This is a genomic window from Nonlabens xiamenensis (genome assembly GCF_003865345.1).
In the GTDB taxonomy this organism is placed as follows: domain Bacteria; phylum Bacteroidota; class Bacteroidia; order Flavobacteriales; family Flavobacteriaceae; genus Nonlabens; species Nonlabens xiamenensis.
The window spans coordinates 110,845-168,515 of record NZ_RMVE01000006.1; the positions used below are offsets into that span (position 1 = coordinate 110,845).

Annotated in this window: 48 protein-coding genes and 1 pseudogene (2 of these 49 only partly in view); 48 read left to right on the top strand and 1 reads right to left on the bottom strand. The window is 39.9% G+C overall.

The annotated features are described in order from the left end of the window. The 38 genes from EGM47_RS15130 to EGM47_RS15315 form a co-directional block, all read left to right on the top strand. Positions 1-359, top strand: the 3' portion of a protein-coding gene (locus EGM47_RS15130) for a hypothetical protein (RefSeq protein WP_124981670.1). The gene continues 49 nt to the left of window position 1, outside the view; the window shows 359 of its 408 coding nt (coding positions 50-408); the start codon falls outside the window, past its left edge; its stop codon occupies positions 357-359. A gap of 18 nt (positions 360-377) precedes the next feature. Further along, on the top strand, positions 378-1,847 hold the full coding sequence (locus EGM47_RS15135) for a tryptophan 7-halogenase (RefSeq protein WP_124981671.1): 1,470 nt from the start codon (positions 378-380) through the stop codon (positions 1,845-1,847). Then, the gene (locus tag EGM47_RS15140; RefSeq protein ID WP_124981672.1) at positions 1,837-3,474 is read left to right on the top strand and encodes a tryptophan 7-halogenase; all 1,638 of its coding nucleotides are present in this window, start codon (positions 1,837-1,839) and stop codon (positions 3,472-3,474) included. Before EGM47_RS15135 ends, EGM47_RS15140 begins: the two co-directional genes overlap by 11 nt. After that, positions 3,446-4,312: a hypothetical protein gene (locus EGM47_RS15145; RefSeq protein WP_124981673.1), complete on the top strand. Its 867-nt coding sequence runs from the start codon at positions 3,446-3,448 to the stop codon at positions 4,310-4,312. Before EGM47_RS15140 ends, EGM47_RS15145 begins: the two co-directional genes overlap by 29 nt. Beyond that, positions 4,312-4,680 (top strand): hypothetical protein, encoded by a 369-nt coding sequence (locus EGM47_RS15150; protein WP_124981674.1) that lies wholly within the window; start codon positions 4,312-4,314, stop codon positions 4,678-4,680. The genes EGM47_RS15145 and EGM47_RS15150 overlap by 1 nt, the downstream gene beginning before the upstream one ends. Then, a complete protein-coding gene (locus tag EGM47_RS15155) occupies positions 4,680-5,360 on the top strand; it encodes a TIGR02466 family protein (protein WP_124981675.1) in 681 nt (226 codons plus the stop codon). Before EGM47_RS15150 ends, EGM47_RS15155 begins: the two co-directional genes overlap by 1 nt. Positions 5,361-5,364: 4 nt before the next feature. Next, on the top strand, positions 5,365-5,973 hold the full coding sequence (locus EGM47_RS15160) for a hypothetical protein (RefSeq protein ID WP_124981676.1): 609 nt from the start codon (positions 5,365-5,367) through the stop codon (positions 5,971-5,973). A gap of 4 nt (positions 5,974-5,977) precedes the next feature. Next, positions 5,978-6,673 carry a JmjC domain-containing protein gene (locus EGM47_RS15165; RefSeq protein WP_164510920.1) on the top strand — a complete coding sequence of 232 codons (696 nt, stop codon included), beginning with the start codon at positions 5,978-5,980 and terminating at the stop codon, positions 6,671-6,673. Then, positions 6,621-7,331: a putative 2OG-Fe(II) oxygenase gene (locus tag EGM47_RS15170; RefSeq protein WP_124981678.1), complete on the top strand. Its 711-nt coding sequence runs from the start codon at positions 6,621-6,623 to the stop codon at positions 7,329-7,331. The genes EGM47_RS15165 and EGM47_RS15170 overlap by 53 nt, the downstream gene beginning before the upstream one ends. Continuing rightward, on the top strand, positions 7,328-8,044 hold the full coding sequence (locus EGM47_RS16500; protein ID WP_206052204.1) for a 2OG-Fe(II) oxygenase: 717 nt from the start codon (positions 7,328-7,330) through the stop codon (positions 8,042-8,044). Before EGM47_RS15170 ends, EGM47_RS16500 begins: the two co-directional genes overlap by 4 nt. 32 nt (positions 8,045-8,076) lie before the next feature. After that, on the top strand, positions 8,077-8,271 hold the full coding sequence (locus EGM47_RS15180; protein WP_124981679.1) for a hypothetical protein: 195 nt from the start codon (positions 8,077-8,079) through the stop codon (positions 8,269-8,271). Between the two features lie 28 nt (positions 8,272-8,299). Beyond that, positions 8,300-8,572, top strand: coding sequence for a hypothetical protein (locus tag EGM47_RS15185; RefSeq protein ID WP_124981680.1), 273 nt, complete (start codon positions 8,300-8,302; stop codon positions 8,570-8,572). 90 nt (positions 8,573-8,662) lie between these two features. Then, the gene (locus EGM47_RS15190; protein ID WP_262707069.1) at positions 8,663-9,973 is read left to right on the top strand and encodes a DEAD/DEAH box helicase; all 1,311 of its coding nucleotides are present in this window, start codon (positions 8,663-8,665) and stop codon (positions 9,971-9,973) included. A 191-nt stretch (positions 9,974-10,164) separates the two neighbouring features. Further along, positions 10,165-10,785 (top strand): hypothetical protein, encoded by a 621-nt coding sequence (locus EGM47_RS15195; protein ID WP_124981681.1) that lies wholly within the window; start codon positions 10,165-10,167, stop codon positions 10,783-10,785. Further along, the gene (locus tag EGM47_RS15200) at positions 10,769-11,611 is read left to right on the top strand and encodes a DNA-methyltransferase (protein WP_124981682.1); all 843 of its coding nucleotides are present in this window, start codon (positions 10,769-10,771) and stop codon (positions 11,609-11,611) included. The genes EGM47_RS15195 and EGM47_RS15200 overlap by 17 nt, the downstream gene beginning before the upstream one ends. After that, positions 11,604-11,822 carry a hypothetical protein gene (locus EGM47_RS15205; protein ID WP_124981683.1) on the top strand — a complete coding sequence of 73 codons (219 nt, stop codon included), beginning with the start codon at positions 11,604-11,606 and terminating at the stop codon, positions 11,820-11,822. The genes EGM47_RS15200 and EGM47_RS15205 overlap by 8 nt, the downstream gene beginning before the upstream one ends. Further along, the gene (locus tag EGM47_RS16690) at positions 11,819-12,013 is read left to right on the top strand and encodes a DUF7441 family protein (RefSeq protein ID WP_124981684.1); all 195 of its coding nucleotides are present in this window, start codon (positions 11,819-11,821) and stop codon (positions 12,011-12,013) included. The genes EGM47_RS15205 and EGM47_RS16690 overlap by 4 nt, the downstream gene beginning before the upstream one ends. A 124-nt stretch (positions 12,014-12,137) precedes the next feature. After that, complete coding sequence (locus tag EGM47_RS15215) at positions 12,138-12,548, top strand: hypothetical protein (RefSeq protein ID WP_124981685.1); 411 nt, start codon at positions 12,138-12,140, stop codon at positions 12,546-12,548. A gap of 167 nt (positions 12,549-12,715) precedes the next feature. Continuing rightward, entirely contained in the window at positions 12,716-12,931 is a 216-nt protein-coding gene (locus EGM47_RS16410; protein ID WP_164510921.1) for a hypothetical protein, read from the top strand. Between the two features lie 147 nt (positions 12,932-13,078). Then, positions 13,079-13,315 (top strand): hypothetical protein, encoded by a 237-nt coding sequence (locus tag EGM47_RS15225; protein WP_124981687.1) that lies wholly within the window; start codon positions 13,079-13,081, stop codon positions 13,313-13,315. A gap of 69 nt (positions 13,316-13,384) precedes the next feature. After that, entirely contained in the window at positions 13,385-13,705 is a 321-nt protein-coding gene (locus EGM47_RS15230; RefSeq protein ID WP_124981688.1) for a hypothetical protein, read from the top strand. A 276-nt stretch (positions 13,706-13,981) separates the two neighbouring features. Then, positions 13,982-14,242, top strand: coding sequence for a hypothetical protein (locus tag EGM47_RS15235; RefSeq protein ID WP_124981689.1), 261 nt, complete (start codon positions 13,982-13,984; stop codon positions 14,240-14,242). A 162-nt stretch (positions 14,243-14,404) separates the two neighbouring features. After that, entirely contained in the window at positions 14,405-14,677 is a 273-nt protein-coding gene (locus EGM47_RS15240) for a hypothetical protein (RefSeq protein ID WP_124981690.1), read from the top strand. A gap of 279 nt (positions 14,678-14,956) precedes the next feature. Then, positions 14,957-15,169, top strand: a complete 213-nt coding sequence (locus tag EGM47_RS15250; RefSeq protein ID WP_124981692.1) for a hypothetical protein — start codon at positions 14,957-14,959, stop codon at positions 15,167-15,169. After that, entirely contained in the window at positions 15,166-16,077 is a 912-nt protein-coding gene (locus EGM47_RS15255; RefSeq protein ID WP_124981693.1) for a DNA-methyltransferase, read from the top strand. The genes EGM47_RS15250 and EGM47_RS15255 overlap by 4 nt, the downstream gene beginning before the upstream one ends. Positions 16,078-16,212: 135 nt before the next feature. After that, a complete protein-coding gene (locus tag EGM47_RS15260; protein ID WP_124981694.1) occupies positions 16,213-16,620 on the top strand; it encodes a hypothetical protein in 408 nt (135 codons plus the stop codon). After that, positions 16,620-16,898: a hypothetical protein gene (locus tag EGM47_RS15265; protein WP_124981695.1), complete on the top strand. Its 279-nt coding sequence runs from the start codon at positions 16,620-16,622 to the stop codon at positions 16,896-16,898. The genes EGM47_RS15260 and EGM47_RS15265 overlap by 1 nt, the downstream gene beginning before the upstream one ends. 79 nt (positions 16,899-16,977) lie before the next feature. Continuing rightward, on the top strand, positions 16,978-17,151 hold the full coding sequence (locus tag EGM47_RS16415; protein WP_164510922.1) for a hypothetical protein: 174 nt from the start codon (positions 16,978-16,980) through the stop codon (positions 17,149-17,151). 20 nt (positions 17,152-17,171) lie between these two features. Continuing rightward, on the top strand, positions 17,172-17,372 hold the full coding sequence (locus EGM47_RS15270; RefSeq protein WP_124981696.1) for a hypothetical protein: 201 nt from the start codon (positions 17,172-17,174) through the stop codon (positions 17,370-17,372). Positions 17,373-17,449: 77 nt separating this feature from the next. Continuing rightward, positions 17,450-17,923, top strand: a complete 474-nt coding sequence (locus tag EGM47_RS15275; RefSeq protein WP_124981697.1) for a DUF7717 family protein — start codon at positions 17,450-17,452, stop codon at positions 17,921-17,923. Positions 17,924-18,015: 92 nt separating this feature from the next. Then, positions 18,016-18,213, top strand: coding sequence for a hypothetical protein (locus EGM47_RS15280; protein ID WP_206052206.1), 198 nt, complete (start codon positions 18,016-18,018; stop codon positions 18,211-18,213). A gap of 164 nt (positions 18,214-18,377) precedes the next feature. Then, positions 18,378-18,515 carry a hypothetical protein gene (locus tag EGM47_RS16420; RefSeq protein WP_164510923.1) on the top strand — a complete coding sequence of 46 codons (138 nt, stop codon included), beginning with the start codon at positions 18,378-18,380 and terminating at the stop codon, positions 18,513-18,515. Positions 18,516-18,519: 4 nt separating this feature from the next. After that, positions 18,520-18,678: a hypothetical protein gene (locus EGM47_RS16425; RefSeq protein ID WP_164510924.1), complete on the top strand. Its 159-nt coding sequence runs from the start codon at positions 18,520-18,522 to the stop codon at positions 18,676-18,678. A 38-nt stretch (positions 18,679-18,716) separates the two neighbouring features. Then, the gene (locus EGM47_RS15285) at positions 18,717-19,037 is read left to right on the top strand and encodes a hypothetical protein (protein ID WP_124981698.1); all 321 of its coding nucleotides are present in this window, start codon (positions 18,717-18,719) and stop codon (positions 19,035-19,037) included. 61 nt (positions 19,038-19,098) lie between these two features. Next, the gene (locus EGM47_RS15290) at positions 19,099-19,731 is read left to right on the top strand and encodes a putative 2OG-Fe(II) oxygenase (RefSeq protein ID WP_124981699.1); all 633 of its coding nucleotides are present in this window, start codon (positions 19,099-19,101) and stop codon (positions 19,729-19,731) included. Between the two features lie 1,414 nt (positions 19,732-21,145). Further along, complete coding sequence (locus tag EGM47_RS15305) at positions 21,146-21,310, top strand: AbrB/MazE/SpoVT family DNA-binding domain-containing protein (RefSeq protein WP_124981702.1); 165 nt, start codon at positions 21,146-21,148, stop codon at positions 21,308-21,310. Between the two features lie 20 nt (positions 21,311-21,330). After that, positions 21,331-21,633, top strand: coding sequence for a hypothetical protein (locus EGM47_RS15310; protein ID WP_124981703.1), 303 nt, complete (start codon positions 21,331-21,333; stop codon positions 21,631-21,633). 1 nt (position 21,634) lies between these two features. Next, positions 21,635-25,330: a hypothetical protein gene (locus EGM47_RS15315; RefSeq protein WP_124981704.1), complete on the top strand. Its 3,696-nt coding sequence runs from the start codon at positions 21,635-21,637 to the stop codon at positions 25,328-25,330. On the opposite strand, the gene EGM47_RS16435 is transcribed toward EGM47_RS15315, so the two are convergent. Further along, positions 25,314-25,562: a hypothetical protein gene (locus EGM47_RS16435; protein WP_164510926.1), complete on the bottom strand. Its 249-nt coding sequence runs from the start codon at positions 25,560-25,562 to the stop codon at positions 25,314-25,316. The genes EGM47_RS15315 and EGM47_RS16435 overlap by 17 nt on opposite strands. A gap of 473 nt (positions 25,563-26,035) precedes the next feature. Here EGM47_RS16435 and EGM47_RS16440 point away from each other — a divergent pair, with 473 nt between their 5' ends. The 10 genes and pseudogenes from EGM47_RS16440 to EGM47_RS15360 all read left to right on the top strand — a co-directional run. Then, positions 26,036-26,173, top strand: coding sequence for a hypothetical protein (locus EGM47_RS16440; protein ID WP_164510907.1), 138 nt, complete (start codon positions 26,036-26,038; stop codon positions 26,171-26,173). Between the two features lie 56 nt (positions 26,174-26,229). Beyond that, positions 26,230-26,583, top strand: coding sequence for a GPW/gp25 family protein (locus EGM47_RS15325; protein ID WP_124981705.1), 354 nt, complete (start codon positions 26,230-26,232; stop codon positions 26,581-26,583). Continuing rightward, positions 26,583-26,825, top strand: a pseudogene (locus EGM47_RS16665) (hypothetical protein); the annotation flags it as partial. The gene EGM47_RS15325 and the pseudogene EGM47_RS16665, both read left to right, overlap by 1 nt. 327 nt (positions 26,826-27,152) lie before the next feature. Further along, complete coding sequence (locus EGM47_RS15330; protein ID WP_206052207.1) at positions 27,153-28,685, top strand: baseplate J/gp47 family protein; 1,533 nt, start codon at positions 27,153-27,155, stop codon at positions 28,683-28,685. A 3-nt stretch (positions 28,686-28,688) separates the two neighbouring features. Continuing rightward, positions 28,689-50,744: a YHYH protein gene (locus EGM47_RS15335; protein WP_124981707.1), complete on the top strand. Its 22,056-nt coding sequence runs from the start codon at positions 28,689-28,691 to the stop codon at positions 50,742-50,744. After that, on the top strand, positions 50,741-52,321 hold the full coding sequence (locus EGM47_RS15340; protein ID WP_124981708.1) for a YHYH protein: 1,581 nt from the start codon (positions 50,741-50,743) through the stop codon (positions 52,319-52,321). The genes EGM47_RS15335 and EGM47_RS15340 overlap by 4 nt, the downstream gene beginning before the upstream one ends. Positions 52,322-52,346: 25 nt before the next feature. Further along, entirely contained in the window at positions 52,347-53,822 is a 1,476-nt protein-coding gene (locus EGM47_RS15345; RefSeq protein ID WP_124981709.1) for a hypothetical protein, read from the top strand. Further along, on the top strand, positions 53,822-55,666 hold the full coding sequence (locus EGM47_RS15350) for a hypothetical protein (RefSeq protein ID WP_124981710.1): 1,845 nt from the start codon (positions 53,822-53,824) through the stop codon (positions 55,664-55,666). The genes EGM47_RS15345 and EGM47_RS15350 overlap by 1 nt, the downstream gene beginning before the upstream one ends. 37 nt (positions 55,667-55,703) lie before the next feature. Further along, positions 55,704-57,239, top strand: a complete 1,536-nt coding sequence (locus EGM47_RS15355) for a baseplate wedge protein (protein ID WP_124981711.1) — start codon at positions 55,704-55,706, stop codon at positions 57,237-57,239. A gap of 1 nt (position 57,240) precedes the next feature. Beyond that, positions 57,241-57,671, top strand: the 5' portion of a protein-coding gene (locus tag EGM47_RS15360) for a DUF4815 domain-containing protein (RefSeq protein ID WP_124981712.1). It continues 7,009 nt past the right edge of the window; only the first 431 of its 7,440 coding nucleotides appear in the window; its start codon is at positions 57,241-57,243; its stop codon lies off the right edge, out of view.

The window sequence follows — 57,671 nt, forward strand, 5'->3', positions numbered from 1 at the left end:
GTGAAATAGGAGACGAATTTCAGATCTACGATGGTGCTGATGCTACTATGAAGTGGATGGAAGTCCCTGATGACACAACTAATGAGCACCGTATGGTCAATGGTGTCATCTACGAAAGATCAGAGCTAGAGAATCAACAAGAAGCATATCTTGTTGCACGCACGATTGCCTATGGTTCTGTGGGAGAGCAATTAGATATGATCTATAAAGATCAGATTAATGGCACAACAACATTTAAAGACCACGTTGCAGCAGTAAAAGCAAACGTGCCTAGTCCAAGTAGTGCACCTGCATTCACAGAGGATGTTAAAAAAGTACAAGTGCAAGGACGCATGGCATGGGAGCCATATCCTAATTAATGTGCTATAATTTATAGTATGAAAATTTATATTATTGGTGGTGGGTCATCTGGTTGGATGACGGCAACCACAATGTTGACAAAATTTCCAGACGCAGACATCACAGTCGTAGAGTCACCTAGTAAACCCCCTGTGGGTGTAGGAGAGTCTACGACTCAGTATTTTAGGATCTGGGCAGATTATGTAGGACTCAAAGATGAGGACTGGATGGTGGCATGTGATGCCACATATAAAATTAGTGTAAGGTTTAGTAATTTTCATGATGTGGACGACACACCATGGCAATATCCATTTGGGTCACCAAATTATAATTTGGCACACCCTGATGTCTGGTTTTGGAATCAATATAAGAGAGGATGGAGTAATGATAAATTTGCCAGAGATTATTGGATAGCAGCAGAATGTGCAGAGCATAACCTGTTACCTATCAAGGATCCTAATTTTAAAATCAAAAAGAATACTGGATTTCACTTTGATGCTGTAAAATTCGCTGAGTGGTTACGAGACAATAAATGCCAGAGTGTCAAGCGTATTATTGGCACAGTAGATGATTTTGAGAGGGTAGGAGACGATATAAAATATCTGTGGATAGATGAGAAACAACACGAAGCAGATTTATATTTTGATTGCACAGGATTTACATCTCTACTCAACAATTCTGAGTGGTTAGATTATAGTGACTGGTTGCCAAATGATACAGCATGGGTCACACGTTTAGAATATAAAGATAAACAAGAGGAATTAAAATCATATACACAGTGCACAGCATTGAGTAGTGGTTGGGTCTGGACAGTGCCCACATTTGCCCGTATTGGGACGGGATATGTATTCTCTAGTAAGTATCAGGATCATCAAAGTGCACTAAAAGAGTTTGCATCTTTCCTTAAATATGATACTGAAGAGTTTAGAAAGATACATTTCAAGACAGGAAGAAAGAAAGAGATATGGTGTGGTAATGTTGTGTCTATTGGATTGTCTGGTGGTTTTATCGAACCATTAGAATCTAATGGATTATTGTCGGTGCATGAATTCCTACTCAAATTCTGTAGGATGTGGAAACCACGCACCACTCAAATGATGAGGGATACATATAACAAAGCAGTCGCATTTGCATTCGATGGTTTTGCTTCTTTTGTTGCTCTTCATTATGCTCTTACTCAACGTCAGGACTCAGATTACTGGAAAGCGGTATCGCAAATAAGATATCCTGATGGTAATATGATTGAGGCAGCGAAGATCACAATGCTAGAAGAGTCACACAACTTTGGCACTAAACTAAATTGGCAAAATGCTGATGGAGACTCACTCTATTGTGTGATGGCAGGTCATGGATGGAATCCATTTACTGATGTCATTGAAAGTGAGATCCTATTTCATGGTGGAATTCCTGAGGACTCACACCTCAACAGTTGGACACACCAGTGGAATCATGCTAGACTTGGAGTCAATCCGCTAGATTATTATAATAGGACATTGTATGCAGTATAAGTCATTTTGTATTGTGGGTGGTGGGTCATCTGGTTGGATGGCAGCAGCAACTATGAAGAAGGCATTCCCTGAGTGTGATGTCAGTCTTATACAACCTAAAGGTAGAGATATCATTGGTGTAGGAGAATCTACACTAGGACATATCAATAGGTTTTTTAGATTCCTTGGTCTCAAAGACAAGGAGTGGATGTCATACTGCAATGCCACATATAAAACATCTATTGCATTTAAGAATTTTAGAGAAGGTAAGGGAGAGAGATTTCAATATCCTTTTGGTCGTATTGATCACAACGATTATCGTAGTGATTACATGACATTCTTTGAGTTACAAGTCAAGTATCCACACTTGTATCCACCCGAAGAGTTTGCACGTTTCTTTAACCCTAATACTATTCTTGCAGAAGAGAATAGATTGACTGATGATTATATTTGCAATGAGCATAACACTTGGAATATGGAGCAGGATACTGCATACCATATGGATAGTGAGAAATTTGGTGAGTTTTTGGCAAAAAGATTTCCTGATGTAAAAACATATGAGGGTATCGTTGGTAGTTGTAGCAAGGATGCAACAGGACACATCACGTCAGTAAATATCACAGAGGGATGGGATGAAGGTCTGATGATTGAAGCAGATCTATACATTGATTGCACAGGTTTTAAATCTCTGATCCTAGAAGGTATGATGGGATCCAAGTTTATCTCATTCAATGATGTGTTATTCAATGACACAGCAATGACAGCAAGGGTTGACTATTCGGATCGTAAAAATCAGATGGATAGTTACACAGATTGTGTAGCGATGTCAAATGGATGGTGTTATAACATCCCACTATGGAATAGAGTAGGAGCAGGATATGTATTCAGTAAAAAATATATTGACCCTGACATTGCACACGAGGAGTTTGTAGAGTATCTGGCAAAACGATATTCGCCCAAAGTTGCCGACAATGCTGACTATCGCCTGATTAATATCAGACATGGTAAACGTGAGAAAGCATGGGTCAAGAATGTTGTAGGTATTGGACTAGCATATGGTTTCCTAGAACCTCTAGAATCTACTGGTTTGATGACTACACATGAGAATCTATTGTATCTCGTGGACTCACTCAAACGTCGTAACAAAGTAACTAAGATTGATATCGATAGTTATAACTATACTGTCGATCATGCGATCGAGTCTATGAAATACTTTATTGGTATGCATTATGTGCTATCACAACGTGACGACACGAAGTATTGGAGGGATGCAACTCAGAATACTGCACTATTCAGTAATCATGACCTGACACAGTATATGAATGATTGCCTTGGATGGCATTCTATGCTAGAATCACGAAGGGAATATTTCCAACTCTATGAAGGATTGAGAAAGAATTTCTGGAGTCCAGATAAGTTTGATGGTCTCGTATATATTGCAGCAGGTCAAGCATTCAGACCTATTAACGAGCATAGTGTTAAAGAAGCACATTATATCTTCCCTCGTCGTAGAGGAGAGGTGGAGCAAGTGCATAAAGATTGGCAACGTGATCGTCAAGCGATATATAATGCAGTAAAGAAACTACCTACTCAATACGAATATCTTAGAGGATACATTTATGGCAATGACTTTGTGGAAGAAAATTAAGGGTAAGTTTCAGAAACCGTGGATCCGTTTTTATTCAATGGATGCAGGGGTTGCTGAATTTTATCCACTATACCCATCACAAAGACTTAAGCGTCAATGGCGTATCAATACACTAAAAGAGCAGCACAAAAACAAAAGTGAATGCCCTGTATTGGCACTAAAAGAGACGTTTGACAACCTAAAAATGAAAGACAATGGTATCAAGGAGCATGCAGCAACATGCCCTGCTATCACTGCTGTCATGGATAGTGGTTGGATTTTGCCTGCACCTGCCGACTTTGCTATTAGACCTGACCCTGAGAAAGGGACATTTCAATGGGTAACTAGACAGTTATTTGTCGGTGGTAAGTATGTTACGTCTCACATTGAGAGACAGACTGAAGGTATGCGTGATCTAGTAAATAAAGCACAACCTACCTTAGGGCAGGTAGTCAAACTAGAGACACCTTGGAGAGTTATGGCACATCCTGATATTGTGCTATTACAGATTCCAGTATCATATAGTGACGACAAACGTTTCTCAGCACCAACTGGGATCGTAGATCCGTCTTACTCATATGAGATTAATGTGCAATTATTTTGGCACGCAATGGAGGGAGACCACATTGTTGAAGCGGGCACACCATTATGTCAATGGATTCCTATTCCACGGAAATGGTTGGACACAAAGGAGTTTGATGTTATCATTGAGACCGCCAATGATGAAGACTTTAAAGCAGAGCAGATGATGGATTATCTCAAGACGAAATCGTTTATTGAGAATACCAAATTAAATGATCGCATTAAAGATCACAAGAAAATTAACTCACTAAATAAAAATCTAAAGAGGTTTGATTAATGGAAAGCAAAAACCTTAGTAGTCCCACTACTGAAGATGTCAGTCTAGAAGAATTGGCAGGAGTATCTCGTGAAGAGGAGCGAGGTCTGTATTGTGATGAGGATGGTAATCCTGTAAAACTCACATATGATCAACTGGTGCAAGATTTTTGTGATCAGCATCAAGAAGCAGTTGCAGAGTATAAGAAGATGAGCGAAGCACTAGACAATATGTCTTATTCATCTACTGTTACTCGTGTATCTCTTGAAGGATTGCAAGAGAAGAAAGATAAACTCAACAAACTACAAGGAGCGGTAGAAGCACTCTATCTCTTTAAAATGCATGTTGACCCCACCATTACAGATAAGGATTTTACCTTTGAAGATTAATGATTAAATGTGATTATTGGTTTCCTCGTGGCATTTGGCACAAGGAAGACTGTGGACTTGATACAGATCACTTTAATGAATTTGCCACTATACATCGTGGAGCGATGTCAGGAAGGGTGGCATCAAATGAAGGTGGTTTCCAGTCATTTGACTGGGGTAGTGAAAGAATGCATACTCTCGCACCACTCAAGCATCTAACAGAAGTTGTTTATGATGTGGTAGATGTTGCGTGTCAGGATCTAGGTTTTAAAGACTACGCTATGTTGTTAACAAATGGGTGGTTAAACATAAATGGACCTGGCGATCTCAATCATGTACATTCACATCCTGGTGCAATGTTTGGTGGAGTATATTATTCAAAAGTGCCCCCAAAGTCAGGTGGTATCACGTTTATGCGTCCTTTTGATGAGTTACATAAGTTTAAATCATGGGGCACAGGACACAACTATGATAATGGTAGCAACCCATTAAACTATGAAGTTGCAGCATATGACCCACAACCAGATCAGTTAATTATATTTCCTGCAGACATGTTGCATAAGGTCGAAACAAATAGGAGTAGTGAAGAGAGAATTTCTTATTCATTCAACATTACATTATACTCTAAGCATATTAATTATGGTAGTATCCAGAAGTCTATCGAATCTTTTAACGACAACGTATCTGAATCGTCTGACTGATACGATGACATCGAGGGGTTTCCCTTGGTATTTTTTGCCACATGATGTCACGTTTGGGAGTGGTTATAATTATCAATTTGGTAATATTAATCTCAATACTGATGATGTTGATCTGAAGTCAGAACCTAAACGCACAAGTGTTGGATGGACACATGTGTTGTTTCATGATGGACAACCAGTCTCACAATATTATGATCTCTTTATTCCTATTGTAGATCATATACAGGACAGGTTAGGACGTGGGACATTTGAGTTGTTTAGACTCAGGTTAGCAATGCTACATCATAATCATTTTGTGGAGGATTTCAACACACCACACACAGATCATGACAGTAAGCATATGACTGGTATATATTATTTCCACGATAGTGATGGAGATACTATTCTATTCGATCAATGTGATGACCCAAATGGTGAGGTCAATAGACGTATCAATGAGATATTCACACAGGATTACACGATAGCAGAGAGAGTCAAACCAGAGAAGAATAAGTTTGTATTATTTGATGGTAATAGATTTCATGCATCATCTAATCCAAAGATCAATCAGTATAGAATTGTATTGAATTTCAATTTCAGAGGGATGCCAGATGACATTCTTACTTCCCCTTAAATTAATGGATAGAAACTGGGATTATGATGTGCCATATTATTATGAGCAGGTCATAGACCAGAAAGAATGCAATGATATATGCTCATGGAAAGATGTCGAATATTGCCTTAACATGCCCCAATTTTTTGACATCAATGTGGTCAGTAAACATGCTATTCAAAAAATAGATCCACCTAAGTATCCACGCTCATGGGCAGCACATCCTTGGGAGGAGAAGGCAGACTTGTTTCAACTATTCAAGGAAGGTCATACATTCATTATTAATAACTATTCATTCAGAAGTGAGAAGGTGATGGGTATGCTAGATCAATGGTCTAGTATATTCTCAGGTGATAGTCAGTTTCAGATATATTGTGGAAAAGGTAAGTCAAATAGTTTCTATATACATGAGGACTTGCCTAATAATTTCATCGTCCAATTAAAAGGAGAGACACATTGGAGAGTATTCAATGAGAGACGTGCAACATTTGTAGCACAAGCAGATCCTGGCGATGCACAGGTAGATTATGATAACTTCACACCTGCTATAGATGTTGTGCTAAAGGCAGGGGATGCCCTATACATCCCACCACGTTGTTATCATCAAGCACAACCGTCGGAAGAGAGAATATCATTAAGTATTCCATTACATCATTATTCTTTATATCATGCTCACAGCATTACAAGACCAGTCGATTGGAAATGGTATAAACTCAATTAATCCATACCCATACTTTTTTCGATCACAATATAATCTCTCAGATATATGGAAAGATATCAAGAGAGAGACAGATATATTTCTAGACTTTATCGAGAGTCCAGACTCTACCTATCTCAACTCAGCACTAGAGAAGGGTGGAGTATCATCCGTGGGTAGATGTAGAGTTGACCCACCACACGGTTGGAAGTGTTTTGATGATATGACTAATAATCATATCCCTAGTGTGGTTGATAAAATTTGGGATATGTGGTCACTTAAAGGTGTTTATCGTAACATGACAGAGAGTTGGATTAATAGACATCCACCGAATGCAACAACGTTAGAGCATCATCATCACAATGTAAACGTTGCAATTTGTGCATACTTAGATGTGCCAGAAGGTAGTGGTAACCTAGAGATTCTCAATCCTTTTCTTACATATAAGTATGCAGAACCTGTTGATGATGGATATGAAATGCCTAGACAGGATCATTGGATCCAGATTCCAGTAAAGACAAATGATATAGTATATTTTCCTGGTTGGTTAAAGCATAGGACAGGGGTAAACAATAGTGATAGCAATAGATATGTAATGACTATGAATGTCACAGCATATGGTATGACTAACATCGATAGAGGATATGATGAGTTTAATAATGCTATTGGGTTTGTCGAATGAAGCATCCATTAATTAAAATATATGACACAGACATATTAGACTCAGATATATGTCGGCAGGCAATAGAGTTACCTTATTATCATGGCAGACAAGATTTGCCACAAACTAATCTAGAAGAGGTAGATCTTAGAGGGACATACTACACACATGATTTCTATAGTGTAGATCATCATGGAAGTAAACCTTTTGATCAATGCTCAGGACATCATCTATATCAATGGGTGTTAGATAGACTCGAAAATTGCTCGCATGTGCCCGTGCCCCCACGGGAGACATTATACTCAGCATATATGAATGTATTGAAACATGGTGATGCACCACGCATACATTGTGATGCACCATACTGGTGTGATAATCAATGCACTATGATTGTTTACTTCAATGAGTATTGGATACCCAACTATGGAGGGGAGACAATATTCTATGATGACAAGTTAGATATCGTCCACGCAGTAGTGCCAAAACCTGGCAGAGTGGTCATTTTCGATGGTAGAATACCACACTCAGGACGCACACCTACACCATATTTCTTATGGAATAGATATATGATGGCATTCAAGTATATGGGTATTGAGCAACGTAATGAGTTATTAGATGTTGCTAGTAAACTTAAGCACCCATACACAGAGGATGATCTAGGAGTAGCAGGACTCAATCCTAAAAAGGTTAAAGAGTTAATGTATGAGCAAACGCTGTTATTCTGGACAAAGTAGTTTTTTACTCGTTATACTAAATAAGATTAACGATGGAGATCGACGTGTTTGCTAAAGATGCAATACTAACAGATCACGAGAAGAATCTCGTCAGAAAATGCCTATTCCTCTACCAGTCTAAGATGTGGAGAGAATACAACGGTGTCTCAGAAAGTGACCGTGATGCTATTTCAAACATCATTGACAAGTTGCATCTAAAACATGACTATCCCACTTATCATAAGTAATGCCGATAGGGTTGAATTACGAAACATTATGAAACACCTAGAAGTTGGACGCAAAGCAAAATTTGATGGTCTAGAAGGGACTATTGAATTTGTTAGTGATGAATACATCACAATATGTGTATCCACTAAACCTAATCCCGAAGGGTCACGACAACCTATGAATAAATGTTGCGTGTGTGTATATCCTAATCAATGGGGTGATGTAGAAGTAGAGGCAATTAAGCAATATGGTAAGTCATACAAAGGGAAGATAGATGATCATCCTGGAAATGATATGTTACCAGAGGTTGACAAGAGATAATATATGTGATATTATAATTCTGGCGAAACAACATTCTTTATTATGTTTGTTTCGTCCCACTATTATGACACTTGAATAACTGACCTAGGGGTGCACAGCACCCCATTTTTGTGTTATAATACGTCTAACGACACAAATACATTGATCACACTTCGCCCACACCAAGCAAGAGCACTAGACGCAATGCAAGGTGCTGACAAGGGTCAGGTCATCGTCCCTACAGGTGGTGGCAAGACATTTATCATGATTCAGCACGCTAAGCAGTTGTTAGAAACATTCGATGGATATCTAGACAGACCTAAGCATATTGTTGTAGTTGCACCTCGTATCTTACTTGCTCAGCAGTTGTGTGATGATTTCATGCAGCATCTTAAAGGACGTGTATGTCATGCTCACTCAGGTGAGACACATTATTACAGCACAACTAAGTCAGCACAGATTGCTAACTTCTTTGAGGGTTGCAAGATGTTATCTGAGAATCTAATTACATTCACTACATACCATTCACTTCACAAAGTATTAGATAGTGATGCACCTATTGATGCTATCTATTTCGATGAAGCACACAATAGTGTCACTCGTCAGTTTTTCCCTAAAGCAATGGCAGCAAGTGCTATTGCTCGTAAGTGTTACTTCTTTACAGCAACACCACGCACAGCAAGAAAGAATGAGGGTATCTTTACTCGTGGAATGAATAACAAATATGTTTATGGTGATGTATTAGAGTCAGTCCCTGCACCAGAGTTGATTGCTAATGGTAGCATTGTGTCACCTACTATCGTCCCATTCAATACTGATATGGATTTGGATAGAGACACTATGCACGAGACACAAACAAAAACAGTTATTGATGTGCTAGACACACTTGACGATGAGTCAGCATCTAAAGTATTGATTGCAGTCCCATCTAGTCGTATTCTAGGTAACATGATCGGACATACTACTCTATTGTCTCAGTTGAGACTCAGAGGTTATGACTACCTACATGTTACATCTAAGTATGGTGCATACATCAATGACAAGAAAGTAAACAGAGAAGAGTTTATGACAACTCTATCTGACTGGGGTAAGGATGCTAACAAGAAATTTATTGTTATGCATTATTCTATTCTTTCCGAGGGTATCAACGTCCACGGTCTTACCCATTGTATTCTATTGAGAAATCTCAATGTTGTATCAATGGCACAGACTATCGGACGTGTAATTCGTATGCATAAGGATGACACCCAAGCGATTGCTGAGGGTCGTATTCCTGCAGGTGCATGTCAGTTTTACAAGAAACCAACAGGTTACTTGACCGTGCCTATCCATAACAATTATGGTAATGCAGTAGTCAAGAGATTGCAAAGAGTAGTAGATGAGATTTTCGTCAAAGGCATGGCACCAACAGCAGTAGTTTAATTATGAAAAGGTATCAAATCAAATCTAAGTGGTATTACATATTCTGGGGTGTAGCAACCTTTTCGGTTGTAGCAGGTCAGATATATGTTGGTAGTGGTTACAGGCACATGAGTAGGACACTTGAGAAACTGACCACTACATTGCACTACCGTCTTCAATAACGCTATAATAAGATCAATCAGACAAATACAATGAAACTCAGACCACAAACAGACAACATCCAACTTGCTGAAGCACTCAAGCGTATTGTGCCCCAAGCAATTACACTTACAGAGCAGCGTGTTGCTAAAGCACTACAGATTTGTAGTGGTGGCAAGAAGAATGATCTAGACACATTCTTTGGTGAGGATAATACAGTTGACAAGACTAAGTTTCTTGCTAACATTTTCAATCCTGCACTAGAGGATGCAGCAAAGACTCTAGGAGTTGACTATATCACAGAGGAGACAGTTGGTTACGATGCTATTCTATTAGATGAAGAGATCGAAAACAAAATGTCACTCGGTAGTAGCACATCATCATTTGCTACTGGTAATAACCACAGTAAAACTAAAGTTGATAAGATCTTTTGTGTTAAGTTGACACAAAAAGCAAACGGTTTTCCTGAGGTGTTTGCTTGCTTAGTTGATTTGTCACTTAAGATGAATCCTAATACAGGATGGTCAGATTCAGTCACAAAGACTGGTAAGAATAACAACGGTTTCTCTACTCTTAAAATCCATAATGAGGATGCTATTTGCATCACACCGATCTATGGTAGAGTGAGAAAAACACAAAAATACGTCCACACAGTTTATGAAACTATCTCTTAATGATACATATCACATGAGTTGTATCGATGGTATGCAACTCATGGATAAAGAAAGTGTTGATCTCGTCGTAACGTCACCACCTTACGACGATTTACGCACATATAATGATAGTAGCAAGTGGGACTTTAATGTCTTTAAGGATGTTGCTACTGGTCTAGTCAGAGTGCTCAAGGATGGTGGTGTTATCATGTGGAATGTTAACGACGCTACTATCAAGGGATCTGAATCAGGATCTAGTTTTCGTCAATGTTTATATTTCATGGATCTCGGTTTGAGATTACATGACACTATGATCTATGAGAAAACAGGCACAGCATTTGCTAGTGGAGTCCACTCAGTAAGATATACTCAAGTATTTGAGTATTGTTTCATACTATCGAAGGGACGTCCAAAAACTATTAATCTTATTCAAGATAAGAAAAACAAGTGGGCAGGGATTACATCATGGGGTGATGCTACATCACGCAAGAAGGATGGTAGCACACATAACCCTAATCGTAAAAGTAATGCTATCAAAGAGTGGGGAGTAAGGACAAACATATGGAGAATTAAAAATAGTGGTGGTTTTGGTCAGTCATCTAAAGCAGCATATAAACATCCTGCTACGATGCCTGAGGAGTTGGCAAGAGGACACATCAAAACATGGTCTGACTGTAATGATGTAGTCCTAGACCCATTCATGGGTGCAGGCACAACCGCACAAGTAGCAGTAGAAGAGAATAGGCAATATATTGGATTTGAGATTGATGAAACATATCATAAAATGTGCATCGATAGACTCAAACCATTTAAAGATAACCTACTTACAAGACTAGACTATGCTTAAAAACAGAGCACTAGTTGTGCCTAAAAGCAATAAGGCACAACAAATATTTGCCAAATACTTAAACAATAAGAATGAGGTTATTGTTGAAGCGATCAAGGGCAATAGAATATTTGTATCGGCACCTGATTATCCTGACTTTTGGTTTTGGGTCGATAGACTAGAAGGTGGCGATGATGACTGGCAAATCCAACTAATTAATGATCGATTATGACATTCTTTACTGAGACCAGTAATGCCCCATATGATAGGCATCACTATAAAATCATATGCAAAGATAATAGCACAAAAGTGTTGGAATCATGGCAAGAAGTGCAAGAGTTATGGTGGAATAAAAGGATACTTATAGATAGAATTGAAGTAATCGACAAACCTACGCATAAAGGAGGGAGTGGTTTTGGTTGAAGTTGTTAGTGGTCTATTTCCTGACTGGATGGTAGATAGTGTTGCAAATAGATTAAGCGAATATCCAGTAAGATGGACAAATTCACCATATGCGTGTTATGATAATGCACGATTCTTTGGGACTATGATAGTGCAAGAAGGTCACTATGTTGGTTACGAGAGAGAGTGGTTTATCGAATATTTCAATTCACTCATGGAGCACCGATTAGGTGCCAAGACTATGAGGACATTGCTTAATATGCAATTCGATAATATGCAATCGCAAATACATAATGATGGTGACATGCCTAACTTAGTATCGGTTGTATATCACGCAGCAGGTGAATCAGGTGATACTGTTTTCTATAACAATGCGAATGAAGAAGTGGAGAGAGTGCCTTTTCACATGGGACAAACTCTAATTTTCCCATCGCACATGTATCACATGGGACTACCACCCAAGAGTGGCATACGAGTGTCACTCGGGTCAATCTACAGTAAGACAGATCAAGTAGTGTCACATGACCCTACCATACCTCGTCTTAGTGCCATATAATATAGAAGTCAAAACGAGAAACACATGACCACAATTCCAACTTACGATTTTCCACATTCACCAATTCTATGGTTAGGATTTTTGGGTATTGCAGTTGCATTGTTTACTGTTTACACAGTTAATAAAGCATACTTCAATAGTCCACTTAACAAGTAATTTCCTAAATCATGAGCATTGAATTCGCACTCTCATCAATGAGACATACATACATGAGGTCTATTGAGCGTCATGTAGAGGAAAAAAACATTGGTAATAGCGATGCTATTTTCCACGAATACATATTAAATAATAAAGACCCCGAGGAAGCAGACTACCATTATGAATGGATGTATCTAGAGGACTTAAATGAAGACACAGACAACAACTTACCACATTTACTTTAAAAATCAGGTAATCTTTAAAAATTTAGATGAAGATGAATTCAAAATTATATGGGGACGGATTTACCGCTCATATCATATGGATGACATCAAATATCTAGAGGTCACAGATAAACCTGACGATTTAAACCTTGAATCATCATACTAATCATGAGACCATTAACACAAAGACAATACGATGAGGTTAAGAGATATTTCTCTAACAAAGAGTGGAGATATCTACACGATATTGTTGATAATGATCGACGTGATGAAACTAATACCAGAGTCAAGAGAAAAATCGATAAGTTATTTCCTAAAGGTAAATCATGGGAGTTGAGTGAAGAAGAGGAAAGTATAATTACAACATACATTGAAGACGTCGGTCATGTAGAGTGTGACATTTAAACTATTGTCATATACTATTGCATTTTGACCACTCATGCCCTATAATGGTATGTAATCACACACAAACACATGGAAGACCAACTAGCGATCATCAACTCACACCTTGATCTAAACGTCTCAACATATAGTGAGCATGTTTATGTATCCGAGGATTATGTAGAGAATGACCACGGTATCCAGTTAAGTGCATTTACCATTACTGAAGATCTTAGTGGTGAGCATGTTGGTGATTATAATGCTTACAAGTATAGAGTAAATGCTCGTAAGCAATTAGATAATGGTGTATTCATCTACACTAAGATAGGTGGATATGATACTGTTTGCGAGTGTAAGGAGTTTATTGAAAAATATATTAATGAAGCAATCACTCAAACAATCTTAGCATCATGAGAATCATTTTAATCTCATTCATACTTTTATTTGCCACACACATAGGAATCAATGCAATCCAAAAAATCAACACAATCCAAGATCAAAAGATTGACCAATTATGCTCAATCGATAAAGCATACTGTAAACGATAATTATATCGATGCAGTAATTAATGGTAATCCTTACCTATGTAAAAGAGAAAGTCTATTGTCAGAGTGACAGTTTAATTAGTGGCACATGGTAACACACTACCGTGTGCTTTTTTGTTATTATATTAATAGTTAAACAAATCACATGCACAACTTCAAAGAATTTCTTGACTATTGTGAATCATTCTATTCACCTGAGCATCCTGACTGTTTATATCCTATCGATGGATTAACAAGACAAGAGTTAGCACTTGCAACTCTCAACGTTTTAGATTTATGTGAAGAAGGCACTCATGTAACATGGGGTGGTGGTGATAGTCTAGACCGTGAGAGAGTGAGAGATCAGGTTATCGAAGCAAGAGCAGTTGCTTACAACAATGCACTCAACATCATAGGAGTTAAGTAACATGAATGATAATCAAATCAACTGGTTAAGTGACATTTATGTGCAGTATTGCACAGATCACAATCTACCTATGTTAAGTGCTGATGAGCAAGATTTAGCATCAATGTCAGTTGCAAATCGTGACTGGATTACAACATTTATTTCAATCTGGGAGGGATTATCATGACTGTAAAAACTGGTGATTTACAAGAGATCAAAGAGGAGTATGTAGAGTATATTATCACAACTATGAGTAACGAAGAATTGCTCTCACTTGCTAGAAATCAAGTTAACAATGAAATTGAATCACTTGACAGTAAGCAATTTAAAAAATACACATTTGATAATTGTGATGAATACATCTATGAAGATCTCAAGGCATATGTAGAGGAAGATGACCCCTCTAAAGCATATCAATTAATGCTAGAGATTATTGACGATAGGGAGTTAGCATAATGTATAACTCAGTCAAACACATATCTATAGGTGATATTGTATCATACAAGAATAAAACCTATACTGTATTAATCAACTATATTAAGGATGATACAGACAGAAAAGGATTTACACCTACTGAAAACTGGACAGTTTTAATTGATGATAATGGAGATCGTAAAACTGTTTACAACTATCAAGAATTAAAACTTATTCAATCAATCGCATGTTAATTATTACTATAATAGTCATAATCTTTATACTCTTATTAATGCTCAACTTTTACAACCCGCACCACTAATGAAAGAAATTACTTACTGTTTCAAAATTCAAACTGGCAAAGATGCAGAGATCAATCCGTATCACTTAGCAGAAGAGATACAGGCATATCTTGATAGTCACGCATCTTATTATAATAGTGCTAAGGATGTATATGAAACACCTAGAGTAATAGGTTATAATGTTAAACTAGATGAATTCACACCTACAGGTTTTCCAAAGTTATCAGAATGAGAAACAAAATATATTATGGTGATGTTAGAGAAACATTGCCACAATTATGGCAATATAAGGCACAAATGTGTGTGACTAGTCCACCCTATTATGGACTAAGGGATTATGGTGGGGAAGATAAACAAGTAGGTCAGGAAGAAACACCAGAGGAATATATTAATAATATGGTGGAGATCTTTCGCTTAGTGAGAGATAACTTACAGGATGATGGCACATTATGGTTGAATATTGGGGATAGTTATTATAATTATAGACCAGGAAAAGGTCAGTCATATCCTAAACAGTCAGTAAGTAAGACTAAACAAGATTTGCCTGATAAATGTAATAAACGTGGTAATAAGTTAGAAGGATTAAAAGAAAAGGATTTAATCGGTATTCCGTGGATGTTAGCGTTTGCATTACGTCAGGATGGATGGTATCTAAGGCAAGATATTATTTGGCATAAACCTAACCCGATGCCCGAATCCGTGAGAGATAGATGCACTAAAGCACATGAGTATATTTTTCTATTCTCAAAGAGTAAGAAATACTTCTATGATAATGAAGCAATTAAAGAGGATGCTAAGGACTGGGGCACTAGAGATAGGACTAAAGGAAAGTATCACAATAAAGGCACAGGATTACAACCCCATACTGGACTATCAAAGAGTTATCCAAAGAAAAATAAACGTAGTGTATGGTCAGTAACTAATAAACCATATAAAGGAAGTCATTTTGCAGTATTTCCACCTGACTTAATACAACCGTGCATATTAGCAGGGAGTAGAGTAGGCGATCTAATACTTGACCCATTTATGGGTAGTGGCACCACGGCAATGGTTAGTAAGCAATTAGGACGTGATTATATTGGATGTGAGTTACATTCTGAATATAAGGAGTTAATCGACAAACGTATTAATAGTGTGTGACAGTTGGATTAGTGTCACATACATGTGCACTACTGTATGAAAATGAGTTATATTAAATACATCAAGGTTAATGCTTACATTCACAAGTGCTAAGGGATACCTTTAACCTTGATCCAAAATTTACAACTCAGGATCATGGACATTTATCAGACAAGAGTATTACAGGCAATCAAGCAAAGAGAAAGCACATCATTAAAGAATAATGTAATGGTGCATAACTCATACCAAACTGGTAACCAATTCACTAGTAATATATTTGTTGATGATCAGCACATTGCAACAGTTTACTATACTCACGATATAGACGATTTAAACTTTAATAGCAATGGTGGGACATTGACATATAATAATTTTGATCACAGCAATGGCGATTTTATTGATGCTATCCGTAACGATTCATGGGATATAGATGAAATCGTATTCAATGAGAGAGCGATCGCTAGATGCCTAGGCACAAATGCAGTAAGATATAGAAACTTCATCACTAGACAATTTGGTGAGCAAACTAAGATAGTTAGAGAATTCTACGAGGTGAGAAAGTAATGCCTACTAGAATACCACTAAGGGAAAAACATAACTATTCCCCAACACCATATGGATTTTTCAATAGCGAAGCATTCGGTATGTGTTTTTGGTTAGATAGCGATGGAGATTTTCGCTATGCACCACAATTTAAGAATGGGCAACCAGATTTGAATGGAGTGGGATATGTTGGAGAGTGGGATGACTTCAGCGATGTTGATATGTTTGAATTGTTTAAAATACATGAGGGACTAATTGACTTTAAGCACAAAGTGCAAGAAGAATACCCAGATATGTGACAGTTGTATTAGTGTCACATATAAATGCACTACCGTGTTTTTATTGACTATAATATGAATATAATTAATCAATCAACTCATGGATTACACAGCAAACGAGATCTCACTACTTGATCTAATCAAAGACATTCACAACACATTTTACTATGTTGGCGAAGAGAATGACAACATCGATGACATTGATCTAAAAACACTTGATGAGATAGTTGCTAGATTCAAGAGACAAGTATATTGCAATCAGTTACCAGAGTAAACCATTATCATTTTATTATCATGAATCAATTCTTATACACTATCGAAACCCCTAACGGATTAGATGGGGATGTTTACACTTCAGACTTAGAGAAAGCAGAAAATTCTTGTATCGAATGGGGTGAAGAGTATGGTTACTCATGTGTGAGAGAAAACTCTACTGGTGAAATCATATTTGACTATGGTGATATTTTTGACATGGTAGAGCAAGGCATTGTGTGACAGTTGGATTAGTGTCACACATGAATACACTACCGCACATTTACCCATTATAATAATAGTATAGACAACAAACAAACATGACTCAAACAAAAGTAATCGGCGAATCAGTCAAGCAAACAAACAAGACTTTCATCAAGCACTACACAGAAGGTTATTGTGATGCACTTACTGAGAATCTAAAACTTTATACTATTGACATGTATAACAGACCAACATTCGGCGGTGAGTTGAGATCTACACCATCACAGTATCAACTTGACAGACTTGCAGAAATCGAAAATGGCACAGCAAAGTTAGACATTTTCAGAGCAATCGAAGGTAAGAAGTATTTCAAAGTTGTTTCATGTGAGTGGGATGAAAAGAGACAAGAGTATAGAGATCGCTCAGTCGTTACTTTCATCGATAAAAATACTGGTGACGTGTATAAAGCAGCATCATGGAAATCACCTGCTAAGCATGTAAGATACACTTTTCAGAATCCTGAGCACATCAAAATTCTACTTGACCCTAAGAAAGTTGACTGGGCAGGCGGTCACCTCTACATGAGGTAAGTCAACCGATCTTGTGCCACTTTCATTAGTGGCACATAATCCTACACTACCACACTTTAATCCTTTATAATATTACTAACGACACAAATCACATGGCACTTTCAAGAAACATGACTAAAAAGCAAGTTGTTGCTATCTTCCGTGAAGCATGGAGACAAGAGACACTAGGCACACAATGGTGGGGTGATGCTATCGCTAAACGTGAAGCATTTAATGATTACGTCGATTCACTTAATAAAGAGGGACGTGTAACTGACTGGCAGGCATATAACTGGTCAAACCCATTCTAAGGAGGATTTTAAACAATGTCATTTGCAGCAAACACAGATCTAATCGAAGCACTCTTTGAGGAAGCAATCGCAGAGCAAGAGAGAGCACATCCAAATCTATCAATCAGAGAGATAGAATCAAGAGCGGAATCAATCGCTAAATCACGTTTTTGGGACATGGCACAATGAGCACTATTAAATTGTCTTTTGATGAGCAATATGAAATCATCAAATTATATGATATCCTTAGGGATATGGATTTTGAGTTAACTGACTTGCAAAGATCAGTATTTGACAAGATACAGGAATCCAAGTATAATTAATAACATGGAAGACATTTTCACAGACATTTTTGAATCCCTTGATCAGTTGACTGTAGTCACCTATCCCGACGGATTTAAACCCTACCAAATTCCGCAACCATCCGCACCTACCGTTGTGCCATTTGCGGAAGTGGCACACATCCGCACACTACCGTCGGATTAACCACTATAATAATAGTATAAACAAACACGGAGCACCACATGCGTAAGATCGAAAGACAAATGAATCAAGCGATCAGAAACGGAGTTAACTTCTCTTCTTCTAATACAATGGTTAGACAGGGATGGGAAGGCGAAAGTGATGTTTATCTACATGGCAATCACATCGCTACAGTCAAATCTAACTCAATCATCATCAAAGATGGCGGTTGGCAGTCAAACACCACTAAGTCACGTTTAAATGCATTACTTGATGAATTCTCTTATGGCACTAGAGTTTTTCAAAAGCAATTTGAGTGGTTTGTTGGTTATAAGAATGTCACAGAGGACTTTGTAAGCGGTATGGAGTTAGCAATAGACTAATCCACCCCAAACAACTAAATAATCCACTACAGGGGCATATCGCCCCTTTTCATCGTTAATTATGACTCAATCACCACTAAGCGATAATTTACCATCTCAACCAGTTAATGAGGTTTACGCACTTTTTGCTTTACCAGTTGGTCGGTATAGTATGCCAGATTTTCCCACACATAAAAAACAGATATTTAAGTGGATAGAAACACAGGATATAAGACCAGAGCATGAGCGATTAGCAATTACTCATAATGTTTCACAGATAGGTAAACGTAACACCATACTAGAAGACAATGCGACACTCGCCGATTTTTTGCTAGACAAGTGTAGAGAATACAATACTGAATCATATAACTATGATCTAGATTTTGCGATATCTGACTGTTATCTAGAATTAGCAACTAAGGGAGCACTATATGCACCACATGAGCATTCTAATTGTATCTACTCGGCAACCCTATTAATTAACTACATCGATGGACATTCACCCCTAAAGTTTAGACGTGCAGTAAACGGTAGTTATTACCCTGTTATGCAATTCCCTAATAAGGATTACACAGCATTTAATATGACTGAAGCAACCGTGCCTATGAATGAAGGAGATCTTATCATCTATCCATCAAGTATGACACACGGATACGAGGGCAACCCCTATGACGATAGAGTAACCCTTACAGTCAATTTTATCCCTAATAAATAGCACTTTTTGCCCACTTATGCCAGTTTTAAAAATGTATTAAAAAACATAGTTAAGTGCTTTATCTTTAGCAGTCTAAGAGCGTAACACACGAAGATTTTTTTGTCAAGTATTGCCAGACCACTATGACAACCTGCACAGAGGGGTTGACTTATTCCTCGAAATCGCTTATTATGATTAAGTAAATCAAATTAGGATGACTGAATGAATTAATGAATGGGACGGACATACAAACGTAATGACCCACACAATTCACGCAAACCTAAATCAATCAGAGAGAAAAGACAATGGCATAAGCAAACCACACACAAACCAATTTACCAGGATGATCCGCATCTATCCGCACCACATGAGGAGGGCATGACTAATGAGTAAGGTTTTTCAGTTACCTACCCATCCACCTGTTAATATCAAAATATGGGAGAAGTCACGCAAATACTTCTGGCAATATGATTATCCCGAGTGCCCTAAGAATGGACCATTTAGGAGTCAATCCCTAGCACTCGATGATGCAAACAAACACAGTAGGAGCGTATGAGCATCCCCACCAAACTTGAATCACTATTAGATCTCTATGACGAGGGAAACTTACCACCTGATGAAATCGGGGACATGTGTCAGTTTCTAATAGATTTGGGTCTCAATGAGACACTCACACAGTATACACAGTTATGCGAGTATTGCATCCTGGAGGGTATCTGTTACGATGTTGCAGTTGGGGACACTATGTAACACTTAGAGAGCGTCACAGTTATTGTTACAAATCGCAGTTAATTTGTGATAATTCTTGATGCTTAGGATGTTGATATATAAAAACTCTTACTTCCCTAACCTACAAAAGTATCCCAAAGCGAGAGTTTTATTCTAAGCAATATAAAAAATTTTTCCAATATAAAATCCCCCCACAGAGGTCGCATGGGTAGACGCACGAAACAAAAAGAGATAGAGAGGGAATACTCACACTTACTCGGAGAGGAGTGGAAGAGTATTCATAGTTGGTCGTGCTACCACTGTGTGAGGAAATATTATGCACTCTACTGTAATAGAGACCTCAGAGATTTCACGAAGTTAGATCAGATATATGCATTCACGGACGGAGCGATAGAGACAGAGCAGGGAGAGTATGTCATGAAGTCTGAGATGTGGGAGAAAGCATCTCTAGACAATCTGCAGAAGGATGACATAATCCTCTTCAGACTGTGGTATACGCCTCTGGAAGGGGGTTATTCTAAAAGACATGGGCAAGCACCTAACCATGGAGGTATATACCTTGGTGATGGTTTTATGTTGCATCATCCTTACAGGGGGCAGAGTCAGATCACAGACCTAAGAGCACCTGGCAATAGTTTCTATATGGAAACATGTGTTGGTGCAATTCGGGGAAAGTCTACATAAAATGTATCCACGATAACTACTAATGAGCAAACGATACATCCTAGATGTAGAAGACGATGACTATGGTGATCTGTTTATCACTATTCCTACTGAGTTAATGGAGGAGATGGGATGGCGAGCAGGCACTAAGTTAGAGTATACCGAAGAAACTGATGGCTCTATCATATTGAAAGCCATCGAAGAGTAAAAAAATCGCGAGCGTGAAACATGCCAGTTAAATCAACTAGTCCTATTAGTTATGGGGATGTCGCAAATCCCAACCCATCGCTACCTACTCAGGGTATGGACGATATGGAAAAAATCGCTTTCTGCCTAGAAAAGGTGGGTCAAGGTTTAGAGAATCTTGCGAAGCGTGTATCCATTACAGAGGGGGCAATCGCTAAGTTACCTCCACCTGGTGCTGATATGATTCAGTATAAACCACCAGGTTATGAAAAGCATTTGAATATCAAAGAGATCCTAGACGATCTGTATGACCGACTAAATAAATTGGAAGACCGTCTAGGCTGATTTGGCTTGTTATATCCTATCGACTAAACGATCGTTTCCAAACCCTATAGAGGGTGAGGACTACATTAAACCTTTTTATGATGAGGACAACGACGAAAACTATACGATTGAGTATGTAGACGAAGGTCCTGGCACTATGCCACTAGGCAAAGATATAGTGCATTACATTGGAGAGGAGCAGAAACTATGTGTCGGTAACTGCACAGGTGGCAGAAACCCGATCTATCGCTTCTATAGAGGTAGTAAAGACGATCACAAGTATAGTAAGACCCCAGAGTTGACAAAAGAGCACGCTGTTGGGGACGATGAGTCGTGGCAAAAAGTATTAAGAGGGTATAACCCAGAGCCTAGACAGGGACAGATCCCTGTTTTCTACTTAATGAGCACACAGGTAGGAAATTCTGTGCCTGTATACGTCTGGTATAGAGGAGAAAGAGACGATAATACAAAATTAACTACATCTAATAGTCAACCAAGTAGTAATAATGGTAAACCTTACTACCTTGTTGGCACTTTAGGATACATTTTTACTAGTTTGAGTGATGCACAGGCAGAAGCGGGGACAGGAGAGACCCCTGTGCCTCTATATCACTACTTCTATGACCCAGAAGATGACTTCTATACCATTGATCCTGCTAATGAAGTCAATCTGAAAGGCGGTCCTATCCCTCCTGCAGACCCCAGAGACGAAAGATACGTCTATCAGGGTATCTTTGGGTATGTTTTTACAGGTGATAACCCAGATGCACCCGAAAGTGAGTATAAGGACGTCGGTAAAATAGGTCCTACTGGTCAGTGTGTTGATAAAAGTGGTTGGTATACATGGGGAAATGAAGGATCAGGGTTTAGTTATCGTGATTATAGGAAGAATTCCTTCGGGACTAATGCATTTGGTCAACCAATAGGCACACCTGGCGTCAGTGGATTCGGTGAAAGTGGCACAGCAGGCATTGTAGGCGGTGTGCAAGCAGATGGAGACGCTAATTTTGAGTGGTTGTATGGTCTAAACGGTGCGGTGAAAGGATCTGTGCCAAGATTTCTTGGATTTCAGACTGCATATGACTCACAATACATGTATTATCTGTATGATACGTCCTATCCGTGGAATGGACCTGTCTTCGGAATACAATATGAGCTCTCTGATGCGACATGTTGCCCCAATCATCTAGACGATGACGACGTTGATGGGTGTATTTTGAGTAAAGAGTGGTATTCTCACTTCTATCAGATCCGTGAAGACTCATGGAAGACGACAAAAACGCGAATAGAGGTCACAGGACCTGCAGGATCTGGTGTAGAAGAGTCATTTAGGACTGCAGATACAGATACACACAGGATCTTTTTCAAGTATTTGACCACTACAGGCACATTCCGCAAGGGTGAGCAGATAAACGGATGGAATATTGCGGGTGTTTTCTACTTTGGTGGGAAAATGAATGCGGGTTATATGGAATTAACCAAGGATGGACGCAACAAAGGAGAGAAATTTACATACTTACAGCAGTTTGTGAGTCATCCATACCCTTCAGACGAGGGAGATCCCCCTATACCACAGGCAACTATCCAAGTTTTAGCGGGATATGGCATTGAAGACAAGGCAGCATTCTTCGGAGTGTATGAATTTGAGAAGAATATTGCGTATTATAAGGTAAAGGTAGATCCAAAAGCACTCATTCCGACCCGCACACTGGATTTAGCAGAGGCAGAAGCGGTTGTAGACACAGAAGGTAAGATCATTGCTATCGATATTATCAATGGTGGTGTAGGATATAAGAATCCTATCGTGACTATTAGTGAGCCAGGTCAGTTAGAGGAGTTTAGTAGCACAGATACAGCACGTCAGATGCGTGGTGCCTTCCTCAGAGACTACGATAAACCTGTAAAGAAGTTTCCAGACTACAATCAGAGCGGTGAAATTGGTGAGCAGAAGATATCTTTGGACAAATTTGAGCGTAGACAACTACAAGTGCTCAAGAATAGGAAGGAAAGAGAGTTTGATACGGTGCAACAATTCCGTAATGCAGAGGTTAGGGTCGGTAGGATCACTAAATCAGGCATTATTAAGCGGATTGACGTAGTTGAGGGTGGGTCTGGTTACGATCCGCAAAACCCACCGATGGTTTACATCGCAGAAAAGGGTATTTCAATCAATGTAGACACTAAATTTAGTGAGCAATCACTAGATGATGCTCAAAATGACCTTGCGGACATGCTTGATTTTGAGGCAGAGGGTAATCCTAACGCTTCTAGTAAGATTACAGAGTCAATGTCTACCATAAATGCAGGTTATACGACTAATGTGCCCATCACATACATGGAATACGCAGAAGTTGACCCAGAAGGTAAGACAGTTTTGTGTCAAAACCTCCCTGCGGACTGTATTGAGATCAATATGGGTCTACCTTTGGTCAAAGCGTTGCCTCCTGTAGACTTTTTTGAGAATCTTAACGCTCAAGAAGACCCTAGATTCCTAAAAGCGGAGGGTGAGAGGTCACAACCTGCAGGTGCAAACTTTGCAAGCGGAGCATATTCACAAATTTTGTCAGATCTACAGCAAACTGAGGCAGATAGCGAAGCATTTAACGGACTGTACGGATCATTTGACGGTAGTAGGTGTATAATTGTGGATCAACCAATAATTCACAACATCAAAAAGTGGTTTCAGATGCCATGTGCGTATATGGAAGCGGAAGATAACCCTAGAGAAAACTTTTACGGCGAAGTGCAGGACAAATTGACCGCATCTAGGAAGGCATTTGGATATTTGCCGTGGAAATACTGTGCACCAACGGATGAAAGAGCAGAATTCACCGTATCACTGTCCTTTGACGGTAAAACTACAGGACCTCAAGGGCAAGCATTCATGGAATGGTTGAATTCTTTGCCTAAACCTAAACTTACACCGAAGAGAAATGTATCAGGCGGGTATAAAACGTGGAAATGCACTAGAGGTAACGTGCCTGGTAGGTGTTACCGTGGTAGTAACAATAGTATAGAATACGTCCCAATCGGATTAGAGGAAAATACATATGATTATAACCGTAGTAACTATTCTAGAGCAGAGCAGTTTAGATTATGGTTAGGAAATAACCTAGACGCAAACCCAGTAGACACAGTTGCGACTTGGAATACGATTGTTAACGGTGTAGACGAAGAAGGCAATGCCACACAAACATCAATACCAGGATCACAGAGCTATGTTGCTTTTACAGTCAACGGCGGGAATTGTGCAACTGATCCTACCAATATTCCTCATGACTGTTGGGATCGTTACGTTAGAAAAGGTAATAACACAAATGGCGTCTTGGATGTATACTGCGGATGGGACGACTCGGGTAACCCACTCGCAGGACAAACCTACTATGAGATCACTCCTCCTTCAGCAACAAATACAGGAGCGAATGGAGGTGGTCTAAGTCCATCATGGCCTGGTAGTGGTAGTGGTCTGTGCCACTCCTGTAACGCTCTAGAGCACGTCGCAGACTGCTCTATATCCATTGACCCCAAACGTATGGAAACATCGCGTTGGAGGATCAAGATGGGGGATTACAGTGGCACCATGGAGATCCTTAACTATCTTACTGGTGGCACGAATGCACTGGCAAGGAGTATCAAGAATTTAGGTAACCCATTCTTTGATGAGTGCCAAGATAAATACCCATATCTGGACGGAAGGCAGCTCAGAGGTGAGGGATAATGGCATTTGGATTTCTTAAACCAGTTGCTGCTATCAACGGACTACCATGCTCAGGGCATGGTCTATGCCTACCTCCTGTTGTGCATAGCACAGAAGCATGCGGTGCTCCTCCTAGACCAAGGACTATCCGTATCAAAGAATATTCATGTTGGTGGCCACCACTAACATTAACACCTTTGACTCCACTAGGACCTAATCGTGCTACAGTGTTAGTCAATGGATTCCCAATCATGTTAGCGGGTGACAAATTTATCCCTCACCCATCTACATGCACAAACATAGTTATCCATATGTGTCCGTGTGGAAAGTCTCTATGTCCTAAACCCACACCATACCCCTGCTCGATATTAACGACAGAGGATAAGGGTGTTGGACATGACAGGACTGTCTACCCGACAACCCTAACTGTATTTGCACTCAAGAGATTGGTTGCTAGACAGTTAGACCCGCTAGGAGTTGGATTTCCTGGCTTCTCATACCCCTGCTCATCTGTAGTTGCCTATGGCTCTATGAATGTCTGGGCAGGTTGACCTTTTGCTAAATTATTAATGGCTCTTTATAACAACACACAGTACCAAAAGCAGACTCCAAAGAAAACTAGACAAGGAAGAGGCAAGAATACAAAGTATTCTGCAACCTCCTCAAATAGTGCCCGCAAAAAGTATCGTGGACAAGGCTAAATATAATTAACTAGCTTGTTTTCCCATGGTTAGAGTAGATCGATCAGAAGAATTCATTAGAAGTGGTAAGGTGCTCATCACCGACTATGGAATTGAAGAGATTCTGAGACTAAGAGATCAGAAGGAAAAAATTCGTAATGGCAAATCTTACGCTAATGTATAGTGTCATACAGAATTCGATCAGATAAAAACATAAGTCGTGGTTATAAGGATTTCGCAATGTCTTTCAAAGCGAATCCTAATAATCGCGACTTTGGTGCTGTCAAAAATGAAAATGCAATTAAGCAGGCAGTGCTAAATCTGGTCATGACCCAACCAGGTGAGAAACCCTTTCAATATGAAGTTGGATCTAGAGTAACAGGTCTCTTATTTGAGCCTTACGACGTTTTTACAGGCGAAGCAATCAAAGACGAGATTCAAAGCACCCTTGCTCGATACGAAACACGCATCAGAGTCACCTCCGTCAGCATACGAGACGGTTTTGATACTAACTCAATAGAAGTTAACGTTGAATACACAATCGTAGGTGAGAGGGTCGTTAAAGTAATCGATTTCATACTAGAGAGGACGTAATGCCTGCAGTACCATCAGAATTAACCTCCTTAGATTTCTTTGAAATCAAGGAATCCATAAGATCATACCTTAGGACTCGGACTGAGTTTACGGATTATGATTTTGAGGGATCTGCTGCGTCTTATCTTCTTGATATTCTCGCATACAACACATATTATACTGCATTCAATGCAAACATGTCTCTTAATGAGGCATTTCTAGAAACATCTACTGTTAGAGACAATATTGTTAAGGTTGCTAAGCAACTTAACTACACTCCTCGTAGTATTAAGTCTCCAAAAGCATTTGTAACAGTATCGATACAGACTTTAGTCGGTGCAAATGGTTTAACTTACCCTGAGCAGGTTACAATTAACAAGGGTGACTCATTTAGTGCTGAAAATAACTTTGATGACTATATTTTTACAATCTTAAACCAAGTCCAAGCACCTGTTGACCAATCTACAGGTATTGCGACCTTCAAATGCCTTGCAGCGTATCAAGGTAACCTTCTTACTTACTCGTTTATTGTTAATAACACGAAAAAGCAAGAATACATCATTCCTAGTGAAGATGTAGACACTGAAAGAATGATTGTCTACGTTTCTCCTTCTGTGCAGTCGTCAGAAATCGATATTTACAACAGAGCGACATCTTCAGTTAACCTAGACTCAAATTCTCGTATTTACTTCCTTGAAGAAGTTGATGATTTACGTTACAAGGTCATTTTTGGAGATGGTGTCCTAGGTAGACAACTAGTTGACGGTGAATTTGTAAAAATTGACTATGTAAGGACTATTGGTAAGGAAGCAAACGGTGCTAGGGACTTTACCTTCATCGGGACTGCTGTAGATAGTGAAGGACGCATCATTGGTAACAATAATATCACTGTTGTCACTGAAAACCAAGCAGCAGACGGGGAAGATAGAGAAACACCCGTATCAATCAAATATAATGCTCCTAGATTATACACAACACAAAACAGAGCAGTTACAGAAAGGGATTTTGAGAATCTAGTCCGTCAAATCTATCCACAGTCAAGAAGTGTGGTTGCATATGGTGGTGAGAAACTAAGTCCACCTGTTTATGGTAAGGTTTACGTTGCAGTAAGACCAAAAACAGGATCTAAACTAAATGAGACTACTAAGACACGAATTAAGAATGAATTAAAAGACTATTCGATTGGTGCTATCGATCCAATCATCATTGATCCTAGAACTCTCTATGTTATTCCTAAGTCTTACGTTTACTATAACGGTAATGACACTAATCTTAGTTCTAATGACCTAAGGACTAAAGTATTAAAGAATGTAGACGACTACAACTCAAACAATGCTGCAAATAGATTCAACAATCGTTTTGAAGGATCTAAGTATGCAGGTGTAGTTGATAATGCAGACCCTGCTATCTCTGGTAGCACAACTCAACTTACATTAGGTCAGAATCTGGATACATTCCAGTTTGGTCAAGTCTTTAACCAGTGTCTTGACTTCAACAACCCTCTATTCCGTCCTGGTGACTTTGCAGGCACCCCTGAGGACTCTAATGGTATGGGTGATGGTGGTGGAATGGGTGATACATGTAAACCAACATTCTCTGTTGTTAAATCTGGCACATTCTATGCTACTGGTTATACAGAAAGTCTTCTTAACAATGCTAACCTAACTAGTGGTGTTGTCCAAGTAGATACAGCAACATTATCTTCTACCGAAGCACAAACTCTTGTCCCTGTGAATTTGAGGGATGACGGTGCAGGTAATATGATGCTTGTAACAGTTAGAGACGAAGCAGAAGTCGTACTTAACAACAATGTCGGATCAGTCAACTATGCAACTGGTGAAGTATGCATAGGACCTCTCAACGTAGCACTGACACCTGACAATACAAACAGAATTCCAGTGGTGGTTTATCCTAGTGGTGGATCACTTGAGCCTCCTGCAGGCACAGACCCAATCATCTTCAATCCAGAAGTCAATCCTATCGATTACACTATTAGTGACTTGTCAGTCCCTATCTTTGATCCTAATAATTTCAATGGATTTAACTTCGGTGGAGGCGAGCTAAATATACTTGATTACCCCACGGATAGTTTCACTTATCCAGAATTAGAAGAGTGCTTCTAAGATATGTCTAGAGTCAACGTTTCTGACAGAGTTGAGCAACAACTCCCTGATTTTATCAAGCAGGAAGATCGTCAGTTAGTCAAACTACTACAACAATACTACAAGTCACAGGAGAAAGTCGGAAGACCATTCGACATTCTTAACAACATACTCGATTATCTTGACATTGACACTTATCAGTCAAATGTCTTAACATCTGAGACAACTGTGCTACAGGCGATCGGTCTTAACGATACCGAGATCGTCGTAGAGGATATTGACGGTTATCAAGAGCGTAATGGTAGTATCAAGGTTGATAATGAGATCTTTTACTATGAGACAGTAACTAGAGGTCCTGACGCCATTATGACGCCAGGTATTTCACCTTCAGAATTTAAAAAGAAAGAGCAAGCACTAGAAAATCCATATACCCTATTTGATGGAGTCCGCACTTCATTCCCACTTAAGTTTCAAGGCACTCCTGTAACTCCTGCGTCTGTAGATCACCTTGTAGTTACTGCATATAACCAGACTCTACGTCCTACCATTGATTATACTGTCAATGGCACAAACATCATCTTTACAACTCCTCCTAGAGCACCCTCTGGTGGAGATGATCAAAGTTTTACACAAATTAAGTATCTGATTGGTTTTGCTGATAAAACCATCGTTACTATGGATCCTATTCCTGTTAGTGAATGGGAAGGCACCAAATATTATCCTCTAAGAGTAAATGGTCAACCATATACTCCTATTTCTGACGTCTCTCTAGTTGTAAACCGCACAGGACAACTACAGAGACCTTTTGAGCAGTTTAATGTTTATCAAGATACTCTAGTTGCTAAATTTGCACTTGGTAGTGCTGATACTCTTCATATTAGAGCGATTGAGTTTGTGCCTGCCTCATTTGGTAGTGGTGCAACTGCAGTTTGTAATGTACTTGAGAATCAGATTGATAATATCTTAGTAAAAGATGGTGGAAAGGGATATAGACTTGATTTTGCTCCTAGAGTAAACATTCAGACTGCTACTACTGGTGAATATGCTACTGCACACAGTTTGGTTGCAGGTATTAAAGATATTCAGTTGATTTCTGGTGGTCAGGGTTATACATCTTACAACCCACCCATTCCCTTAGTCACTCCTCCTACAAATCCTAACGGTAGACAAGCAAAGGTTGCTCTGACAGTCAATGACACCACTGGAATGGTGGATACAGTCAGAATTACTGATTCTGGATCTGGATATGACTTTGTGCCAGTCATTACCTTCAATAATCCTGGCGGTGCAGAGATTAGTGACGCAACTATCGATACTGAAGGTAGACTTAACGTAGATAGCATCTTAGTTACTAAAGCAGGACTGAATTATGCTAACCCTCCTGCCATTTACATTGATCCTGCTCCTGAGGGTGGTATCAACGCTATTGCTGAGTGCTCACTAACTCCTGAGGGTGGTGTTTTAGCGGTTACTATCGTTAATAGAGGTCGTGGGTATACAACTGCACCAAGATGTAGAGTAATCGACCCTGTAGGGGCACAGGTGCTTGATGTGACGGTATCTAGCGGTGCTGTGACAGATATCGAATTGTTGACAGGTGGTAGAGGTTATACCGACGCTCCTTCTGTTTATATTGTTGATGATCGTAAGGATGCATACGGTGATCCTATTGGAGGCACAGGTGCAACTGCTGTTGCGACTATTTTTAACGGTGAGTTAACAGATATCAATATTACCAACTTCGGTACTGGATATTCTGAAACAGAGCCCCCTAAGATTTACATTGCTGAGCCTCTTGCAGCAAAAGCATCTGTAAACGTAGGATATGACCAAGTTACTGGTTTTGTAATCGAAGAGCGTGGTAGAAACTACGTCCCTAGTGCTTTTAACGGTATTGTCCGTGGTGTTTCCAACGTTGTTGAATTTGATGAGTATGGAAACCAAATTTATGCAAAAGAAGAGCAACTTTCAAGCAGTACACACCCAGTAGGGTCTATTGTCCATAATCTTGACTCTATTTTCATCTATCAGTTATTTGAAAAGTTTAGAAAGCAATATTTGCCCACTATTCAACTTGATCCGTCAAAAGTTAACCCTGTTAACGTAATTAAGAATATCAGGGACTTCTATCTTGCAAAAGGTACTGCACTAGGTGCAAAATACCTCTTCAAGGTGCTTTTCGGTGAAGAGATTGAAGTATCATACCCTAAAGAGCAGATCATCTCCCCATCTGCTGCTACATGGGTCGTAGACACCATTCTAAGGACACAAGTAGTGTCTGGTGACCCTGCTAACCTAATTGATGCAGAAGTTATTCAATATGCCGACGAAGTTGACCAAAATATCAAATATGCATCAGCATTAGTTGAAAATGCGATTTCTATCATCAAAGGTGAAGATACAATTTATGAATTGGTAATTTCTGAAGAAACACTAGTTGGCACCTTCAAGATTCCATACAAAACACGTCTAGTTGAGCCATTAGACACTGTTGACCAAATTGTAACTGTTGACTCTACTATTGGATGGCCTGAGAGAAACGGCACCTTCTTTATTGGCGATAATGAGGAAGTCCAGTATAAAGAGAAGTCACTTAACCAATTTATTGAATGTACTCGATCAAATAACGGTATTGTTGAAGATTGGGATCCTGGCACAATCATTACTTCCAATATCTTCATATACGCTAATAAAGACACTGCTAATGAAGTCAAAATGCGTGTTTTGGGTATTGCCGAAGCAGGAAGCACTGTGCTCGACGATACTGGATCATATTACCTACCTGGCGATAAATTAAAGGTTGCATCACTTGGATCCGACTCTGTTGGAGAGCAAAGACTAGAATCTTGGTTTTACAACGTTAAAAAACTTATTAAGGTCTCTGCAATCGATCCTGGCGGTGCATCACAAGTTGCAACCGTAACAACCGAAGAACCTCACGGATTATTGGTTGAAGACACCGTTACAGTGTATGGTGCAAACCCAGTTGTCTTTAACGGCACATTCCAAGTATCTTCTCGTATTGACGAGTTTACTTTCTCATATAGAGTTGCTACACCGACTGATATCATTCCAGTTGGTAATATCCTTCTTTCAGTCGATCTTAACAGAGGTAAGTCCACTGAAATCCCAATTAACAATGTTGTAACCGAATTTACAACTAATATTCAGAATTCCTTCTTCAACGCTGATTATGTCTATGTTGCAGCGTCTGGTCTTCCAAACTACAAGATAGGACCTTTCATTGGGTCTGCATTGATACCTGGCAACCAAAGAAAACTTATTAGAGTCCCTAGAGTCGTAAATACCGTTTCTGAGAGACAAGAGATTGCTGCTAATAGTGCAATCGGTGCTTGGGTAAATGGTGTCTCTATTTGGTGCTATAAGTCAAGAGAGTCAGTCCTTTTCGGTCCTCTGACTGGTATTGTCGTTTCTACTGCAGGACAAAACTATGATGCAGGATCACCACCCGAAGTCCTTATTGAAGGTGGTGGTGGATCTGGTGCAACTGCTAATGTTACAGTTAACGGTAGTGTTGATTCATTTGAAGTAACAAACAGTGGATCTGGTTATACATCATCACCTTTGATCTCTATCGTTGGTGGTGGTGGATCTGGTGCATCTGCAAGTGCTGTTGTTACTAATGGTAATATTACTCGTATCTTGGTAAGCAATCCTGGCAGTGGTTTCACATCACAACCATCTATCACTATTACTGGTGGTGGCGGTAGTGGTGCTGCAGCAACTGCTAATATCAGAGGTCCTATCTCTGCTGTTACACTTACATCTGGTGGATCTGGTTATACATCTCTACCAAAGATATCTGTTACATCTGGTGAGGGTGCACTAGCACAACCCATCGTATTGAATGGTAGAATCGTTTCTATCGCTATTATTAACTCTGGTCGTCGTTATACCACTGCACCTAAGGTAATCATCAATGGTGATGGTTTTGGTGCTGTTGCTAAAGCAAGTATTGCAACTACTGGTGAAGACAAGGGTAAAGTTATTGGTATCGAGATTCTTAACAGAGGTATCAACTATCGTCAAGGCACAACCAGTGTTAGACTAGAAGCAGTCGGTGAGTTTGCAACATTCACTGCAGAAGTATTTGAGTGGAATAAAAACTTTGAATATGACCTTGCATCCAAGTATGACATTGCAAGAGGTTATGTATTCACTGGTCTTAACAACCAGTATGGTGGTGAGTATGCACACGTTTCTGACCCTAAAGAGCTACGTTATGTGGTTGGTGACAACGTATTCCTTAATCAAGAGACAAATCAATTCCAAGAGATCTCCCAGAACTTCCAACACTCTCCAATCTTGGGATGGGCATATGATGGTAACCCAATCTACGGTCCTTATGGATATGCAAATCCAACTGACCAAAATAGCGGTGTAAGAAGACTTCGCACATCATATCGTCTAAAACCAGAGATTGTAGAAGATCCACTTACCAATCCTAATCCTAGCAGGACAGACGGTCCTCTACTTGCAGATTATCCTGCAGGATCATTTGTGCCTGATTATGAGTATGTTTTCCAAGCAGGTGACTTAGATCAGTATAACGGTCGTTTCTGTAAGACTCCTGAGTATCCTGACGGCACATATGCATACTTCATCACTATTGATGCATCTGATAGAGGTAATCCAGAATTCCCATACATTATGGGTCCTGCGTTTAACTCACTGCCTGATGAGTGGAATTTAAGTCAGGGTGCAGTCCAAGAGAATATTCCTGCTGATGTTGTTAGATATCGTGTCCCATATGAGAATGTGGACATTGATGTTGAGCGTCAACCCAACCAAGAAGCAGATGTCCTTACAACAGAGATTGAAGGATATCCTATTATCTTTGAGATTCAAGATAGCAATAATGATGGTTTAATTGATGCTAATGAGCAACAAGAGATTCTACAACTACAAGAAGAGCCTACTCTACAAATTTACGATTACTTCCCTCAAGTCTCACTTGAGTCTAAAGTTGACATCGATGTAGAGACTGTTACTCAGTTTGAGACTGCACAGATTGATGGATTCGTTATTGAGAATCCTGGCAGATCTTATCAGGTAAATGATACTGTATTCTTTGATAATGAGAGCACTGGTGGATTTGGTGCTTCTGCTATTATTGATAGCATCAAAGGTGTTGCTATTACTGCATACACCAAAGAAATTATTGGTGATAGACCTTATGGTGTTATTACAACTAGTGAGAATCATGACCTGATTCAAGGTGATGAAGTTATTGTTAACTCTACTCCTATTCTTGCAAATACAAATAAAGAGTATGTTGTAAAAGTTGTAGACGGTATCGAGTCAGTTACAGTCGATCAAGTAGGTATTGGTTATAATGCAAACATTCCACCTGTATATGAGTTAGTTGATGCATCTGGTGGTATTGACGCTGAGTTTACTATTAACTTAGATGCTGCAGGTGTTGCTGATTCCTTTGCGATCGTAAACTCTGGTAATGGATATGATACTGCTAATCCTCCACAAATCAGAGTAACACATCCTCAATCATTTACTAAGACACGTTATTGGTTGTCTGAGTATTTGAATGACAGTGGTAATATTGAAGTATTCGATAGTATCATTACTAATAATAGAGACTACTATGTTTGTGGATCTCTAGTAGAAGATTTAGATGGTGACCAAGTTGGTTTCCTTGCTAAGTTTAACGACAATGGTGAAGTGCAGTGGGTAAGGACATTGCTTCCAAACAATGCAGGCACTAAGAAACTTGAATTTACTTGCCTCTATGTCGATGACTCACAAGAAAACGACGCCATTTATGTTGGTGGCCAAACATATGACCCATCAAACGCCAATTATAATCCAGATGTCTGGTTTGGTAAATATATCTCTGAGAGAGATAATGCCAACAATCCTACAGGCACACTGAAGTGGCAGAAGTCTATTGCAGGTATATCTGGTGGACAACGTAGAGATTATATTACTGACATCTACTTAGATGAGAATAACAATATTTACATTGTTGGTTATACTGATACTCAAGCAATCGATGCTAATGATATTTGGATTATTCAATCTAATAATGATGGTGATCTTAAAGAGAAGCGTAAGATTTCTTCTCCAAATGGTGATGAGGACATTACACAAATTAGATGGATTGCAAATAGTCAATTCTTCTTCACTGGTGTAAACCAAACTCAAGATAATTTAATTTACGGCACATTCTCATATGATGGATCTAACATCAATGTAGACTACGTTAAGCAAGTTCCTGCTCTTGGTGGTTATGTAAGAAGTCCAAAATTCATGATTGACGAATACAGAGATGTATTCATTCTTTGGGATGTCTATAATAATGCAAATGGTAAGTTTGAGAAAATTCAACTTGGTAAACTTGCTTTAGACACTGCAAACTCAACACAAGCAGATGCACAAGGTAATCAGGTGCAAGTGCCTTGGTTGTGGCGTAAAACACTGACACCTCAAGGTAACTATGTTTCTATCAAAAATACAGGTCTACATGTTGATGTATTCGGTGACGTTGTTGTTACTGCTGCTATTGATTATGACGAAGATAGAAAAGTCAATATCGTATCTTCACTCAAGTATGATGGCACAATTAAAGCAGAATCTCTAATTGAAACTACTGACTCTGTTGGTCAGGTTGGTAAGTCATCTGTTGTTGATAATTCTGGTGATATTATTACTTTTGCTGAAAGATTGATTCCTAATCAACTTGCAGTCTATAGATTTGATAATAGTGCTGATTTAGACTATGACACAACTAAACAGACTATATCTACTCTTACAATTCAAACACCTGCTGATGCTACTGTAGATACTGGTTATTACAAGTTTGGCAGTGGATCACTTAAATTCCAAGCACCAAACCGTGCTACTGCATCTGGTCTAGCATGGGAAGGTCAAAACTGGACTACTGCAGCATGGTTTAGTATGAATACCACTGCATATGCTGCAGGTAATACTCCACACTTCTTTGACACTGTTGAAGTAAATGGCAGCTCTGGTGTTTCTGTATACCTTATGGGTATCTCATCTGATCCCAACTTCGGTAAAATCATTCTTGAAGTAAATGGCAGTGTAGTTGCTTCTTCTACCGAAACTACTTACTGGGGCAATTTTGCTGCTGCAGCATGGCACCATATTGCACTTGTTAAAGAAAATACTGGATCAGGTGTTTGGGAAATCAATGTTTACTACGATGGCAACCTTGCAGTCACATATCAAACTCTAATTGACGTTAATATGGCGTCTGTTGGATTAGGTGGCACTGATCCTTCTGTAGCAGCTAAAGCATTTATTGGACATATTGACGATTGGATTATATCTAAACTTGATGAGTATGAGTCAACATTTGCAACTCCTCTAGTTAAATTCCCATTGTCACATGAAAGAAGTGACATGGTTGCTGTTAAGATCGATAAAGCACATACTTCTGGAAGAGGCACATATGCTCTAACTACACCTACCAACTACGATAATCTTACTATCAGTGAGTGGACAACTGGCACATGGTCTGATGCAGGTCTTCCTGCTATTGACCAGTGGGATGTTGGTGCAGGTGGTCTACAACTACTTGACTTCTCTGATACTCCTAGTGTCTACACCCCAGTCCAGACATATACATGGACTAACAATAAAGAGAATATTGCATCTAAGTCTTCTACAATTCCTGTTAAGAATGGTAAGAAGATGTTTGTTACTGCAAATGTCGTCCCCAAATTCTACATTAAGGATGCAAACTATAGCAAGATTGACAACGTTTATGAGTTGACACTTAACCAAGATGTTAAGTTTACTAAGGGTGCAATCCTTCAGCAATACAATGCTCTTGGTGTTGTCCAAGCATACGGCACCATTGTAGGTGTCCCAGAAGGCACTACAACTAATCCTGGTCTAGGAAACAAGTATAAGATTGGTAAGATCTTCGGCACTATCAACACTACTGATCTTCTTAGATCTACAGAGGCAACAGATATCAACGAGATGCCTGGTAAGTTTGTTGGTATTGAGGCAGAAAACCTTTGGGTAACTGCAACTTCATATGCTACTGGTGATAGAGTTTACTATGCACAGAAGATATACGAAGCACAGGCAGGTGGCACATCAGGTGTAACACCTCCAACACATACAACTGGTGCAGTATCTGACGGTGCTATCACTTGGGTGTTTATCAGGAATGCAGGTGAGTTTAACATTGACATTCAAGAAGAGCCATATCCTACACCTCAATATAGAGATCTCGACATGGAGCGTTGGGATTCTGGCATTCTATATCCTGTTGGATATCAAGTTTATTGGAAGCGTAACATATATGAAGTAACGATTGCAGGTACATCTGGCGTCACTGCTCCCGTCCATACAACTGGCACAGCATCTGATGGTGGTGTTACATGGGAATGGAAATCTACAGAGTTGGCATTGTCTGACTACGCTAGATTCCAACCATATGATGATAGAGGTCAGTATTCTGTTAAGATTCTTAAAACACAACCTGCATCTTCTTACATACCTGGCGATGTTATTGCAATTAACTCTAGTAACATTGTCATCGATGATGATGGAAATGATGCATACAAGATTGTTAAGGTTACTGGATTCCCATCAGTTAAAGAGGTTGAGTTAACTTGTGTCCTTAAGAAAGATATTAAGAAGACTAGCGAAGCAAGATCAGATCTTGTTTATGCAACATCTGTTACACCTCACAACTTCAGAGCAAACGATATTATCTTTACTGAAGGATTTACGACTACTGAATATAACGGATCATTCTTTATCAGTGAAGTATTTGGTAGTAGAGAATATGTCTTTGCATTGAGGACAACTGCTGCAGGTGATCCTCTATTCGTACAAGGAGCAATCTCTAGCGTTAAGATATATGCTAAGCATCCATCACTAACCTTTATCAGAAATCATCAATACGTCTTTGACGTTGGTGATGCATCTAACTTCGGTTACTATCTGTCATTTGCACAGGATAACCAGTATAAGTTGGAATATTCCTTTAACAATATTACTCGTGTTGGCACACCAGGTGTGCAGGCAGAAGGTCTACGTCCATACGTTAAATTCTCTGCTATAGGTAACGTAACAAATATTTCTTACTACTTTGATCCATCTAGGGTTGGAGCAAACTCACCTGTTGGTGATAACTCCTTTGTTGATGTTATCAAGACTCCTTATGATGGCACATTTAGAATTTCTCAGGTTGTTAATAACACTGAATTCAAATTCCCACTATTACTTGAGCCAGAGACAACATCTGCAGAAGTCCAAGATGATGAGTTTGGTAATCCATTCTCCTACTACTCAACCACATCTGTTAAGGCAATCGGACCTATTAACACTATTAAACTAGTGTCTGCAGGTGGATTCTATCAGAAACTTCCTGTTATCTCTGACATTGCATCATTCAGACAGATTGAGCGTATCACCATCATTGATGGAGGTACAGAATATCAACCTGGCGTTTACTATAACGTGCCTATCGATGGAGATGGTGAGGGTGGTCTAGCAACTCTTACTGTTACTCTCGACGAGGAAATTGGATCTGGCACAATCACATCTGCTACTGTATCTGATGCAGGTAAAGGTTATACAACTGCATCCATAGACGTTGATGCCATCACTGGTATCTTAGGACCTACTCTTGCAGGATCTGGTGCTGCTCTAGACGTTGTAATTCCTGCTGAAGGTGAAGGTGCATCTGTATTCTTGACTGGTAAGAATATTGGTAAGATTAAGAGACTTAAGAATAACGAATTTGGTTTTGGATACTCTCATGACTATACTCTACGTCCTGAGATTACATTCCCTGTTAACCTTCAACTATTCAATACTTCAATCCTAACTGAAATTAAGATTACAAATCCAGGTTCTGGTTATACCTCTGCTCCTGCAGTTGTAATTGAAGGTGGTGGTGGATCAGGTGCTGAGGCAGAGGCGGTTATCAAAAACAATCGTCTTAATGAGATCATCATCAAGAATCCAGGTCAAGGATATTCATCTGAGCCTGTTGTAACTCTGAAATCAGAATTCAACTATGTTGTTAACTTAGACCTTAACTATCTACAGTTTAACTTCCCACATGGTATCACAACTGGTGCTGCTATTCAGTTGCGTGCTGATGATGTTGGATCTACAACTGGTATTCTACCAAAACCAAGTAGTGCAGGTTTGACTACTTTGGTTGCAGGTCAAACTTATTATGCTATTGCTGATCAGTTAGAGTCTGATCAATTACGTTTCGGTCTAACACTACAGGCTGCACAATCTGGTGACTTTATTACCTTCCTAACTCAAGGTGAAGGACGACAAACTCTCTTGACCGAGGTGTTTGGAGGTACTGCTGATGCTGTTGTTGCAACTTCTAGATTCTTAGAAGGTGAGAAAGTATATCAAGGTAACTCTCCCGAGCAAGCAACTGCAGAAGGTTTTGTTTCTACTAACACTGGTTGGCAGATCGGTCCTAAGATTCTTAAGATTGTTGATTACACAGGTAACTTTGTCCAAGGTGAAAAAGTATCAGGTGAGGTTTCTAAAGCATCAGGTGTTATTGACAACTTGAGCATTGCTCGTGGTGTATTGAATATTGACTCAATTACACAGACACCTGGTAGATTTATTGATGACATTGGTAAACCATCTGAGATTGTCCAGAAGATTCAAGATAGTTTCTTCTATCAGTCATTCTCTTATGTTATTACATCTGAGATTCCTATCACAAGATGGAAGAAGCAAGTATTAGATAACAACCACCCAACTGGATTTAAGATGTTTGGTCAGTTACAACTGACTGGTGGAAAGGACGTATCTGGTAGAAAGGTTGGCACAGAATTTATTAAAGAAGTTAATATTAATGAGTATACTAACGTAAACCAGATTACATCATTCGGTGCTGCTGAGCCAGTATATACTGACTATAACAATACAGAGGTGCTATTCAGAAATAGAAGATTGACCTCATCTGAGGAAATCTTGACTTCTATTGTTAAGAAGATTGATGATATCTCTGGTGAATTTGACGGATTGCAGAAATCATTCCCAATCACTGTTGAAGGTGAAGGTGTAATTGTTAAGGGTAACCAGTTAGCGGTTACATTGAATGGTGTTATTCAAGCACCTGGCACTGCATATCAAATTGTTGGTAATCAGATTGTATTTGCTGAGCCACCTAAAGCAGCATCTCAGGTCAGATATAGAAGCGTTAGATTTGCAACAGTTCCTGTTTATAGAATCGCCCTACAAAATCCACAGGGTATTTTCCCTGAGATGGGTCAACAAGTAAATGGTGAATCTTCAGATGCATATGCAACTGTCGTTGACTCTGGGACTTTCCACATTGACGTAATTAATATTACCGACGGACCTTTCACAGTCAGTGAGATTATTAAGAGATCTAACCTCTTCACTGCTATTGTAGATTCTGTTACTCTACTCAATACTGAAAACCTCTTCAAATTCCAAGAGACTATCACTAACTTTGAAGGTGATATCGCAATTATTGAAGAGACAAACCTCGATGCACAAGGTAATGCAACCGATGAATTACTCTTAAGTAAGACTTCAGGTACTGCGAGATTTGAAACTGGTATCTTTGATATCAGACTAAACGAATATATCTACTCAAGTAAATCTAAGATTGTTGCTCAGATTACATTCATTAGTCCATATCTTGATCCTAATACTGGTCAACCTGTTGATACTCTAATCATTAACAAGGGATCTACATTCTTTGGTCTTATCTACGAAAGACTTGTTGCTATTCAGAATCCTAACGTTATTCTGGATGACATTTCACAGTCTTCTATTACACCTGTCAAATTGTATGATCCTAGTGCAAGAATCAACGAAGACTTCCTAGACTTTGAAGAAGTTAGAAGCACTGAGATTGAATACGATAATCTTTCTAGTGGCACATTTGCAAAAGGTGATGCTCTTAGAAATAAAGCAATTTTCTATGCAAACCTTGTAGGTAATGCAGGTAATAGAAAGAATGACGGTGCAAGAAGTATCCGTAGAAACAAGCAAGAGATTATCGATAGAGCAGAGCGTTATGTTGCTGTAGAGCATCCTGACTTCTACTATCCTGGCGACGTCCAAACAAATACAACCTCAAGATTCAGAGATGCATATCGCATGATCTGGAAGAATATTGAGGCAATCAAACTAAGAGCATACGATTTACAGAAAACACAGTTTACTGGCACCTCAGCAGGAGATAAAGATGCATACATTGCTGACGTTATGTTATGGTTGGAATGTATTGCTCTTGACATCCACTCAGGTGGTAACCAGTATTCACTGAAATGGATTAACGAATACTTCTCCGACGCTGCAACTTTCTCCTACGATAGGGCACAGGCCGAATTGATCTATATCGTTGAGCAAGCGAAAGATCTAGTGATGGCAGCGATTACAAACCAGTTGACTGGCGTATTCAGTGCAGTCAATTCTAACGATGAAGCAACTTATTATGCAGACCTCTCAATCACAGCAGACCCCTCACCAGGATCTCCGTACGCGACTCCAGGCAGCAATACAGATAACGCTACTGTTGATAATTGTAGCGACGTGCAGTCTGCAATTAATACTATCTGGACTTGGCAAAACGAAGCACTCACAGCAGGAAACTTAAATGATATTCCTTCTGAGATTGAGCCTACAACATCTATCGGACAAGAAAAATGCCGTCGTGATTTAGGACTCTTTATTGAGGCAATCGCTGACGATTTGGCATCAGGTGGTGAATTCCAATCTCAAAACTTTGCAGAGCAATATTTTGACTCTACTGGTAACTTTATCCTTAATGGATTCTATGGTGAAGTTGCTGAGTCTCAAACTGCAATATTGAAAGCAAGAGATACAATGTATTATGCTATCAATAACTTGCTCTTCATTAAGGATATTGGTAACGAAGGATATAACTTAAACGATCCTATAACTTACGGTGGATCTGCTCCTGCACATACTTACGATCCTAACTACTCTTCTGGTAATGCTCAGAGTTTGTCTAACTGTGCTGACGTGCAGCAGAATATCAGATTCTTAACTGATATTATTATCCACTCTGTTACTGCAGAAAATACACATAACCTTACAGGTGCTATATCTTACTCATCTGAAGGCACAGGTGGTCCTAAGATTACTGGTCTATTTGCTGATCCAGTATCACAGGGTAATCTTAAGATTGATGGATCAAACCTTCTTCTTAATAACAAAGAATTTATTGCTGCAGAAGCACTTCACGTTTATAAGACTGCTAATCCAGGATTTACTCCTCACCAAACTGACGCTGATTGCATAGACGACATTAAAGATGTAATTGAAGCTATTGCTTACGATCTTAAGTATGGTGGTAATAGTAGAGTATATGATGCTGCAACTTATGCTATTGCATACGATGATTCTCCTACAACTGCATCTCAGATAAACGGTATCTTTGCTCAAGTGCAAAATATTGCACACGATATCATCGATAATGGTAGTCAAACATTTACAGTTGCTAACGTAAACAACAGCAGCAGGACATTTGATGTCACTGTCCCAACTGTCACACTGGATGCAGGTGACGCATTGACATATGTTGGTAACGGTAAGATGGTTGTGGCACCTCCACAATTTACACCATCTGGTGCTACTTACGATCCTGTAACTGGTGATCTAGTCCTTACTATCGGATCTCATAGTATCACTGCAGGTAGAATGGTTTCTATCGCTGCAAATAGTTTGACCTTTACTTGCACGATGGATGGAAATAGTAGTCAGAAGACTTATCCTCGTGCATCAGATCCTTATTATAATGTCCCTCTAGAAGTTAAATCTGTTGTTGCAAACACATCAATTACAGTTAACGTTGGTGCATCTCCATTAATTAATTTCACTCCTACAGCTGTTAGTTACAACCCTGCTAGTGGTGTGATGATAATGACTATTGGTGAGCACAAATTAGAGGCAGGCACACATATCAAGATTGCTCAAGAATCTCTAATCTTTAGATGCTCTCAGGATAACTATCAAACTGATCATGCTTATCCTAGGACAACTGACCCATACTTTAACACTTCTATTGAGATTCTCTCAGCAACATCAACTACTATCACTGTAAACGTTGGTGCTGCAACTGCACAAGGTCAGTATGATCACATCTTCCAGAGTGCAACATTTGGTGCTGTTATCACAGGTGGTAACTATACTCATACATTCATAAGTGCTTCTTCTAATGCAGTTACTTTAGATGCTACTGCTGATATTGCGAATGCAACCTATGACGTTGCAGGAGGCACACTCTCTATTACTCTTGCTGAAGATTATACACCTACTCTCAGTAACGGAGACACTGTAAGACTTCATTACTTACACTTTGTGTCTAAGACATTTGATGACTACTTCTATCCTAGAGTTGCAGTAACAGGTAACCATGGTAAGAGACAGTGGTTTGATCAAGATCTTACACCTTACAACCTTAATACTGGCGGATGTGCGACTGTTGTATCTGCATACACAACACTACAAAGTGTGTATACAACAGCATATACCAATAACAACATGGCACATGCCACTCGCACTGCTCCTACCGAAAGGACTATCACTGACGGTGGATACACTGCGGGCGAGACACTTCGTGTTTCTAAGTATGCATATAAAGATCCTTCTAGAGGTCTATTCCTACCTGGCGAAAATCTTAAAGGTGTTACAACTAAAGCATCTGCACCAATCAAGGGATCTAACTCTGGTCTTAAATGGATCTACAGTGGCACAGCAACTGGCACATTTAGCATCGGTGAATTTGTAACCAACTCTACTCTGGTTAACACTGCATGCACCATTGATGATATTACAATTCTTTCTTCCTTATCTAATAGCACCAAATCTATAAGAATACCTAATACTGGTAGTATCATCCAACCTGCAAGAAACGACTTCAAGTTTAGCACTGGTGATTTCACCATCGAAATGAGAATTCGTCTAGATGCAGTATCTGGCACTCAAACCTTATTTGATATGCGTAGACCTCAAGCAACTGCTAGTGGTCTGAATGCAGAAGTTAATGGTAGTGGTAACGTGCTTATTAAGAATGGATCTTCTACCTTAATAACGTCAACCAATACTCTTATTGCACAGAGGTGGCATCACATCGCTGTTGTAAGAGAGTCAGCTGTCACTTCGCTGTATATCGATGGCATACAACAAACAACATACAGTGATACAAACGACTACCCCTATGCAAGATTTGGTCTTGGTAAGGATGTCGCTAATAGTCAGCAGTTGGTCGGCAACCTCGATAACCTCATTGTCCGAAAGGGCACTGCTGATTATACTGGTGCGACAATTACTCCTTCCTCTGATCCAGATTTCACTAGAGATGGGATTGTATTTGGTCTTAACGCCGAGGCTCCGTTTGTGGTATCTACGACGGAGACATATGCTACCCTGACTGGCATAACTCTATCCTCTTCTACACTTAAGTCTATTGACTACCTCAACAAACGTATCACAATCGAGGAAGTTGATCTGGGTAGAGAAATTTACAGGGATGCTGCAGATATAATTGATATTAACCGTGATTGGATTGCTGAGGAAGCAGTCGGTATCATGCAAGCATTCTTCCCAGACTTTACAATACCTGGCGATACTTACGGAGCAGGTGGCACAATGAGTGGCACAAACGTTTGTATTCGTGACACAAGAGATTATATATTACCTGCTATTGTCAAGGATTTGAGAGAAGGTGGTAACTACAACGTTATCGTTACTGCTCGTTTCTACCGCACAAGAGGTGGTGAGATCGAGTATATCGGTCAAGAGTTACTACAAACTTTATATGCATGGCGTGAAGTTGTAAAACTTTGTAAGTATGTCATTAACACTAGTGACGTTGGACTTACAGGCACATACACAACTAAACTTCGTGTCCCACATTCACTCAGTGGCACAACTCAAGTAGAGTCACAATTAGATGTTTTAGGTGATTATATTGCTGATGTCCTTGCTCCTACTGGACATAGATTTAGAGATGCAGGTGCACTTATCTGGAAAAACCGCGATTATATCGCTGAGGAGGCAGTTGGATATATCAAGAATCTTTACACCAAGACTATCAACGGCAACCCTGTTGAATTCTTGACAATTCCTAATGAGAGTAAGTGCATTCGTGATCTTAAGGATCATGTCTTGCCTGCTGTCATTGGTGACATCATTATGGGTGGTAATGCTGAAACTCAGAAGGTAATTGATAGTTACCTTAACAGCGACAATGAAATTCTCTATATCACTGATGAATTGCAACCAATGCTTGATGCAATCAAGTATACAGAAATGCTTGCATTGAAAGCAGCGAATAACATGTTGCTCTCACCAGGCGAAACTGCTGCTGCCGTTGGTGCTACTGCAACACATCAAGACGAATATTACACTCCAATCTATACATCTAGAAGCTCTTATAGAGATCTTACAATTACATACGATCCTAAGCAGTTTGATCAATTAAGAACTGGAGCAAACAAATACTTCGATGCTGCAGATGCAATCGAAACAAATGCAAGAGTGATTGCTAAAGAAGCAGTCTCTACGATGAATGACTTGTCATACTTCGGATCATTCACTGTCCCAACTGGTAACCCTGTTGATTGTGAAGATGATGTTGTTGATGTATTGAAAGGTGTTGCACATGACTTACGTCATGGTGGTAACTCTGAGATCTTTAGGATTGGTAAACTTTATGTAAGATCTGACGGTGGTCTCAAGCACGTCGAAGGTGAAGAGAAAGCAACTAAGACTGTATTTAAGATTGCTAGAGACATGGCAATCCTTACCATGAGAAATGGATTTGGTCGCGATACATTACCTGGTCACAATGAGGTAACCTTCCAATCTGAGAGTTACGAGCGTAATGGTGCATCTAATAATAGAATCTATGGTGCTCGTGCTATTGAAAGAAACATTAGATTTATTGCAGAAGAGGCAGTCCGTCGTGGATTAGATCAGTATCCTTCATTGAATATTAATGGTGGATCTAGTGCATTGTGGACTAAGGAGTTTACTCCTACTGATGTGCTTTACAATTCTACCAACGGTAAGATGGAAGTCACCATTGGTAAGCATGATATACAAAGAGGCGATACTATCAGAATTACTCCTCTAGGTATCACCTTAAGATGCTCTCAGGATAACTATGCAACTGATCATCCATATCCTAGGACAACTGATCCTTTCTATGAAAAGAATATTCTTGTTGAGGATATCTCACAAACAACTATTACTGTAAACGTCGGAGCGTCACCACAAGGTCAGCAGTATACTCACCAATTCCAGAGTGCACTTGCAGGATCTATTAAGTGGGGAGATCAATTCGGTGGTCAGAAGAATACACCTGATGCTATCACCTATAACTCATCTACTGGTGACATGGTGATGACATTCAACAATCTTGATCATGTATTCAACGTTGGCAATCGTTTGATGATTGCTCCTAACTCACTGACATTTACTTGTGATCAGGATAACAATGCATCTAACCATTCATATCCTAGGACAACCGATCCTTACTATGGTAAAACTGTCGGTGTAACTGCTGTTGGCACAAGCACTCAGACACCAACAGGAGCAACCTATGATCCTCAGACTGGTATTTTAAATATCACTGCTAATGGTCACGGTCTTGTAACTGGAAACCGAGTAAAAATTGCTACTGACGGTATTACATTTACATGCACACAAGATGGAAACAACTCAAACCATGCATACCCAAGGAGCACCGACCCTGCAAATAACAAGTGGTTACTTGTTACTAAAATTGATGATGACACAATCAGTGTTAACGTTTATCCTTCTCAAGTTGGTCAGCAATACGCACATACCTTCGTTTCTGCATCATCTGGTGCCCTTATTAAACAGTCTGGCACTGTAACAGTTAACGTTGGTGCATCTCCTGCAGGTCAACAATATAACCATACATTTGTAAGTGCTACACATGAATGTATCACTGCAGCAGGATCTATTGATTGTGTCCATGACGTCGCTGATATTCTTCATTGGGCAACATTCAACCTAGAGTATGGTGGAGACAACATGGTTGCACTTGGTGCAGGATTCTATGTTGAGAATGGTGTTATCCAACACATTCAAGGTGTTATCAACGAGACAACTTGGATTACAAATACTGCTAGAGATATTGCTAAGCAAATCTATCAAGGCACTACACCTTCTAGACATGCTACTAACGGTGCTGAGTTTACTCCTCTTGCTGATATTGAAGACAAATGGGTCAATAATACTGGATCAATATCTGCTGTAAATGACGCTGATGTAGATGATGAATTTGAGAGACTTGTAAGCATCGTTACTGACACCATCAATGATCCTGATGGTAACGATAACTCCACATATCCTAATAGCATTAGTGGCACATTTGAGCCATCACTGCCAAACATATGGCCAGCAAAATATGGTGGAGATATTCCACTCAGAGATCTTTCTGTCACATTTGATAATCAGACAGGGACTGATAGCAACGGATTTAGAATATGGAATCAAACATGTCCTGATCAAAGATCTGCAATCAATACTTTGATGGCAATTCTTGAGGGTGGTATTGATGCTGCTGTTGCAGGTAATGGTAACACATACTATGGCACAACTGTTACTGAGACTGCTCCTACTGCAAGTGCCACAAATGAATACAACTTCGGCACATGTTATGACGTTAGAAATGGAATTAGAGACAAGTATGAAGTCCTTCTGAAGACTCTTGGTGCAGGCACCAACTCTAATATGATGGCAGCGTCGATGATTCTATTCAACAAACCTGCTATTAAGAAGAGAGCATTTGATCAAACTGTAACCTTCTATCCTTCATATGCAGGAGATGCAGACTTTGCTGATCAAATAATTCATGCTGTAATCTACGACCTCATTACAGGTGGTAACGGTGAAGCATTTGATTCTATCAGTAACTGGTTTGACGGTGACGGTAACATGATCGTTTACCAAGGAATTGTTAGGACTCACCTCATCTATCACATGACTCGTGTTAGAGAATATTGTAAGTCAATCATATATGCTCCTGACGGTGCAGGTTGGATTCCATACATTGCAGATCCTGGTCTTTACATTCCACCTCTTCGTGTTGAGTGGGATCAAGAGGCAACAGAATTCAATATGGATTCTAGTTTCAACGTCTTTGAGTTTGCTCTTGAGCAATCTAAATTCTCTACTGAGGCGAAGACTACATGGATTGCTAATACTGACGTCCACAACAGACATAACGCATACAACGAAGGATTTGATTGGAATACCGATCCTGCTCTTGTATCTCTTACTCCTACAGTCCGTGCAGGATATGATAGAAAAGAATACAGAGTTAGAATCTACCGTGCTAACTTCTTCAGACGTGGTGATGTTGTCCAATACATCCCTGCATCTGGCACGACATTAGTTGGTGCTAACCAATCAATGTATAAGATCTTGAATGCTGAAGCAACATTCTTCGAGATTGGTGCTGTGGCAACTCACGATGGTAGATTTAGACCTCTCATCTTTGACGACACTTCAAATTCATCTCATATCTTCCAAGTCCTTGTTAGATCTGGTATTAATAGAGTAACTACAACATACGGTAATCCTGATGTTGAAACTCCATACTCAGGTGGATTCCTTGATGCTGACGTCCTTTACGGCACAACATCTGATGTGTTTGCTGAGATTGGATCACAGTCCTTCAACCAAGCATCCATTAGAGAAACATACTTATACGTTAGACTTAACAATCCTTCTGATGTTGGTGTATCTAAACTACAGAATGGCGAGCGTATATTCAAGTCTGGTGATGCAACTGCAATCGGTAAGGCATTACAAGTTAACTACAACGCAGGAAATACAGAAATTATTCTTAGGATAACTGAGAAGCAAGGACCTAACTGGGCAGTTGGTGACACACTTATTGGTGAGGATAGTGCTGCAACTGCAGACGTTACTGCTATAACTGATCGTCTGCTCCTAAACGTTGATCTTGGTAACTACGCTGTTGGAGATAAGATCTTTAAGAAGGCAGATAACACTGAAGCAGACATCGTATTCTACGATAACAAGTCTGGTGCAATCATCGGTAATGATGGTGGTCGTGTTGTTATGGATGTTGAAACTATCCAATCTGGATGGGATACCAACGATATTATCTACGGTAGTCTTACTGATTACATCCTTGATGTTAAGGGTATCTATCAACCTGGCGGTGTTGCAGAGGTTAACGATATTATCCACGGCACAGAGATTATTGAATTGGATCTTGGTAGTCTATTCATCGAGGCAGGTCTTGCTGCTACCTTTGAAGAAGGAGATGAAGTATACATGCTCCAAGGCACAGTTATTAAGAATCCTGGTTTGAAAGGATATGTAACTAAGTATCAAGAGCCAGATGCAACAGCAACTCCTCCTGTCCCACACAAACTCTGGATTGGTAATATCCAACCAGAAGGCACAGGTGCTCCTGTATCTGAATTTACAAACGCAGGTATATTCATAGGTAAGTTTGATATCTCTACAAACTTCCCTGTTATCTACTCTAACGTAATTGCAGTAAGCAACCCACAGTATACTTCATACGCTAAGATCGCTAAGATTGAGCAGCAAGGTATTACTGCAAGAATATGGGTTGAGGAAGCAGTTGGTGAATTCTATGACAACATGACCATTAAAGGTGATGATGGATGGGGTGCTGCTATATCTGATGCAAGGACATTGGTTGGACGTGTTGATCGTTACTTCAGAGGATTTGACGGTGTGCAGCAAAACTTCTCACTATCTGTTGAGAATGGAGAAGCATACTTCCCAGATCCTGCAGGACACATGCTCATCTTTGTTAACGGTATTCTACAACCACCAGGTGCTGTTAACGCATACACTGCATTCTCTGATCAGATTCAGTTTACTGAGCCACCTGAGATTGGATCTGAGTTTATCGGATACTACGTTGGTAAACTAAGACAACTTGATGATATTGGATTTGAGTTTGATTCATTGAGATCTTCCTTCAACTTGAAGTTAGACGGAATCTTCTACTCCTTGACTCTAACTGAAGGTGTATCTTCTGCAACGATCCTACCAGAAAACAACATTCTTGTTTCTCTCAACGGTATCATACAGGAGCCAGGCGTAGCATACGAGATTGTTGGATCTAGAATTATCTTCGCTGAAGTCCCAAGAGCAGGAGCAACATTCGTTGGATTCTCTTACATTGGATCTGATGCTGACGTTATCTCAGCAACTGTTGTCCCACCAATCGAAGCGGGTGACTCATTAGAAATCGAGGGTGAAGAATTCCCAAGAGAAGTTGCTCTAATTGAATCTTCTAACTCCTTGATTACATTTGAATATACAGGATCAGTTAAGGGTAGAAGTGCAGAAGCACTAGCAAACATCACTAGTGGTCAGATTGTCGCTGCTACAATTACTAATCCTGGCGATGGTTATACCTCTAAACCTAACGTTGAGGTTATCTCCTCTACTGGTTTCGACGCAAGATTGGTGCCTATGATGGGTATCCAGAGGATCGACGTAAGGACACCTGGCGTTGGATATCAATTACCTCTAGTCGCTGCTGAGACAACTGTTGAGGATGACTTCGTAACACCATCAGGATCACCTGTTAACGGTGGATTTGATATCTATGCAGGCGAGGGTATTGATAATCAAGGTAACCCAATCGTTGTAGAAGATGGTTTAATCAGAATTGTAATCTCTCCTGTTAACGTTACAGTTAACCAAGGTCAGACTGCAGCATTTACTGTGGTTGCTGAGTTTGTAAGAGCATCCGATCAAGCGATAAATACTACTACACTAAACTACCAGTGGCAGAAGAAAGACTACGGCACACAAGTCTGGTCAAACATCATTGGTGGTAACCAAGCAACATTCAACACAGGTAACTCAACTCAACAAGATGATGGTGATGAATACAGAGTTGCAATAACAGCAGCAGGTGCAACACCTGTCTACAGTTTCTCTGCAATCCTGTCTGTCCAGATCGGCACCACAGTGATCTCTAACTTCAACCCTGCTGATATCTTTGACGACGCATGACCGCTACAGCATCCTACGACTCAGGCACGAAAATACTTGCCGTAACTGGTGACGGACTTCCCGATCCAGTTGGTTACGGCACTTTTCCTAACCTAAACAATCCCAACTCAGTAACTGAGCAGGCATTTAGTCACTCGTTTACTTACCGTGGTGGTGAGTTTGGTGTGCAGAGGACTTTTGATGATAACACTTATTTTCAAAGTGGATTTGTTATCTCTATCAATATTTCACTTAACGACAATGGGTTATTTTCTTCCCAAACTATTACTCCTGGCGATCATCTATTCTTTATCTTCAGTGATGGTAGAAAACAACGATTTATATTTAGAGGGACAACATTTACATCCATTGCAGGGGAATGCTGGCTCGCTACAGACCAAAGATTAGATCTTATTGTTGCAGACTCACAAACAATACCAACAGGCACATACACATATTACGATCAAAGAAATGGAAGAATAGAAACACCACTTGGTGCTATTGGTATTGCTGCTAATGGTGTTGTATTTTTCAATCCTAGTGCAGGGACAGGAGGAAACCCCCCTGTTGGATTTAACTGGAATGCACATTATGAAAACTCACCTGTAGATTTTGGAGATGACTCTTGTGGAGGACATCCAGAAAACACAGGACAATATCACTATCATGATAGTCATTTTATAGATTGTTATAAGGCAAATTCTGCCATGGCAAACTATAACGATTATTTTGGTAGCAGTCAGTTTAACGGTGACAACATGCGTCATCCTGACGGACATTCAAAAATCCTAGGATACTGTTTTGATGGTTTCCCTATTTACGGTCCTTATGCATACGACGTGCCCTTTACAGCATCACAAACAACTAGACATATGACATCTAGTTATAGGACAAGAAATATTGAAGTGGAGAATAGACCTGATTATGGCACCACAGCACAAAACCCTCCTGCAGGATCACTGATACAGGACTGGGAATATGTTGATGGTGTAGGTGATTTGGATATGCACAATGGAAGATTCTGTGTAACACCAGAGTTTCCAAATGGGACTTATGCATACTTTATCTCTATAGATGCAGAAGGTGATCCTACCTTCCCTTATATGGTTGGATCATTTAGTAGAGAGAGTTTAGATGCACCTGCTAATAACGGAGCAGCAGCACCTCCTCCACCTCCTACAGGAGATGGTGGTGCACCACCTGTTACACCTACGTTGCAGATTACTGCTCAACCTCAGAGCTCTACTGCAGCAGTCAACACAACTGTTACATTTACAGTCCAAGCACAGGTGTCACCAATACCTGGACCTATCTCATATCAGTGGTATAGATCAACTGATAATGGATTTGCATACGCTGCAGTTACTGGAGCTACAAGTAATTCCTTGTCATTCACTGCATTGGGTTACATGTCCAACTACAAATATAAGGTTGAGTTACGAGGACCTGCACCCGCAAACAATGCAAGTAACTCACCATTGATGTCTTCTGTTGCAACACTAACAGTAACAGGACTAGGCGGTGGACAAGGTGATACTGACTTCTCATCTACCGCAGTGAAGTATGACACTACGACAGTTACATATGATGCGACCTAAATAACACTGTAGAAAACTACCTGCCATGGCTAAGCAAAATCTAAACGTTGGATCATCAGCGAATGACGGCACAGGTGATACCCTGAGAGATGGTGCTATCAAATTGAATAGCGTCATTGATGAGTTGTATACCAACCTAGGAAATGATACCAACTTACAAGTTAATATCGGAGCACCTGTAAACGATCAAGTGTTGCGATGGACTGGCACGGCATTTACTGAGGCACATCTCGACTCATTGAGTGCTGATCTTAATGTAAAAGCATATAAAATTATTTCTGAGAATAACGAGAATATTGTTATTGAGCCTAATGGTACTGGAGATCTACAATTTAAGGCAGGTAGTCAAGGTGCAGCAAAGGTTTATATTGATGGTGCAGATGGATATTTGAAGTGGGAGGCTGCGTATCCTTTATTGACTGATCTTCCCGATGCTGCTGCACATCACGGTATGTTTGCACATGTGCACGATACAGGTAAAGCATATTTCTCACATGCAGGATGGAATCAACTTTTAGACGTCAATGATGGTATTTCTATCTTAACTGATGTAGACACAACTGTTAATGGAGGACCTTCTGACGGTCAGGTATTAAAGTGGAATGACACATCTTCAAAATGGGAGCCTGCTAATGATGAGTCAGCAACAGGTGGTGGCGGTGGCACAACACAAAACCTATTTGAAACTATTACAGGTGATACTGGCACAACCACAGCGTCTGCTGCAAATGACACATTTAATATTGTAGGTGGCACAAACATCTCTACTGCATTGGTTGGAGATACAATTACAATCACCATGACAGGTGCACTTGGTGATCCTGATCAAAATCTATTTGAAACGTTTGGTGCTGACAATGGTAGCACAACTGCAACAGTAACTACTGACACTCTTAACTTCTTAGGTGGTAGTGGTATTAGCACTAACCTCAATGCAGGTGCTATTACTATCACTAACGATTCACCTAACATTGTGCAAAATGTATTGCAATCTGTATCAGGTGACAGTGGAAGTTATACTGCAGTCGCAGCTAACTCTGGAATCACTATTGCAGGTGGCACAGGTATTACCACTGCAGTTAGTGCAAATACTTTAACAATTACAAACACTGCATCCTTCCCATCAGCAAATGAAAATGACAACCTTGTATATGACGGTAGTCAATTCATTGCAACAGAATCACCAACCATTAGTTTTAGGATCACTAGCGATCTTTCTAACGGTTATAGATTTGACGGTGGTGGTGCCCCTTCTAACACAAATAATCCAACAATATATGTCTATCGTGGATTCACCTATAGATTCAACAATACTACTGGTGGAGGTCACCCATTCGCTCTCAGGCAGAGCAATGGTGGATCTGCTGTTACCGACGGTGTAAGTGGATCACAATCAGGTATCCAATTCTGGACAGTGCCTCAAACTCTTAGTGCAGGCACAACTTATGTTTATCAGTGCACCATTCATGGTGGCATGGTAGGTAATCTCGTAGTGGTCTAATGGCAAGAACAGTTCCTGGCTCTGGTGCAATTATTCAGCCTGAATTCAACAGTGTGTTTGGAGTCAGGGCGATTGCTGTTGTCGATGGCGGGGACGGTTATGATGCAAACGATCCACCAAAGTTAACTGTCCAAAACTGTGGCACCCCTTTGAGGGAAGCAGTATTAAGACCTATAATCCAAGATAATAGAATACTTGCTGTTGAGATCTTAGATCCTGGCGAAGGATATGACCCTCTACGTTTAAAGATTGATTCAACAGATGAAGGTAGTCTTGGTGCAAGAGGCAAAGTTTTTTTAAATGAGACTGGTGGAATAGACTATATCCAGATGACAACTCTGGGTGATAATTATTTTGACGGCACTAGTGCTGTTATTGAGGGTGGCGGTGGATCTGGATCAGAATTAGTCCCTGTCACTGGTGGTGTAACAGGTCTAGTGATTACACGAGAAGGTAGAAACTATGACCTTAATGATGCTAACGTTGTTATTTCTGGTGGTGGCGGTGGTGATGGTGCGACAGGTACTGTTACACCTAACCAATTTGGTAAAGTTACATCTATTACCCTAACAAATCAGGGTGAATTCTTTGAGACTGCACCTATTGTGCAGATCATTGGTGGTGGAGGAAAAGGTGCTGCAGCAAATGCAAGCATTGACCTTGGTGCTATTACCAGTATAGATCTTACTAACAAAGGTAATGGATATACTAATAGTCCTAAAGTCATATTTGCTAGAGATACCAATCTCATTCGTAAACAACGCAACAGGCAAAGTCTTAATAGTGTTGTTTATAATCTTACTGGTCTCATTTCAGATGTGGCACCTAGTGATAGCACCATTAATGTTGAGACTACGGCAGCGTATCCTGGCTCAGGTAAATTCTTGGTTGGGAAGGAAATCGTCAGATACACTGGTAAAACAGCAACCTCCTTTACTGGACTCGACAGGGGTATCAACTTTAGATTTGATCAGAAAGTTATTCTTGACAATCTACAAGACGATGCTAATGGAGTTTCGCAGTATTCGTTTGAGGTTACCGACCAAGTAAAACGTTTTGTTGCTAGTGCTACTAGTAGGGTTGCCATTGTCTACGACTGGGATCCTGTTGCACATGCTCTGTATCTAACCTTTGAGGTTGACGAGTTAGCATTTATTGATGGTGGTAATTCATCTGATAAGACTGCATCAATTCAATTCGTTGCAGGTAGTGCACAATCTAGTGGCACAGGTGTATCACCACACGTCATTATTGATAGTGCAGGTAACGACATTGTTACTTTTACAGATCCGTTATCAGCAATCCTAAACAAAGCGTTTGAGGATGATGATGAATTAGACGGAGTAGGTGACGGTATTATTGACCTCGTAAATACTGGCACAGAATTTGAGAATGATATCAACCTAGACGGTGGTATCGCATCATCTAAATATGGTATTGAGGAAGAATTAGGTGGACAGAATATCACCTTATTCCAAGCTGCAGACAAGTTATACGACGGAAATAGCGTGCCTCAGCTTGCAACAGTTGTTACCGCAGGTGTTTTGGGTGATGGAGACACCCACCAATCCTTCGGTGCAATCTCTGTAAGAAATAGAAATGCAACAGCATACTCTCTCAATGAGACTGTAACTGGTCAATCAACTGGTGTTACTGCAACGTTTAAGGGCATTACAGCAGGTGAGAGAGATGGTGAATTCATTTTAAACGTTGAATCTATAACTGCATCAAACACAAATAATAAGTTTAGTGCGGGCGAAACCATACAAGGTCAAGGATCAGGTGCAACAGGCACACATATCTTTACTGAGTATACAACCAGAGTCCGAAATGAGGACGATTAAAAACTCCATAAATAAAGTGTGGGAGACCTATAGCTAAATGGCACTATTAACCGACCAGTTTAGAATTTTTACTGCCAAGAGATTCATTAAGTCTCTGGAAGGTCCTGATTCGGCTCAGTCCGATTTACTTGCAGGAGCATCCAGAGATAGACTGTATGTATTCATTGGCAGACCTCAAAGCTGGGATAATGAAAATGACCCACCTGATCCAACAGATTCGCTGCAAGAATTTGCTGACAACTTCTCTGACATGATCTCCCTCAAGAGGGTGTTGGCAAACGATACTATTCAAGTTGTCCGTCGTATCAACTGGATCCCACCCGAGCAAACTACTGGTGGTTTGGGTTACGTTTATGACATGTATAGACATGATTATTCATCCACTAAGACTGCTGCGTCTGGTGCGACGAAGTTGTATGACGCTGACTTCTACGTTGTCAACTCTAGTTACCAAGTATATAAGTGCATATTCAACGGCACAAGTCCTTCTGATCCTAACGGTAAACCTTCTACTGTTGAGCCTACTGGCACCTCCACATCTATTATTACGACTGCCGATGGCTATCGTTGGAAGTATCTTTATACTATCCCTGTGGGGCAGGTCTTAAAATTCTTCTCTAACGAATATATGCCTGTGTTGAGTGACACTGCTGTTATCTCTGATGCAGTTGGTGGAGAGATTGACACAGTTATTATCGGATCTTCAGGTACTGGTTATAACAACGGCACCTATGAAAACGTCCCTATTAAAGGAGACGGTGTTGGTGGACGTGTATCACTAGTGGTTGACGGTGGTAAACTTGTTACTGCTACTGTTACATCTGGTGGATCTGGATATACATTCGGGACAGTTGTTATCGATGAGATCAACGGTATCGGAGCAGGAGCAGGATCTGGTGCATCTGTTGAGGTTATCATTCCTCCATCTGTAGGTCATGGTGCTCAACCTGACACAGAGTTGGGTGGATATCGTGTGATGATCAACACCAAATTTACATACGCTGAAGGATCTGGTGACTTCCCAACTGATAACGACTATCGTCGTATTGGTTTGTTGCTCAACCCATTCAGATATGGCACAAATGAATTGACTGCAGAATTAACTTTGTCAGGCACAAAGGCAGTTATTTTCTCTCCTACATTCACAGGAAACTATAGCACAGACGAGATCGTAACACAGTCTAGGACTGTTGGTGGTCAGCAGGTTACTGCTAGAGGTCGTGTTGTTTCTTGGAATAGCACTACAAAAGTATTGAAGTATTACCAGAATAGAATCGACGGAATCTTCCCTGAGATTACTGGTAGTTTGACTGAGTTTGATGGAGGTAACCCAATCGTGGGATCTATCTCAGGTACATCAGGTGACCCAGACATTAACTTCCCTATTGTCTCTGGATCCTCTACCAGAGTCATTAACAACACAGAATATGATTTGGGTATGGCATTTACCAACGGTTATGCAGACCCCGAGATTGAGCCAAATAGCGGTCGGATTATTTACATAGATAATAGAGGACCAATCACTCGTGCGGGCGACCAAATTGAGGATATCAAAGTCGTAATCGAATTCTAAGATGCCACAGAATACCAACCTAAACATTAGTCCATATTTCGACGACTTCGATAAAGATAAGAATTTTTATCGAGTGCTCTATAGACCTGGATTCCCAATACAGGCAAGAGAGCTAACGACGATGCAATCGATCTTGCAAAATCAGATCGAGAATATGGGTCAGCACTTCTTCAAAGAAGGTGCAATGGTCATACCTGGTCAAGTAGGTTATGATCTGAATGTGCAAGCTATTGTACTTCAACAAGCATTTTTGGGAGTTGACGTTGAGACGTATCGTGCTCAACTTAGTGACAAGATTATCTCTGGACTTACATCTGGTATTCGTGCAAAAGTCCTATACTCTATTCCTGCCACTGAGTCAACTAAAGGATATATCACTCTCTATGTAAAGTATATTGACTCTGGTGATACTATCTCAGAGACTAATGTTCG

Excerpts from the sequence above, each read along its gene's own strand:
- EGM47_RS15135 (WP_124981671.1), top strand. The coding sequence starts at position 378 with ATGAAAATTTATATTATTGGTGGTGGGTCATCTGGTTGGATGACGGCA.
- EGM47_RS15140 (WP_124981672.1), top strand. The coding sequence starts at position 1,837 with ATGCAGTATAAGTCATTTTGTATTGTGGGTGGTGGGTCATCTGGTTGG.
- EGM47_RS15145 (WP_124981673.1), top strand. The coding sequence starts at position 3,446 with ATGGCAATGACTTTGTGGAAGAAAATTAAGGGTAAGTTTCAGAAACCG.
- EGM47_RS15150 (WP_124981674.1), top strand. The coding sequence starts at position 4,312 with ATGGAAAGCAAAAACCTTAGTAGTCCCACTACTGAAGATGTCAGTCTA.
- EGM47_RS15155 (WP_124981675.1), top strand. The coding sequence starts at position 4,680 with ATGATTAAATGTGATTATTGGTTTCCTCGTGGCATTTGGCACAAGGAA.
- EGM47_RS15160 (WP_124981676.1), top strand. The coding sequence starts at position 5,365 with ATGACATCGAGGGGTTTCCCTTGGTATTTTTTGCCACATGATGTCACG.
- EGM47_RS15165 (WP_164510920.1), top strand. The coding sequence starts at position 5,978 with ATGGATAGAAACTGGGATTATGATGTGCCATATTATTATGAGCAGGTC.
- EGM47_RS15170 (WP_124981678.1), top strand. The coding sequence starts at position 6,621 with ATGCTCACAGCATTACAAGACCAGTCGATTGGAAATGGTATAAACTCA.
- EGM47_RS16500 (WP_206052204.1), top strand. The coding sequence starts at position 7,328 with ATGAAGCATCCATTAATTAAAATATATGACACAGACATATTAGACTCA.
- EGM47_RS15180 (WP_124981679.1), top strand. The coding sequence starts at position 8,077 with ATGGAGATCGACGTGTTTGCTAAAGATGCAATACTAACAGATCACGAG.
- EGM47_RS15185 (WP_124981680.1), top strand. The coding sequence starts at position 8,300 with ATGAAACACCTAGAAGTTGGACGCAAAGCAAAATTTGATGGTCTAGAA.
- EGM47_RS15195 (WP_124981681.1), top strand. The coding sequence starts at position 10,165 with ATGAAACTCAGACCACAAACAGACAACATCCAACTTGCTGAAGCACTC.
- EGM47_RS15200 (WP_124981682.1), top strand. The coding sequence starts at position 10,769 with ATGAAACTATCTCTTAATGATACATATCACATGAGTTGTATCGATGGT.
- EGM47_RS15205 (WP_124981683.1), top strand. The coding sequence starts at position 11,604 with ATGCTTAAAAACAGAGCACTAGTTGTGCCTAAAAGCAATAAGGCACAA.
- EGM47_RS16690 (WP_124981684.1), top strand. The coding sequence starts at position 11,819 with ATGACATTCTTTACTGAGACCAGTAATGCCCCATATGATAGGCATCAC.
- EGM47_RS15215 (WP_124981685.1), top strand. The coding sequence starts at position 12,138 with ATGATAGTGCAAGAAGGTCACTATGTTGGTTACGAGAGAGAGTGGTTT.
- EGM47_RS16410 (WP_164510921.1), top strand. The coding sequence starts at position 12,716 with ATGAGCATTGAATTCGCACTCTCATCAATGAGACATACATACATGAGG.
- EGM47_RS15225 (WP_124981687.1), top strand. The coding sequence starts at position 13,079 with ATGAGACCATTAACACAAAGACAATACGATGAGGTTAAGAGATATTTC.
- EGM47_RS15230 (WP_124981688.1), top strand. The coding sequence starts at position 13,385 with ATGGAAGACCAACTAGCGATCATCAACTCACACCTTGATCTAAACGTC.
- EGM47_RS15235 (WP_124981689.1), top strand. The coding sequence starts at position 13,982 with ATGCACAACTTCAAAGAATTTCTTGACTATTGTGAATCATTCTATTCA.
- EGM47_RS15240 (WP_124981690.1), top strand. The coding sequence starts at position 14,405 with ATGACTGTAAAAACTGGTGATTTACAAGAGATCAAAGAGGAGTATGTA.
- EGM47_RS15250 (WP_124981692.1), top strand. The coding sequence starts at position 14,957 with ATGAAAGAAATTACTTACTGTTTCAAAATTCAAACTGGCAAAGATGCA.
- EGM47_RS15255 (WP_124981693.1), top strand. The coding sequence starts at position 15,166 with ATGAGAAACAAAATATATTATGGTGATGTTAGAGAAACATTGCCACAA.
- EGM47_RS15260 (WP_124981694.1), top strand. The coding sequence starts at position 16,213 with ATGGACATTTATCAGACAAGAGTATTACAGGCAATCAAGCAAAGAGAA.
- EGM47_RS15265 (WP_124981695.1), top strand. The coding sequence starts at position 16,620 with ATGCCTACTAGAATACCACTAAGGGAAAAACATAACTATTCCCCAACA.
- EGM47_RS16415 (WP_164510922.1), top strand. The coding sequence starts at position 16,978 with ATGGATTACACAGCAAACGAGATCTCACTACTTGATCTAATCAAAGAC.
- EGM47_RS15270 (WP_124981696.1), top strand. The coding sequence starts at position 17,172 with ATGAATCAATTCTTATACACTATCGAAACCCCTAACGGATTAGATGGG.
- EGM47_RS15275 (WP_124981697.1), top strand. The coding sequence starts at position 17,450 with ATGACTCAAACAAAAGTAATCGGCGAATCAGTCAAGCAAACAAACAAG.
- EGM47_RS15280 (WP_206052206.1), top strand. The coding sequence starts at position 18,016 with ATGGCACTTTCAAGAAACATGACTAAAAAGCAAGTTGTTGCTATCTTC.
- EGM47_RS16420 (WP_164510923.1), top strand. The coding sequence starts at position 18,378 with ATGAGCACTATTAAATTGTCTTTTGATGAGCAATATGAAATCATCAAA.
- EGM47_RS16425 (WP_164510924.1), top strand. The coding sequence starts at position 18,520 with ATGGAAGACATTTTCACAGACATTTTTGAATCCCTTGATCAGTTGACT.
- EGM47_RS15285 (WP_124981698.1), top strand. The coding sequence starts at position 18,717 with ATGCGTAAGATCGAAAGACAAATGAATCAAGCGATCAGAAACGGAGTT.
- EGM47_RS15290 (WP_124981699.1), top strand. The coding sequence starts at position 19,099 with ATGACTCAATCACCACTAAGCGATAATTTACCATCTCAACCAGTTAAT.
- EGM47_RS15305 (WP_124981702.1), top strand. The coding sequence starts at position 21,146 with ATGAGCAAACGATACATCCTAGATGTAGAAGACGATGACTATGGTGAT.
- EGM47_RS15310 (WP_124981703.1), top strand. The coding sequence starts at position 21,331 with ATGCCAGTTAAATCAACTAGTCCTATTAGTTATGGGGATGTCGCAAAT.
- EGM47_RS16435 (WP_164510926.1), bottom strand. The coding sequence starts at position 25,562 with ATGATTGGGAATCCATTGACTAACACTGTAGCACGATTAGGTCCTAGT.
- EGM47_RS16440 (WP_164510907.1), top strand. The coding sequence starts at position 26,036 with ATGGTTAGAGTAGATCGATCAGAAGAATTCATTAGAAGTGGTAAGGTG.
- EGM47_RS15325 (WP_124981705.1), top strand. The coding sequence starts at position 26,230 with ATGTCTTTCAAAGCGAATCCTAATAATCGCGACTTTGGTGCTGTCAAA.
- EGM47_RS15330 (WP_206052207.1), top strand. The coding sequence starts at position 27,153 with ATGATTGTCTACGTTTCTCCTTCTGTGCAGTCGTCAGAAATCGATATT.
- EGM47_RS15335 (WP_124981707.1), top strand. The coding sequence starts at position 28,689 with ATGTCTAGAGTCAACGTTTCTGACAGAGTTGAGCAACAACTCCCTGAT.
- EGM47_RS15340 (WP_124981708.1), top strand. The coding sequence starts at position 50,741 with ATGACCGCTACAGCATCCTACGACTCAGGCACGAAAATACTTGCCGTA.
- EGM47_RS15345 (WP_124981709.1), top strand. The coding sequence starts at position 52,347 with ATGGCTAAGCAAAATCTAAACGTTGGATCATCAGCGAATGACGGCACA.
- EGM47_RS15350 (WP_124981710.1), top strand. The coding sequence starts at position 53,822 with ATGGCAAGAACAGTTCCTGGCTCTGGTGCAATTATTCAGCCTGAATTC.
- EGM47_RS15355 (WP_124981711.1), top strand. The coding sequence starts at position 55,704 with ATGGCACTATTAACCGACCAGTTTAGAATTTTTACTGCCAAGAGATTC.